The organism is Nocardia sp. NRRL S-836 (genome assembly GCF_001279525.1).
Taxonomy (GTDB): Bacteria; Actinomycetota; Actinomycetes; order Mycobacteriales; family Pseudonocardiaceae; genus Lentzea.
On the sequence record NZ_LGDY01000025.1, the window covers coordinates 57,672 to 114,001 of the forward strand.

Below are 56,330 nucleotides of genomic sequence, written 5' to 3' on the forward strand. Positions count from 1 at the left end.
TCCGACCAGATCCAGCGGCTGGAACGGGCGATGGTCGACCAGCGCGCGTGGACCGAGGAGGAGTTCCGCACGGTGCTGGCCGCGCACCCGCTGCTGTGGCACATCGTCCGCCGGCTGGTGTGGATCACCGACTCCGGGCTGTCGTTCCGGCTGGCCGAGGACCGCACCCTCGCCGACTCGAACGACGGCGAGGTGACCCTGCCGCAGGACGCAACCGTTCGCGTCGCCCACCCGGTCACGCTCGGGGACTCGCTGGCCGCGTGGGGTGAGGTGTTCGCCGACTACGAGATCCTCCAGCCGTTCCCCCAGCTCGGCCGTCCGCTGCACGTGCCGGACCGCGGGGAGGACCTGTTGCCGCGCTTGCGGAAGTACTGCGGCACGTCCCACCCGATCGGCAAGATCCTCGGTCTGACGAAGAAGGGCTGGGTCCGCGGCGAACCGCAGGACGCCGGTGTCGAGTGCTGGATCACCCGGCCGTTCCCCGGCGGCGGCGCCCTCGTCGCCTCCCTCGACCCCGGCATCGCGGTCGGCGCGATGGACGTCTTCCCCGAGGTCGGCTTCTCCGACATGTGGTTCTCGCCCAGCGGCCACGGTGGGTGGTCACCGCCCAAGGACGCACCCGCCACGTACGCGGTCGACCCGATCACGACCTCCGAGATCCTCTCCGAACTGGAGTCCCTGCAGCCATGACCAGCACCCAGACGATGCAGCGCCCGCCGGCCGAGGTCCGCTACGCCGGTGAGCTCGCCCAGCTCCGCGACTCCGACACCGCGCCGCGGCCACCCGGCTGGGCGCTGAGCCTGGAGGCCGCGCGCCGGTTCGTCGTCGGCGACGAGAAACGCGGCATCACCAAGAAGTTCGTGGGTGATCCCTCCCTTGTGGACAGAGCGCTGGTGACGCTGGCGACCAGCCGCGGGCTGATGCTCGTCGGTGAGCCGGGCACGGCCAAGTCGCTGCTGTCCGAGCTGATCGCGGCGGCGGTGTGCGGCGAGTCGACGCTCACGATCCAGGGCGGTGCGGCGACCACCGAGGACCAGATCAAGTACTCGTGGAACTACGCGTTGCTGGTGGCGGAGGGGCCGTCGCCGCGGTCGCTGGTGCCCGCACCGATGCTGCGCGGCATGGCCGAGGGCAAGCTGGTGCGGTTCGAGGAGATCACCCGCTGCCCGCTCGAGGTGCAGGACTGCATGCTGTCGCTGCTGTCGGACCGCGTGATGGCGATCGGCGAGCTCGACGGCCCGGACGGCATGGTGTTCGCGCAGGACGGGTTCAACGTCATCGCGACCGCGAACACGCGCGACCGCGGTGTCAACGAGATGAGCGCGGCGCTGAAGCGGCGGTTCAACTTCGAGACGGTGTTCCCGATCGCCGACTTCGACACCGAGCTGGCGCTGGTCGAGCAGGAGGCCGCGAAGCTGCTGGAGAAGTCCGGCGTCCAGCTGGCGCCGAAGCGGGACGTGCTGGAGGTCCTGGTGCGGACGTTCCGCGACCTGCGCGAGGGCACCGACCGGCTCACCACGGTCATGAGCACCGCGGAGGCGGTGTCGGTGGCGCACGCGGTCGGGCTGCGCGGGTGGTTCCTGCGCGGCGAGCAGGGCACCGCGGCGGATGTGGTCGAGTGCCTGGCGGGCACGGCGGCCAAGGACAACGCCGAGGACCTGGCCCGGCTGCGGCGGTACCTGGAGCAGCACGCGCCGCGCAGGAAGGGCAAGCAGTGGCAGGAGCTGCACCGCGCCCGGCACCTGCTGCCCGGCTGATGGGGGCGGTGTTCGTCGGCGTCCGGCACCACAGTCCCGCCTGTGCCCGGCTGGTCGCCGCCACGATCGAGGAGCAGCAGCCCGCGTACGTGCTGATCGAGGGGCCGGCCGACTTCAACGAGCGCATCGACGAGCTGTTGCTGGGCCACGAGCTGCCGATCGCGTTGTTCAGCTACTCCGACGAGCACGCGTCGTGGGCGCCGTTCTGCGACTACTCGCCGGAGTGGGTGGCGATCGCGGAGGCACGCAGGTGCGGGGCGGAGGTCAGGTTCATCGACCTGCCCGCGTGGCACCGGGCGTTCCACGACGTCAGCAACCGGTACGCGGACGCGGAGCTGCGGTACGCCGAGGTCGTGGAGCGGCTGTGCCGGGAGTTCGCGGTCGACAACGTCGACGTGCTGTGGGACCACCTCTTCGAGTCCGAACCGGACCCTCGGGGGCTGGCCGAGTACTTCGACCTGCTGCGCGGCACGGCCACCGCGGACGAGGGCGACTCGGCGCGGGAGGAGTACATGGCGAGTTGGGTGCGCGCCGCGGTGCACGATGCCGGTGAGCGGCCGGTCGTCGTGGTGACCGGCGGTTTCCACACGCCCGCGCTCAGGGGGATGCTCGACGGCGGCACCGAGTGGCCGGAGGTGCCGGAACGGGAGCGTGGCGCGAGCTACCTCGTGCCGTACTCGCACGCGCGGCTGGACGCGTTCACCGGCTACCAGTCGGGCATGCCGTCGCCCGGCTACTACCAGCAGGTCTGGGAGCAGGGTGCGCAGCGGGCCGCCGACTGGCTGGTCGAGTCGGTGGCGACCCGGTTGCGGCGCAGGCAGCAGCCGGTGTCGACGGCGGACCTGATCGCGGCGCGCACCCAGGCGGGCGCGCTGGCGCGGTTGCGCGGGCACGAGCAGCCGGCGCGCACGGACGTGCTGGACGGCCTGACCAGCGCGCTGATCTCCGAGGACCTGACCCAGCCGCCGCCGTGGACGCGGCGAGGAACGTTGCAGCCGGGCGCGCACCCGGCGCTGGTCGAGATGATCGGTGCGCTGCGCGGTGACCAGGTCGGCCGGCTGCACCCGGACACACCGGCGCCGCCGCTGGTCAACGCGGTGCAGGAGCTGCTGCGGACGCACGGGCTGGACCACGAGGGCAAGGTGGCGCTCGACCTCACGGACCCGAAGGCGCTGGAGCGCAGCCGGGTCCTGCACCGGTTGCGGGTGCTGCGGATCCCCGGTTTCGACCGCACGAGCGGGCCGGACCAGGGCGCGCCGCCGCAGCTCGACGAGCAGTGGGTGCTGCGGCCGGTGGACGGGCGGCTGGCGGCGTTGATCGAGGCCGCCGAGCACGGCGCGACGCTCACGGAGGCGGCCGGGGTGGCGCTCGAACGCCGCGCGCGGCACGCCCAGCTGCAGGAGCTGGCCGGGGTCCTGTTCGACGCGGTGCTGTGCGGGGTGTCCTCGCTGTCCGGCCGGGTCAAGGAGGCGCTCGACGCGGGCGTGCGGGAGACCGGTGACCTCGCCGCTCTGGGTCACGTGCTGAGCGGGGTGCTCGGCCTGTGGCGGCACGACCGGTTGTTCGGCACGGCGAAGGACCCGTTGCTGGGAGCGGTGATCGACAGCGGCACGACCAGGGTGCTGTGGCTGGTCGAGGGTCTGCACGGCGGCCCGGCCCCGGCCGACCCCGATCGGCTGCGGGCGGTGGCGGCGACCAGGGACGCGGTGCTGCACGCGAAGTCCGCGCTGTCGCTGGAGGTCGAGGACGTCACGGGTGTGGCGACGCGGGTGAGCGAGGACGTGCAGGCGCCACCGGACCTGCGGGGTGCGGCGCTCGGGCTGGCGTGGGCGCTGGGTGCGCAGCCGGACGTGCGGAAGGTCAGGAACGTCGCGGCGCTCGGCGACTGGCTCGCCGGGTTGTTCGCGGTGGCGCGCGAGGAGGTGCTGGCGAGCACCGAGCTGGTCGGTGTGCTGGACGAGCTGGTCAGCGCGATGACCGAGGAGGAGTTCCTGGTGGCGCTGCCCGCGTTGCGGCTCGCCTTCGGCTACTTCCCGCCCAGGGAACGGGAGACGATCGCGGCGACCGTGCTCACCCACCGCGGCGCCGGGGGTGACGCGCGGGGCGTGACCCGTCTCGACGCCGAGCCGATGGTCGTGGCGGAGGCGCTGGCGGTGGAACGACGGGTCGACGCGTTGCTGGTGAAGGGCGGACTGGCATGACGGACATGGAGCGCTGGCGGTTGATCCTCGGCGAGCCCTCCGCCCGCAGCACCGGCGGTCTGCGGGGTGAGGCGGCACGCAGGGACGCCGCGCTGGAGTGGCTCTACGGGCGCGATCCGGGGCTGGCCGAACGCGGTGTGCGCAAGGGCGGCAACGAGGACTCGGTGGTGCAGACCGTCGACTGGCTGGACGAGGTGCACAGCCTGTTCCCCAGGGAGACGATCGAGCGGCTGGAACGCGACGCGGTCGAGCGGTACGAGATCACCGATGTCGTGACCGATCCCGATGTGCTGCAACGGATCGAGCCGAACGCGGCGTTGCTGCGCGCGGTGCTGCGGACCAAGCACCTGATGAACCCGGCCGTGCTCGCGATGGCGCGCAAGATCGTCGAGGCGGTCGTGCGGCAGCTGGTGGAGAAGCTCAAGACCGAGGTGCGGCAGGCGTTCAGCGGCACGCGGTCGCGGCGGCCGAGCATCCACCGCAACTCGCGCAACTTCGACTTCCGCGCCACGATCAGGGCGAACCTGCGGCGTTACCGGCCGGAGGAGCGCAAGCTCTCGATCGAACACGCGAAGTTCTTCTCCCGCACCAAGACCCACGTCGAGCAGTGGCAGGTCGTCCTGCTGGTGGACCAGTCCGGGTCGATGACCGGCTCGGTGATCCACTCGGCGGTGACGGCGGCCTGCCTGTGGGGCCTGCCGGGGCTGCGCACGCACCTGGTCGCGTTCGACACGAACGTGGTGGACCTGACCTCGGACGTGACCGACCCGGTGGAGCTGCTGATGAAGGTGCAGCTCGGCGGCGGCACGGACATCGCGAGGGCCGCCGAGTACGGCGCCGGTCTCGTGGACAGCCCGCGCAGGGCGGTCGTCGCGATCATCAGCGACTTCTACGAGGGTGGCAACCCCGATCGCCTGGTCAGGACGGTGAAGGGCCTGTGCGAGCAGGGCACCCACGTGCTGTGCCTGGCCGCGCTCGACGAGCAGGCGAACCCGGACTACGACCGCGTGCTGGGCCAGCGCCTGGCGAACGCGGGCGCCCACGTCGGCGCGATGACCCCTGGCGAGCTCGCGGAATTCGTTGCGGAGAAACTCAGGTGACCAGACCCGACCTGCTCGCGCTCACGCCGGACGCCCTCGCGGCGCTCGCCAACCGCGGCCTGGTGAAGCGCGCGGCCAAGGAGCTCGACGCGGGCGTCCTGCCCGTGCTCGACACCGACCCGGCCGGTGCCGTGCAGGGCAAGTTCCCCGACGGCACGACGACGACCCTGCCCCCGAACACCGCGCTCGACGCGGCATCGTGCAGCTGCGGCGCGGCCGGCGTGTGCCGCCACCGCATCGCCGTTGTCCTGGCGTACCAACGCACCCAGGACGTGGCCGAGCCGGTGGAGCTGTGGTCGCCCGGTGCGGTGACCGACGACGACCTGACGGCGTTGATGGGCGAACGCACGCTGCGCCGTGCCCGCAGGGCGTTTCAGGCCGGCTACCGCGCGAAGCTGCGCCGTCCGACCGCGACCGACCCGACGGCCCAGGCGGAGCTGCCGACGTGCACGGTGACGTTCCTCGTGCCCGGCGACCTGGCTTATGTCCACACCGACGCCGTGCACCGCGAGGAGGCGACGGCACTGGCGGTGTGGGCGTTCCGCGCGGCCGACGCGGCGGGCGCCGACACCGTGGACGTCGGCGGATCCCCCACCACCGCAACGGACCTGACCGCGGTCACCGACCTGCTCGACCAGCTCCTGCTCGACGGCGCCACGAACGCGAGCGAGGTCCTCGACGCCGCCTGGCAGCGCCTGCACCGCGACCTGACCGCCCAGCGCCTGCACTGGCCGGCCGCGGTGATCACCGACCTGCTCGCCCAGCTCGCCGCCTACCGCACCCGCAACGCCGACTACGAGGCCGAGCACTTCGCCGCACTGCTCACCGAACTGCACGCCCGCACCACCGCGACCGGCCCCCGAGCCGAGGTCCTCGGCTTCGACGAACCGGCGGAAACCCCGCTGCGCCGCGTCCGCCTGACGGCCCTGGGCGCCCGCCTGCGCACCGACACCACCGCCGACGTCTACTTCGCCTCGGGCGACGTGGTCCTGGTCCAACGCGACACCCCGCTGCGCACCGCCCAGCGCCTGGCCGCGTCGAACGTCGTCTCCGAGTCGGCCACCCGCAACGCGAGCCGCGCGGTGACCCTGAAGACCAGCCGCATCGCCAAGACCTCACTCACCCCCGTCGGCACCTCCTGGGACGACCTGCCACACCCCCTGGTGGTCGCCGACTACCCCGCGACCGCCGCCCACCTCGCCGACCTCCCACCCCGCCAGGTCCGCGCCCGCGTCGAGGCCGAACTGGTCCGCGCGGTGCGCGTCACCGACGTCTCCGACGTGTCCTACGACCCCGCCGCCCAACGCCTGACAGCCACCCTGCACAACCCGACCGGCACCTGCGCCTTGGAGGCCTCCCACCGCGCCGTGGCACCACACGCCCTCGACGCCTTGGCCACTGCCTTGCGCGCCACCCCGACCACCATCACCGGTTCCGTCCGCAGACACCGCGGCACCCTGGTCGTCGACCCGCTGGCCGTGCACACCGACGCGGGCGTGGTGGTGCTGGACCTGGCCACCGACACCTCCCCGCAACCGCTGCCGCCAGGCGGAGCCGGCGCCGACCCGCTGACCGCGGCGATCGACAGCGCACTGACGGTCCTGGCCGAGGCCGCACACCGCGGCCTGGACCACCTGCCGGCCGGCCTGCTCACCCGCACCCGCGAGGTCGCCGCCCACCTGCACCGCCTCGGCCTGCGCACGGCGGCGACACAGGTCGTTGCGTTCGCCGATGCGCCGGGCACGCAGGCCTGGTTGGGCGCGCATTTGCGGCTGTTGGTGACGGCTGACGCACGCTGACGGCGGGCGGGATGGAGCGGTTCGGCCGGGCCGATCGGCGGGCACAGCGGGCGGCGGCGGAGTGGGTGGTCGGCAGGGCCGAGAGGTCGGCAGGGCCGGGCTGAGCGGCGGAGTGGACGTCGGCAGGGCGGAGTGGGCGTCGGCAGGGCCGAGAGGTCGGCAGGGCCGAGAGGTCGACACGGCCGGGCTGAGCGGCACAGCTGCCCCGGTGTCACGGGCGGACTGGTGGCGGGACCGGGCTGGCGGTACGGCTGGACGGCTGCGTGGTCGGGCTGGTTGTACGGCTGGACAGGGGCGCGGCTGACCGGTGACGCGGTCGGGCAGGTGGCGTGGGCGGACTGGTGCACGAGACCTGGACTTCGGCGGCGAGCAGGCCACGCAGGCACGTGCCCATGGGTGTGCCCAGGGCTTGTAGATGCGCAACCAGGGCTCGTGGGCGGTTGGACGGGGCGCGAGGGCGGGGTGCGAGGGCTCGGGCCGGTGCGGTAACGCAGCGACACGGGACCGCGGATCCCTCGGCAACCCGGCCACGCGGCTCCTCCGGCAACCCGGCCACGCGAATCCCCGGCAACCCGATCACGCGGATCCCCCGGCAACTCGATCACGCGGATGCTCCGGCAACCCGGCCACGCGGGTGCCCCAACAACCCGGCAACGCAAATCCCCGGCAACCCAGCCACGCGGCTCCCCCAGCAGCCGGTCACGCCGGTCCCCCGGCGGGGTCAGGTGAGCAGTTCCCAGCCGCGTCTGGTCAGGCGGTGGCGGACGGAGCGGCCGTTGCGGTGGGTCGAGACGAAGCCCGCTGTGCGCAGGGCGGTTGCGTGCTGGGAGGCGGTGGGCAGGCTGATGCCCACGTGTTTGGCGAGTTCGGTGGTGGTGCGTTCGGAGGTGAGGGCGCGCAGCACCAGTGTGCGGGTGCGGCCGAGGGCCAGTTCCAGTGAGGCGCCGCTCGGCTGGGGTGTGGCGACGGGGTAGAACAGCAGCGGTTGCGGTTCGGCGAACATCGAGACGGCCGGGCGGGTCAGGCCGTGCAGCACCGGGACGATCAGCATGCCGGTGCCGCGCAGGGCGATTTCGGTGTCCCAGGCCAGTTCCACGTGCAGGGCGGGCGCGGTCCAGGAGATCGCCGGGTGCAGGTTGCCGAGCAGGTCTCCGAGGCCGCGTGTCACGGCCTGGCTGGACCGCAGGCGCACCTCGGCGTCGAACGCCTGGCGGGTCTCCGGCCAGTTGTGCTCGATGAGGTCGCGGTAGCCGGTGTGCAGTGCCGCGCGCAGGTCCTGGCGTGAGGTCGGGGTGCCGGCGGCGAACGACCGCAGCCACGGTGAGGTCGTGCCGAGCATGTTCGCGATCTGGTCGCGGACGCGGGTGGCGGGCACGTCGAGGACCTGGCGGACGGCCTCGTCGAAGTCGGCGCGCGCGGAGTTGAAGAAGTCCGGGATGAACCGTCCCGGCCGGACGAGCTCGGCGAGCGGGCGGATCTGCGGTAGCAGCAGGCGGTCCCAGTTGCCGCTGTGCACCGTGAACACCAGTTCGTACATCGGCAGCGGGGCCGGTGCGAAACGGGTGCGGGCCAGATCTTCCAGCTCGAAGAGAATCGTGAGTCCGCGTCCCCTGGGCGCGGATTCTGACAACACTATCGGCATATGCTTCCCCCCGGAGTGCATGCACTTCCGACGGTACGCAGCTTTCGTTGTCCGGTCTCAGAGTTGTTCCGATGTACAACGATCGGTGGACAAACTCAGACCAGCGGGCCGTCCTGCTCGGTGAGCTTCAGCAGCAGGTCACGGGTGCTTTCGCGGTGTTCGCGGGTCTCCTGGCCGGGCCACAGCAGATCGGCCAGCGTCACCCCGTCGAGTGCACGGGAAATGAGGTCGGCGCGCTGCGGGTGCAGTCCGTCCGAATCGGTTTGCTGCCGCCAGCGGTCGGCCGCGGCGTCGATGCGCCGCTGCACCTCGGGAACACCCAGCAGGGCCGTTACGACGGACGGGTGAGCCCATAGATCGTCTTCTTCTTCGGCGAACGTGGCACGAATGTGCGCGCGCGTCCACCGTCCCGGCGTGTCCTCGGGTTCGAGGAGCTTCTCGACGGTGGCGTCGTAGTGCTCGAACCAGTCGTCGATCAGGCCGGCGAGCAACGCCTGCTTGGTGCGGAAGTGGTGCAGCAGGCCGCCCTTGGACACGCCCGCCTCTTTGGCCACGGCGTCGAGGCTGACGTTCGGGCCGAACGCGACCAACGCGCGTGCGGCCGCGTCGAGCACCTCACGGCGTGTGCGGGGTGCGTTGCGCTGCTCTCCGGGCATGGCGATCAACCTATCGTTTTGCTAGCCGACCGTCCGGACGGTACGTTAGGTTGACCAGGTCTGAGGAGGGGTCATGCGCAGGTGGGCGGCACTCGGGGTGCTCGCGCTCGCGTTGTTGTTGATCGCCGTCGACGCCACGGTGCTGGCACTGGCGTTGCCCGCGCTGCAACGGGACCTGGCGCCGTCGGCGGCCGAGGTGTTGTGGATCGGTGACGTCTACTCGTTCGTGCTGGGTGGCCTGCTCGTCACGATGGGCACGCTCGGCGACCGGATCGGCCGCAAGAAGCTGCTGCTGACCGGCGCTTTCGGGTTCGGGGCCGCGTCGGTGCTGGCGGCGTTCGCGCCCACGGCGGGCTGGCTGATCGTCGCGCGGGCGCTGCTCGGCGTGGCGGGCGCGACGATCATGCCGTCGACGCTGTCGATCATCAGGAACATGTTCACAGACCCCGTGGAACGCACACGGGCGGTCGCAGTGTGGGCGGGCATGGCGACCGCGGGCGCGGCGCTCGGGCCGTTGGTCGGCGGTGTGCTGCTGGAGCACTTCTGGTGGGGGTCGGTGTTCATCATCAACCTGCCGGTGATGGTGCTGCTGGTGGTGTTCGGCGCCATCTGGCTGCCCGAGTCGCGTGACCCGGCGCCGGGGCCGTTCGACCTGGTGTCCGCGGCGCTGTCGGCGGTCGGGGTGGTGCCGCTGGTGTACGCGGTCAAACAGGTCGCGCTGGTCGGTCCGTCGTGGACGGCATTGGGCGCCGCAGTGGCCGGGGTGGCCGGGGTGTGGCTGTTCGTGCGGCGGCAGCAGCGCTCCGAGCACCCGGTGTTCGACGTGGGGCTGTTCCGCAAGCCGGCGTTCTCCGGCGCGGTCGGGGCCACGGTGATCGCGGTGTTCGCGCTGACCGGGCTGGTGTTCTTCCTGTCGCAGTACTTCCAGAACGTGCTGGGCTACTCGCCGCTGGAGGCCGGGCTGCGCGAGCTGCCGCTCGGGATCGCGGGTCTGGTGGTGATCGCGTTCATCGGGCCGGTGGTGCGGCGCCTGGGCACGGGACGGGCGATCGCCGCGGGACTGCTGGCGAGCGCCGGTGGGCTGGCGCTGATCGGCGTGTCGGCGGCCTACGCGGCGATCGCCGTGGCGTTGGTGGTCATCGGCGGTGGCGTCGGGCTGGCGCTGACCCTGACCACGGACGCGGTGGTGTCGGCGGTGCCCGCGGAGAAGGCCGGCGCGGCCTCGGCGGTGTCGGAGACCGGGTACGAGCTCGGTGCGGCGCTGGGGATCGCGGTGCTCGGGACGGTGTTGTCGGCGTGGGCGGCGTCGAGCACGTTCACGGAGGCGGTGCAGGGCACGGCGCTGGTCGCGGCGGCGCTGCTGACCGCGGCGGCAGGGGTGGCCTATTGGCTGATCCCGTCCGGAACGGCCGTGTCCACCGAGCGCTGAGCCTGACTCAGGTGCGCGGCCAGCGTTCGTGGTGGTCGTCGATGCGGAACGCGTGCGCGTGCCGCCACGCTCCCCCGGCCGGCACCGCGTCGCACAGGTGGTCGTGGTCCGGGTCGAGGTCGTCGTGGACGTGCTCGACGACCTCGGGGTCGGCCGCCGGCCACAGGCGGATCGCGACCACCGCGGCCGCCGCGGCGATCACACCGAGGACCGCGAACGCCGTCGCGGTGCCGCTCGCGCTCGCGACCCAGCCGGCCAGCGGGTAGCAGACGAGCCAGCACGCGTGCGACAGCGCGAAGTCCGCCGCGAACACCGCGGGGCGGTCGGTCTCACCGGCGGAGCGGCGCAGCAGCCGCGCTCCCGGCGTCAGCGCGAAGGAGCACCCCGCGCCGATCAACGCCCACAGCACGAGCACCCCGGTCCAGTGCGCCGAGACGGAGGTGGTGCCGATGGCCAGCAGCGCGGTCAGCGCGACGCAGGCGCGCAGCACGACCACGCGGTCGGCCACCCGGTCGAGCAGTCCCGGCAGCACGAGCGCGGCGGCGAGCGAGCCGATTCCGTTGGCCGCCAAGGCGATCGCGACGTCCGGGGCGCCGCGGCCGAGCACGTCGCGGACGTGGACGACGGTGTCGACGAGCACCACGGACCCGGCGGCCGCGGCGGCGAGGTGCACGGCGAGCAGGCCGCGCAGCCGCGGCGTCGCCAGGTAGATGCGGATGCCGCGGGTCGTCGCCCGGTACCGGCCGCCCTTGCGGGGCACGGGTCGCGGGCGCGGCAGCACGACCGAGACCACCAACGCGGCCGAGGCGGCGAACCCGGCCGCTGTCCCGATGAACAGGTGGCCGGAGGACACGACCGTGAGCAGCGCGGCGGCGATCGCCGGGCTGAGCAGGCCCTCCAGGTCGTAGGCCAGCCGCGACAACGTGAGCGCGCGGGTGTACTCGCGTTCGTCGGGCAGCACGTCCGGGATGGTCGCCTGGAACATCGGCGTGAACGCCGCCGAAGCCGACTGCAGCACGAAGATCAGCACGTAGACGTGCCACACCTGGTCCACCCAGGGCAGCGCCACCGCCACGGCCGCGCGCACCAGGTCCAGCGCCACGAGCACCGCGCGCCGGGGCAGGGCGCCGAGCACCGCGGCGGCGATCGGGGCCACGCCGACGTAGGCCACCATCTTGACCGCCAGCGCGGTGCCGAGCACCGCTCCCGCGTCCGGCCCGGCCAGGTCGTAGGCGAGCAGGCCGAGCGCGACGGTCGCCAGGCCGGTGCCGGTGAGCGCGACGACCTGCGCGCCGAACAGGTGGCGATAGGCGCGGTTGCGCAGCACGGTGTGCATGCGCGGCACTATATGTGCACATGTACGCACGCGTCGACGTTGCAACAACCCATCCCTGGCAACTGCAAGGAGATGGCACGGCGCACGCCGCGCTGTCGCGGCAGGGTGACAACATGTGCTGATGCGCGCACGCGAGCACGGGTCGACGACGGAGCCCTGGCGGCAGCTGCCGTCCGGCGAGCACGTCGAGGCCGCCGTCGACGGGTTCCGGATGCTGGCCGACCCCACGCGGCTGCGCATGCTGTGGCTGCTGTGCGGCGACGAGTACGACGTCACCACGCTCGCGGAGAAGGTCGGGATCGCGCGGCCCGCGGTATCACAGCACCTGGCGAAGCTGCGCCTGACCGGGCTGGTCACGGTGCGTCGCGACGGCCGGCGCTCGGTCTACCGGGCGCGCGGCGGGCATGTGCGCCGGTTGCTGTTCGAGGCGGTCAACGCCGCCGACCACCACCTGACCGGCAAGCCCGACCACGACTGAGCGGGCGTCAGTCCTTCGGCTGACCCGCGCCGGCCAGCCGCTCGTGCAGGCGCTCCCTGATCTGGTCCGGCGTGTAGGCGGCCCGGCGGCGCTGGTTGCGGGCCACGAGAGCGCCACTGGCCGCGACACCGGCGAACGCGGCGATGCCGAGCACCTTCCAGAGCTTCATGTGCCTAGGCTACGTGGTCATGGCGACAACCCTGGACCAAGCCGTCGAGCTGACCCGGACCGGTGACGTGTGGGTGTTCCGCGGGCGCAGTGCCGCGGACCGGGCGATCCAGGCCATGACCAACAGCCCGGTCAACCACGTCGGCATGGCGGTGGTCCTCGACGACTTGCCGCCGCTGATGTGGCACGCGGAGCTCGGCAAGTCGCTCAGGGACATGTGGACCGGCACGCACCAGCGCGGCGCGCAGCTGCACGACCTGCGCGACGCCGTGACGACGTGGCACGACAGGTACGGGCAGCGGGTCTGGCTGCGGCAGCTCGACCACGAGGTCGGCCACGAGATGGAGGACGCGGTGCTGCAGACGATCGCCCGGTTGGACGGCACGCCGTTCCCGAACACCGCCCGGCTGGCCTCGCGCTGGCTGCGCGGGCGGGTTCCGTTGCGGCCCAGGGCGGACGCGACGCTGGAGAGCGCGTTCTGCGCCGAGGTCGTGGCGGTCACGTACGAGGCGATGGGGCTGCTGCCGAAGCGGCGGCCGAACTGGTACGACCCCGGCCGGTTCTGGAGCGGCGACGACCTGGAGCTGCTGGACGGCGCGAAGCTCGGCCCGGAGATCGCGGTCACCGTGTGAGACCGGTCTGTCCGCAAATCGACTGATAATCATCAGCACCTTGACCGGGGACCGGCCCGTCTCACACGATCGGGCCGGATCTCACCCCGGGAGCTGACAACGATGTCATGGCTGATCAACCGCAGGCAGTTCCTCTACGCCACGGGCTTGCTCGCGGCCACGCCGACGATCGCGCTCGCTGACGCGCGCGGTGTCGGGGACCTCTACTACGAGGTGCTCCTGCGGCACACGAGGTGGTCCGAGACCCAGTACGACCAGGCGGCCGGCCGCTACCGGCGCACCGACTTCGGGTTCGCCGTCGTGCTGGGCAACGCCGTGCTGCTGACCAGGGGCACCTACGACGCCGCGCTCGCCGGCGTCGAGAAGGACGTGCTCCGGCAGCGCACCCTCGCCACCATCAGGCACTTCGCCGCGAGCAACGTGCTCGCCGGCGGCACCGAGTGGGGCAAGACGCTGTTCTGGGACACCACGTTCCAGTCGTACTTCGTGCTGGCCGCGCGGCTGCTCTGGCCGGACCTGGACGCAGCGACGCGCGCGAACGTCGAGACGATTGCCCGCGGCCAGGCCGACTACACGGTCTCGCTCGGCACCGGCGACGACCCGCGGTCGGGTTCCTGGACGCCGAACGGCCTGACCGGCGGCTACCGGGGTGACACCAAGCTGGAGGAGATGGGCGTCTACGCCCAGTCGCTGGCGCCCGGACTGGCCTGGCACGGCGACGGGCCGGGCTGGCGGGAGGCGTTCGGCCGGTGGAGCCGCAACGAGGCCGGGCTGCCCGCCGCCGACCTCGCCAACCCGGCGCTGGTCGACGGCGTGCCGATCTCCGCCAACACCGCGACGAACCTGCACGACACGTTCATCGTGGAGAACCACGGCTCGTTCGGCCCGCACTACCAGGAGGAGCTGTGGCGCACGTCGGGCCGCAACGCCGTGCACTTCCTGCTCGCCGGGCGGCCGCTGCCCGAGGTGCTGACCCGGCAGCCGAACGGGGAGCTGTTGTGGCGCACCATCCTCGCGACGATGAGCGACGCCGGTGAGCCGTTGATGCCGATGGTCAACGACCGCGAACACCTCTACGGGCGTGACGTCATCCCGCTCGCGTTCCGCTCGACGGTGCTGCGCGACCCGATGGCCGCCCGCGCGGAGGCGGCGCTCGCCTCGCGGCTGCTGGCCTACCAGGCGTATCCGCCGGTGCACCGGCTCGCGAAGTTCTCCGGCGAGGCCAAGTACGAGCCGGAGGCACGCGCCGAGCTCGCGATCAGCTACCTGCTGCACGCGCTGCGCCCGGCCCCGGCTCCGGTGTCCGAACAGGACTTCTTCACCCGCGCGGCGCTCACGATCGACCACGGCGCGGTACCCGGCCTGCTCACCCACCAGTCGGCGCAGGCCTGGGCCGGCACGGTCACGAAACCGGGCTTCACCAAGTTCGCCTGGCAACCGGCGCACGACGACTGGCTGTTCAAGATCAGCGGTGCGACCCCGATGCTGCTGCCGACCTCCGCCGTCACCACCCGCAACACCGTGGTGTACCAACGGGTTCGCGACGGGTTCGACGGCACGGCGAGCCTGCTGGCGTTCGCGGACGGCTTCGCGGGCACGGCCACGCTGCCCACCGGCACGATCGTGTGCGCGCTCCCCCGGCCGGGCCGGGTGGACGTGCACAACCTGGCCATGCCGGGCATCCTCAGCGGCACCCGCACCTACACCGGTGCGGCGGGCAAGGCGGTGGTGCGGGCGCGGGAGGAGCCGCGGGTCGACGTGCTGACGTTCCCGGCGGTCACGGCACGTCACGTGCGCATGGTCGGCGTGCGGCCGCATCCCACCTACGGCTACTCGGTGTTCGACTTCGACGTCAACGGCGACCTCGCGCGCGGCAAACCGACCACGGCGTCGTCGTTCGACACCGGCTACGAACCCGCGAAGGCGACGGACGGCAACCCGGGCACGCGCTGGGCGGTGTCGCGTGGCGACCGCGGCCGGGCCGACAGCTGGCTCGCCGTGGACCTCGGCGCCGCCCAGCCCGTGCGCGAGGTGCGGCTGCGCTGGGAGAACGCGGCGGCGGGCGCCTACCGGATCGAGACGTCGGCCGACGGCAGCACGTGGACGACGGCCGCCGAGTACCCGCGCCCGGACCTGAGCACGAAGGACTGGCTGGACGTCGACGGCCGCGCCGGGTTCGTCGCACGGGGCACGATCACGGTGGAGGGCGACACGATCACGCTGCCCGCCGGTCTGGTCGAGGGCTACGTGCGCGCCGACCTGCGGGCGATCGCGGCCCAGGCGCGGCCGCAGTGCCCGCCGTCGGTCCAGGCGAGCGTCGCGGACGGGTTCCTCACCCTCTTCAACCTCTCGGGCACCGGCGTCACCGGCACGGTCCGGTTGCGCGGCTCGCGGCTGTACCGGGGCACCCAGGTCACCACAGCCGACGGCACCGCCTACGACCTCGCGCTGCCCGCCGCCACCGCACGGGTGGAGGCGCCCTGGTTCACCGCACAGGGCATCCCCGCGGGCATCACGGCCGTGGTGCACGACGCGCAGCGCGTCACGTTCCGCGGCGGCCCGGCCCGGTTCACGCTGGTGCACCGCGACGGCGGCACCGTGCAGGTGGTGTTGGGCAGTGGGGAACGCACGGTGACCATGCCCGACGTGAAGCCGTTCCCGTTCGACGACCTCGCGCTGGGCCGCGTCACGTTCCCCTGCTCGGTGCTGCCGCCGGGCATGAGCGATCCGGGGCGTGCGGTCGACGGCGACCCCCGGACCTCGTGGACGCCGGGACCCGACGGCCGCATGGTGGTCGACCTCGGTGCGGTGCACCGGATCGAGCAGGTCCGGCTGCAGTGGACCGGCGGGCCGGAGCCGGCGCACACGCTCTCCTACAGCACCGACGGCCGGGCGTACGGGGCCGCGACGCAGGCGCGGTTCGTGGCCGTGTCGACCCGGTGGCGGCCCGGCGACGGCTCACTCAAGAGCATCACGGTCCGCTGAACCTGGTTTTGCCGAACGCGTTCCCGGCAAACCAGTTGCATGTTCGACGGATTGCGATCCGCTGCGCGGGAGAGCGCCTTCAGGGCGCTCGTCGACGTGCCGAGACTGGTGCGCCATCCGGTGTGGCGCAACGCCGACCCCGGTCAGGGTCGTGGGGTCGGCGTGGTGCTGGCGCCCGGTTTCGGCGCGGGCGACGTGAGCCTCGCGCCGGCCGCGTCGTGGCTGCGGGCCCGCGGCTACCGGCCGGTCAGCGCACGCGTGGGGTTCACCGTGGGCTGCACGACCGAGCTGCTCGACCGGCTCATGCGCAGCGTCGAGAACCATGCCGAACGGACCGGTGGTCCGGTCGTGCTGCTCGGTCAGAGCCGCGGTGGCGGCCTCGCCAGGCTCGCCGCGGCCCGGAGCCCGGAACTGGTACTGGGCCTGGTGATGATGGGCAGCCCGGTGCTCGACCCGCTGGGCGCGCACCCCAACGTCATGCGCATCGCGCGGTTCCTGACCAGGCTGTCGGCCGCGGGCCTGCCGGGGCTGCTCGACGCCGACTGCTTCACCGGCCCGTGCTACGAGGCGAACATCGAGTCGATGACCAAGCCGTTGCAGGTGCCCGCCGTCTCGATCTTCTCGCGCGCGGACGGCGTCGTGCCGTGGGAGCTGTGCCAGGACCCGTACGCCGACTGCGTCGAGGTGAGCAGCACGCACACCGGCATGGGCTTCGACCCGCAGGTCTACCAGGTGCTCGGGCCCAGGCTGGCGGAATGGGCGAGCCTCGCGGCGCAGCGGCGCGACCGCGTTCTCACGTTCGGGTGAACTTAGGCCGCGTACGTGGTCAGCCCAGAGCGGTGACCACGTACGCGGCCGCCTCGGCGAGCAGGGCCTGGTCGTAGGCCGCGTCCTCGGCGGGTTTGCTGGACATGAGCGCGATCAGCAGCGGCTCACCGGTGGGCGGCCACGCGAGCCCGATGTCGTTGACCGTCCCGTAGGAGCCGGTGCCGGTCTTGTCGGCGACCTTCCAGTCCTTCGGCACACCGGCGCGGATCCGCTGGCCGCCGGTGGTGTTGCGTTCCATGAGGTCGCGCAGGAACGCGCGATGTGCGTCCGGCAAAGCGTTGCCCACCACCAGTTTCCGGTAGGTGGTGCCGAGTGCGCGCGGGGAGCTGGTGTCACGCGGGTCGTCCGGGACGGCGGAGGTGATGTCCGGCTCGACGCGGTCCATCCTGGTCACCTCGTCGCCCAGGCCGCGCAGGTACGCCGTCAGCTCGGCGGGGCCGCCGGCCGTGCGCAGCACCAGGTTCCCGGCCGTGCCGTCGCTGTAGCGGACCGCCGCGTCGCACAGCTCGCGCACCGTCATGCCGGTGGCGACGTGCCGGCGGGTGATCTGCGAGCTCTTCATCAGCTCGGCCTCGGTGTAGCGCACCACGGTGTCCAGCGGGACGGCACGGCTGAGCACGGCCGCGGCGGCGAGGCCCTTGAACGTCGAGCAGAACGCGAACCGCTCGTCGGCCCGGTGTTCGACCGTGCGGTCACCACGGCTCGCGAAGACCCCCAGGCGGGCACCGAACTTCTGCTCCAGCGCGACGAGCCGGTCGTGCCGCACCGGCGTGGTGCTGGTGGTGGTCGTGGGCACGGTCGTGGCCGCAGTCTGCTGCCGGGGCGGTGGTGCGGCGCACCCGGCCAGCGGAACGGCTGCCACCGCGAGGAACACCCGGCGTGAGAGGGCCATGATCTACACGATAGTCACGGCGTGACCGGCACGATCCGCGCGGCGAGCAGTTCGCCGTCCTCGACGTCCAGCAGGCCGAGCGTGCCGTGCGGCTGACGGCGCTTGTCGGTGGGCGAGCCGGGGTTGAAGATCCGGAAGCCGTCCTCCCGCTCCTCCAGCGGGATGTGCGAGTGCCCGAACACGACCAGGCGCGCGGACGGGAACCGGCGGCGCATGCGGGTGAGCCGCCCGGTCTTCTGGCCGCTGTCGTGGATCATCGCGACCGGCAGGCCCGCGACGTCGAGCTCGACCGTCTCGGGTGCGCCCCACGCGACCACGTCCGGGCCGTCGTTGTTGCCGCACACGGCGACGACGGGTGCGTACTGCGCCAGTTCGTCGAGAACGGGCGCCACGCACACGTCGCCCGCGTGCAGGATCAGCTCGGCCGTGCGCAGATGGGCGGCCACGGCGGGTGGGCACCGCTTCCAGAAACGCGGCGCGTGGGTGTCGGACAGCACAACGACTCGCACGCCTGCCGACGGTAGTGGCCCGCGAGGGTGCGGGCACGCCGGAGGCGCTCCTACGGGCGTTTGATGGTCACCTCGTCGATCAGGCCGCCGTCCGCGGCGAGCGCGCGGACCTTCATGCTGGTGGGCGTGACGTCCACGGCGACCAGGCTGTAGCCGCGGTAGCGCACCCGTGACCAGGTGACCTTGGTGTCGGTGGAGCTGGAGCTGTTCTTCTTGTAGCACCGCATGGTCGGGGTGCCGCCGGTGTTCTCGTGGTCGAGGTAGCTCTCCGGAGCGCCCTTGTAGAACCTGTCCAGCGCCTGCCCGCCGGCGCCCGCGGTGATGTAGGTCGTGCCGTCGGTGAACGGTGTGACGGTGCCGCGCGACCCGACCTGCCGGGTGCCCTTGCCCGCCCTGATCGGGTCGGTGCGCTCGTAGACCCGGTTGTGCGCGTTGAGCACCAGGTCGACCCGGTACCTGTCGAAGAGCGGCGCCCACTTCTGCTGGGCCACGCTCTCCGCGCCGCCGCCGTCCGCGGTCGAGTAGGTGGCGTGGTGCAGGTACACGACGACGAACCCGATCGCGGGGTCGCCGCGGAACCGGGCGAGCTGCTGCTCCAGCCACGCCAGCTGCTTTCCGCCGGTGTGGTCGAGGTTCGCGGCGTTGCGCAGGCAGATGTCGTTGCCGTCCAGGCTGATCAGGCCGACGTTCTGGTACCTCCACGCGTAGATGCCGGTCGAGCCGCTCCAGGCGTTGTCCGGCGTGGTGATCCGCGCTTTGACGCCGCCGTACCCGTTGGTGCCGTACCACTTCTCCATCTCGCGGTTGCCGAGCGTCGTCATCCACGGCACACCGGCGGTGACGACCTCGTTCTGCGCGAACAGCGAGTCCCACCGGGCGGCGTCGTAGGTGTCGGTGTCGGGGTGGCCGCCCTCGGCGTTCGCGGTGCCGCCGTGGATGGCGTAGCTGAGGTTGCCGAGCGCGAGGTGGAACGCCGGGGCCTGGTCGGCGACGAGGCTGGTGAGCGCGCGGGCGTTGTAGCCGTGGCCCTGGTCGCCGAACGCGGTGAACGTGAACCCGGACGCCGTCGTGGGCGCGGTGCGGAACGACGCGATCTCGCCGGGGCGGGTGCTGGTGGCGGGGTCGTGGTCCCGGTGTCCCACGACGTAGTGGTAGGTGGTGTCCGGCTTGAGGCCGTCGAGCCTGGCGTGCAGGTAGTACTGGTACATCGGGTCGGGGCCGTGCGGCGGGAAGCTGTGGTCGCCCTCCTGCCAGTCGAGCTCGCTGCGCAGCGTGCGCAGCTCGGCGGCGACGGGTGCGCCAAACCCGGACGCGCCGGTGGCGATCCGGACGTACGGGCCGGTCACCTTCTCCAGCTGCTGCCAGGAGATCACGACCTGCGTGGCCGGGTCGGCACCGAAGGTGATGCGGCGGCCGAGCGGGCGTTTCGCGTGCCCGTCCGGTGCGGCCGCGGCGCTGCCGGGGCGCACGACCGCGGCGGCGGCCAGTGCGGCGCCACCGGCCTTGAACAACGAACGCCGTGCGGTGGTGAGGTCAGTCATGTCAGGCCTTCCCGGTCAGCTGCGGCGCAGGGTGAGCTCGTCGACCAGCGCGCCGGTCTCGGTCAGCGCGCGGACCCTCATCCGGGCCGGTGTGCCGTTCGCGGCCGGGGTGACGTCCACGACGACCAGGCCGTAACCGCGGTACCGCACGCGCGACCAGGTCACCTTGACCGACTTCGACTCGCCGTCCTCCTGGTCGACGCGCATGGTGGCGGTGGCGTCCTTGACGTTGCCGTAGTAGGAATCGGCGATCTTCGAGTCGGCCCAGCTGTTGATGCTCTCGCCGCCACCGCCCGCGGTGATGTAGGTGGTGCCGTCCTTGACCGGGTTGACGGTGCTCTTGATGGCGGCCTTCTTCGTGCCCTTGCCGGCCCTGATCGGGTCGGTGCGCTCGTAGACGTGGTTGTGTCCGTTGAGGACCAGGTCCACCTGGTACTGGTCGAACAGCGGCGCCCACCGCTTCTGCGCGCCGATCTCCGCACCGTTGTTGCCGGAGGTGGAGTAGGTGCACTGGTGGCAGTAGACGACGATGAAGTCGATCGACGGGTCGGCGCGGAACTTCTGCAGCTGCGCCTTGAGCCACGTCTGCTGCCTGCCCTCGGTGTAGTCGAGGTTGGCGTCGCTGTTGTAGCAGACGTCGTTGCCGTCCAGGCTGATCAGGCCGACGTTCTGGTAGCGCCAGGAGTAGATGCAGGTCGAGCCGTCCCAGGCGTTGTCGGGCATGGTGAACCGGGCCCGCATGCCGCCGTAGCCGTGGTGGTCGTACCAGGACTCCATCTCGTGGTTGCCCAGCGCGACCATCCACGGGACCTCCGCCGCGACGAGGTCGTTCTGGGCGAAGAACGAGTCCCACTTGCGTGCGTCGTACCTGTCGTCGGGCCGGCCGCCCTCGCCGTCGTTGGCGTAGCTCAGGTCGCCCATGGCGAGGTGGAACTGCGGCCCGAGGTCGGCGATCAGGCTGTTGGTGGCCAGTGCGTTGTAGCCGACGCCCTGGTCACCGAACGCGGTGAACGAGAACGGCGTGGTGGCGTTCGGCGCGGGCGCGGTGCGGAAGGTGGCGACGTCACCCGCACTCGGCTCGTAGCCCTGGTGGCCGACCACGTAGTAGTAGGTCGTGTTCGGCAGCAGGTTGCCGATGCGGACGTGCAGGTAGTGCTGGGTGACGGCCTGGCCGACGTGCGGGTCGACGGTGAACAGCGGCTCCGACTGCCAGGCCAGGTCGCTGGTCAGCGCGCGGACCTCGGCGGGCCAGGCCTCGCCGTACTCACCGGGTGCGGTGCCGAAGCGCAGGTAGGGCGCCGTCACGTTCGCCGGCACCTGCCAGGAGACGACCACCTCACGGGACGGGACGGCACCGAACGCGAGGTGCCGGCCGAACGGGCGCAGCGCCGATCCGGCGGTCTTGGGGGCGGTCAGCAGCACGGCGGGTGCGGCGAACGCGGACGAGGTGGTGGGGACGAGCAGGCCACCGGCGGCGAGCGCGGCACCGCCCAGGAAGACGCGGCGGCGGGAGTAACGGCGCCGGGCGTCCTCGTACTGCTCCTGCAGGGTCATGGCCTGAAATTAGGGAAGTTTGTTTACGGAGGTCAACGACCGTTCGGGCAGAGCAGTCACTCCCGCCGGTGGTTCTGCCGGGCGGAAACCGGGTATCTCAGCCGCATGGCACGTGCGATCTGGAGCGGGTCCGTCTCCTTCGGACTGGTGAACATCCCGGTGGAGCTGTACAGCGCCACGCAGGACCACACGGTGCACTTCAACCAGTTCCAGCGCGGCACCTCCGACCGCATCCGGTACAAGCGCGTCAACGAGCGCACGGGCCGTGAGGTGCCCTACGACAAGATCGTGAAGGGCCACGAGGTCGACGACGGCGAGTACGTCGTCGTGGAGCAGGAGGAGCTCGACGACATCGCACCCGGCCGGTCGCGCACGCTCGACATCGAGGCGTTCGTGGACCTGGACGAGATCGACCCGGTGTTCTTCCAGAAGACGTACTGGCTCGGGCCGGCCAAGGAGGAGTTCTCCCGGCCGTACCTGCTGCTGGCGCAGGCGATGAAGAAGACGAACCGGGCCGGGATCGCGGTGTTCGTCATGCGCGGCAAGCAGTACCTGACCGCGCTCAAGGAGGAGAACGGCTTCCTCGCGGTGCACACGCTGTTCTTCGCCGACGAGATCCGCAGGCCGAAGGACGTGCTGGACGTGGCGCCGCAGGGCCGGGCACCGCGGGGCAAGGAGCTCGACATGGCGGTGTCGCTGGTCGAGTCGATGTCCGACGACTGGCGGCCGAAGGACTACCGCGACACCTACACCGAACGCGTCAACAAGCTGATCGAGGACAAGCAGAAGGGCCGCGAGGTCGTCGTCGAGGCCGAGCCCGAGGCCGCCACGGACGTCATGGACCTCATGGAGGCGTTGCAGCGCAGCGTCGAGGCGAGCAAGAAGAAGCGCAAGAAGGCCGGCTGACGCCGCTCACCGGCTGATCACCAGCGCCGTCGCGTTGTCCGTTCCACCCGCGTGCAGTGCCGCGCGCACGAGCCGGTCCGCCGACGCGTGCCCGGCCATGATTGCTTCAATCCCGCTGTGCCCCAACGGGCCGTAGACGCCGTCGGAGGCGAGCACGAGCCGCGGTGCACGGGTGGTGGCGCGGCCGATGTTCTGCGGCGTCGCGTGGCGCACGGTGTTGGTGACGACGTGCTCCAGTCGCCGCTCCGGCACCACGCCGCGCGCTCGGAAGTACTCGGCCACGGTGTGGTCGGTCGTCAGCTGCACGAGGTCTTCGCCGTCCGAGGCGTACGCACGGGCGTCGCCGGCCCAGGCGATGTCGAACCCGCCCTCGATGCGTGCGACGGCGACCACGATCACGGCGTCCCCGGTGTGCACCTGGAGTGCGGCACGTGCGGCGAACACGGCGGCGACCGGGTCGGTGAGCAGCGCGGCGGCCTGGGCGGCGGCGTGCGCGGCCTCGGCGGCCGCCACGGAGTCGCCGACGCCGTCCGCCAGGACGAAGGTGCGGCGGTGCGAGGCGTAGGCATCGGCGTTGTGGGTGCGCGGGCCGCGGTCGGACGAGCCGGTGACGGTCAGCGCGGTCCCGAGGGGCGTGGTGTGATCGATCAGCATGGCGACCTCCCTGCCTTCCAGTGAGCCCCGGTCGGCTGGGAGTCTGCTGTCAGCAGCCTGAGAAAAGCTCTAGAGTTCCGCCGCCCTGCGAAACCGGGTCGCACCGGCGCGAGCCGGCCCCGCCGGAACGCGGGGCCGGCCCTCACCACAGCTAGAGCCCGAACGCCAGGAGCACGTTGCCGTGCGGGTTCTCGAACTCCGGCCAGTAGCCGGAGTGCACGTAGACCATGCCGTCCGAGACGACCGCACCGCTGCCGGGTCCGGCCATGAAGCCGCCACGCCCGGTCACTCCGTTGACGCCGCGCACGTCCTGCACGGTGTCGTGCGTCCACAGGATCTGGCCGGTCTTCGCGCTGTAGGCGCGGAACTTGCCGTCACCCGCCCCCAGGTAGACCACGCCGGGTGTGCTGGTCACCGGAACGCCGTGGGCCCGTGCGCAGTTCGCCTGGCCCACCGCACCGCCGGTGGAGCAGCCGTCCTCCGGTGCCGCGGTCTCCCACAACACCTTGCCGGTCGCCGGGTCCACCGCGAACAGCTTCCCGGGATCGGCGAAGAACGTGGAGATGTACAACCGCTTGCCGTCGTAGCTCGACCCCCACTGGATGCCCGAGATGCCACCGCTGGGCAGCGGCACGCCGAGCTGCCTGCGCCACACGACCTGGCCGGTCTTCGCGTCGAACACGTGGTACACGCCCGACTTCTGGCCCACGCCGACGAGCTGCCGGCCGTCCACCGCGAACAGGTTCGGCGTCGCGCCGATGTCGTAGTCGAGGTTCGTGTTGTCCTTGAGCCCTGGGCAGTAGCCCTCGGCGTCGGGTTCATTGCAGACGCTGCGCCACGTGTCGGCATCGGTGACCTGGTTGGTCCACTTCACCCGGCCGGTGCGCACGTCCAGCGCGAGCAGCGAGTCGAACTCGCCGCCCTTGCCGGTGTAGTTCTGGCCGGTGCCGACGTAGAGCGTGCCGGTCCCGCGGTCGATCACCGGCGAGCTCCACACCCCGGCACCGGACGGTTCGAACCGCTTGGCTCCGTTGGGCCACGTGCCGACCTCGACCGGTTCCGGCACGGTGTGATGACGCCACACCAGCGCACCGGTGTCGATGTCGTAGGCGTCGACGTGGCCGCGGAACGTGCAGCACGGGTAGTCGCGCGGCATCGTGTTCTCACCGCTGGACGTGCCGACGTACACCAGTCCGTTGTGGACGATCGGTGAGCTGGTGAGCAGCGCGGCGACGTTGTCGTCGGTCTGCGCACGCCACACCTCGCGGCCGGTGCGCTGGTCGAGTGCGAACAGCCGGCCCGCGCTGTCACCGAAGAACACCTTGCCGTTCGACACCGTCGGACCGTCGGAGTTGAAGGCGTACCGGGGTGCCGACGGCAGTGCGAACTCCCACCTGGCCCGTCCGGTGCGGGCGTCACGGGCGTAGAACTTGCCGTCGGGGCCACCGAAGTAGATGGTGTCGCCGACGACGGCGGGCTGGCTGCGCGGGGTGTTGTAGTCACCCCGCTCGTAGGCGAACGCCCACTTCAGCTTGAGCTTCCCGACGTTGCCGGGGTTGATGCGCCACTCGGCGGCGTTGTGCCGGGAGCCGGCCAGGTCCTTCGTCCAGCCCGCCCAGTCACCGGACCGGTGCGCGTCGGCGGGAACCGCGGTCAGCACGACGAGCGCCGCGGATAACAGCGCTGTGGTCTTCAACATGGAATTTCCCCCTTCCACCACCACCTTGGCAGTGGCGGGAGGGGGACGGGATCCGCCGAAGGCCTCGACGCGACCGACGGAAGTAGGGTCCAGGACTAGCCGATCGGTTGATGCGTCACGACCGCGGGACGCGCGAGGCGGTCTTGCACGGGACGGCCCGTGACCGATGCGCCCCGGGTATCCGGCCGGACCCCCGCGACGCCCTCGCCCGGTTGCCGGCGGCCGTGCGCGAGCAGCACGTGCGGCCCTTCGCCGACGGGCGTGCGTGGCGCGTGCACCACCGCGGTGAGGTCGTGGCCGGCGAGTGCTCGGCCCGCGTCACGCCGTGGCCGGCCGGGGTGGCGGTCGCGGTGGCGGGTGCGCTCAGCACCAGGGCGAACACGACAGCGGCGGCCGACCTGCCGATCACGCCGGCTCTGCTCGCCGGGGACGTTGATGCCATGGGGTGATCTCAGCGCGTGAATGTGAGTCACCGGTGGGCGTTGTGTCACAGTTTCGCCACAGCTGCCTCGACACCGTCCAGCAGCACCGCCAGCCCGCGGCGGAAGTTCTCCACCGCGTCGTTCTCCAGGTACGGCAGCTCGGGGTCGGCCGCGGGTGGTTCGCGGTCGTTCTCCAGCAGGTGCAGCATCGGGAACCTGGTCGCCAGCTCCGGTTCGACCTCCATCAGCACCGCCGAGCGCGCGTACCACCACTCCTCGTCGGCCTCCCCGGTCGCGCTGCGGGCGGCGCGGGCCTCGGCGAGGGTCTGGGCGGCACCGCGCACGAAGTAGTTGATCGCGCCGACGATCCCGCGCAGCTCACGGCCGGGCAGCCCGGTCGGCACGAGGACCGCGGCGAGCGACTCGATCACGGCGAACTCGTGCGGGCCGAGCACCGGGCGGGCCTGCGACACCTGCAGCACCCACGGGTGGCGCCCGTAGAACTCCCACATGTCCTGCGCCCACCGCATGACGGCGGCACGCCAGCCGTCGGCGGTGTCGCAGGAGGTCGGCAGCTCGGCCATCGCCCGGTCGTACATGAGGTCGACCAGCTCGTTCTTGCCCGGCACGTACGTGTAGAGCGCCATCGCCGTGCGTCCGAGCCGGTCCCCGACCGCGCGCATGGACAACGCCGCCGTGCCGGCCTCGTCGGCGACCGCGATCGCGGCGTCGACGATCGCGTCCACGCTCAGCCCAGGTCGTGGGCCGGGGCGTTTCTCCTGCGCCGCCCCGGCACGCCACAGCAGCTCGATCGACCGGCGCGGGTCGCCCTGCCCTGCGTAGACGACCACCTTGCGACTCCTTACAACGTAAAGTAACCTCGCCAGTCCACACTTTACGGCATAAAGAATCACCGGGGGAAGAACTGCCATGAACGCTGTGGCCGACAGCCATGACGTCATCGAGGTCCGCGGGGCCAGGGAGAACAACCTCGCGGACGTGTCGCTCGACATCCCCAAACGCCGGCTGACCGTCTTCACCGGCGTCTCCGGCTCTGGCAAGTCCTCGCTGGTCTTCGGCACGATCGCGGCCGAGTCGCAGCGGATGATCAACGAGACCTACACCGCGTTCCTGCAGTCGTTCATGCCCTCGATCGGGCGCCCGGACGTGGACGCGCTGCGCAACCTGAGCGCGGCGATCATCGTCGACCAGGAGCGGATGGGGGCGAACTCCCGCTCGACGGTCGGCACCGCCACCGACGCGAACACCATGCTGCGCATCGTGTTCAGCCGGCTCGGGCAGCCGCACGCCGGCACGTCCGGCGCGTTCAGCTTCAACCTGCCCGAGGGCATGTGCCCGGCCTGCGAGGGCCTGGGCAAGGTCACCACGATCGACGTCGACGCGTTCGTGGACCGCTCGAAGTCGTTGAACGAGGGCGCGATCGACGCACCGAACTACGGCGTGGACAGCTGGTACTGGCGGGTGCTCGCGCACTCGGGGCTCTACTCCCCGGACAAGCCGATCGCCGAGTTCACCCAGCGGGAACTGGACGACTTCCTGCACAAGCCGACGACGAAGCTCGACATCGGCGGCACCAACGTCACGTACGAGGGTCTCGTCGTGAAGCTGCAGCGCACGATCCTGGCCAAGGACCGCGAGTCGATGCAGCCGCACGTGCGCGCGTTCGTCGACCGCGCGGTCACGTTCGCGACCTGCCCCGAATGCCGGGGCGCGCGGCTGAACGAGGCCGCGCTGAGCTCGAAGATCGGCGGGCTGAACATCGCCGACTGCTGCGCGATGCAGATCAGCGACCTGGCCCGGTTCGCGCACGGCCTCGACGACCCGTCGGTCGCGCCGCTCCTGGCCACGCTGCGGGGCACCCTCGACTCGCTGGTCGAGATCGGGCTGGGCTACCTGTCGCTGGACCGCGAGTCGGCCACGCTGTCCGGTGGCGAGTCGCAGCGCGTGAAGATGGTGCGGCACCTGGGTTCCTCGCTCACCGACATCACCTACGTGTTCGACGAGCCGACCGTCGGGCTGCACCCGCACGACATCCGGCGCATGAACGACCTGCTGCTGCGCCTGCGGGACAAGGGCAACACCGTCCTGGTCGTCGAGCACAAGCCGGAGACCATCGAGATCGCCGACCACGTGGTCGACCTCGGGCCCGGCGCCGGGGTCAACGGCGGCCACCTCTGCTACTCCGGTGACGTGGCCGGACTGCGGTCCTCCGGCACGCTGACCGGGCGGCACCTCGACCACCGGGCCAAGCTGCGTGCCGAGTTCCGCTCCCCCAAGGGGTTCCTCACCATCACCGGCGCGCGGTCGAACAACCTCAAGGACGTCTCGGTCGACCTCCCGCTCGGCGTGCTGACCGTGGTCACCGGTGTCGCCGGCTCGGGCAAGTCGTCGCTGATCCACGGGTCGCTGCGCAAGCGACCGGGCGTGGTGACGGTCGACCAGTCACCGATCCGCGGGTCGCGCCGGTCCAACCCCGCCACCTACACCGGTCTGCTCGACTCCGTGCGGACCGCGTTCGCCAGGGCCAACGGCGTGAAAGCGGCGTTGTTCAGCGCGAACTCCGAGGGCGCCTGCCCGCACTGCAAGGGCATCGGCCTCGTCTACACCGACCTCGCGATGATGGCCGGTGTCGCCACGGTGTGCGAGAAGTGCGAGGGCAAGCGGTTCACACCCGAGGTGCTGCGCTACACGTTGCGGGGCAAGAACATCAGCGACGTGCTCGCCATGCCGGTCGCGGAGGCGCGCGAGTTCTTCCCGTCCGGCCAGGCCCACGCCGTGCTCTCCCGCCTGCACGACGTCGGCCTGTCCTACCTCGCGCTGGGCCAGCCGCTGACCACGCTGTCCGGCGGGGAACGCCAACGGCTCAAGCTCGCCATCCACATGGCCGAGAAGGCCGCGACCTACGTGCTCGACGAACCCACCTCCGGCCTGCACCTCGCCGACGTCGACCAGCTGCTCGGCCTGCTCGACCAGCTGATCGACGCGGGCAACACGGTGATCGTCATCGAGCACCACCTGGCCGTGATGGCGCACGCCGACTGGATCGTCGACATGGGACCGGGCGCGGGCCACGACGGCGGCCGGGTCGTCTTCTCCGGCACGCCCGGAGACCTCGTCACCCAGGCCGACACGCTCACCGCGCGGCACCTGAGGGAGTACCTGGCATGAGCCTGCTGACCGTGACCGGGGTGACCCGCCTGACCCCGCGCACGACCCGCGTGACGTTCACCGGCGACGGGCTCGCCGACCTCGGCACGTGGCCCGACCAGCAGCTGAAGCTGTTGTTCCCCAAGCCCGGCGGCTCGGCGCAGGTGTCGGACGCCGCGGACGTCGGCACCTGGTACCAGGCCTACCTCGCCCTCCCCGAGGAGTCACGGCCGTGGATGCGCAGCTTCACCGTGCGCGCATTGGCCGACGGCGTGCTGACCGTGGACTTCGTGCTGCACGGCGACCACGGCCCGGCCGCGCGCTGGGCCGCGACCGCGCGGCCGGGTGACGTGCTCGGGCGGTTCGGACCCTCCCGCGACTACGCCCGGCCGCTCGGCACCGCAGACCTGCTGGTGTTCGCGGGCGACGAGACCGCGTTGCCCGCGATCGGGTCGTTGCTGGAGGTGCTGCCGCACGGGCAGCGGTTCCTGGCGTTCGCCGAGGTCGCCGACCCCGGCGAGGAACAGGACCTCCCCGGCGTGCGGTGGGTGCACCGCAGTGCCGGTGAGGACCTGGTCTCCGTGGTGCGACAGGTCGAGGTGCCCGGCTCGGTGTGGGTGTGGCTGGCCGGCGAGGCTTCCGCCGTCCGCGCGCTGCGCAGGCACTTCGTCGGCCTGGGAGTGTCCAAGGAGGACATCGAGTTCGCCGGCTACTGGCGGCGGGACCTCACCCAGGACGACGCCCCCACCGCCGACGACCTCGCCGAGGCGCAGGAACGGATCGCCGCGCTCAACGAGTGACCACGCCCTTGCGGAACTCCAGCAGGTGGCGCGAGCGGGTCAGCTCGACCACCCGGTCCAGCACCAGCCCGCTCGCGCCCGCGACCTGCTCCAGCTCCTCGACCCGCCGCTCCCGGCCACCGAAGTGCACCAGCATCACCAGGTCCATCTCGGTGGCGGCCCCCAGGCCCCCGACCGCCTCCACCACGAGCACCCGGCCGTCGTCCGGCATCGCTTCGGCACACCGCCGCAGAACGCGCTCGGCGTGCTCGTCGTCCCAGTCGTGCAGGACGTCGAACAGCAGGTACGCGTCGGCACCGGGCGGCAGCGGGTCGAAGAAGCTGCCCGCGGTGGCCTGGGCCCGCTCCCCCAGCGGTGCCAACGCCGTGCGCGCCGCGGCCACGTCGAGGTCCACGAGATGGCCGCGCACCCGCGGGTGGGCGGCGAGGATCGCGGCGAGCTGCCGGCCGGGACCACCGCCGACGTCCACGATCGTCGCGAACCGGGCCCAGTCGAAACCGGCGACGACCTGCGGCAGCTGCTCGCGGATGCGGAACGCCATCTGGCCGTCGAACGCCGCGCGCAGGTGCGGGTGGTCGTCCAGATCGGACCAGAAGTCCTGGCCGTAGCGCAGCGGGTAGGCCGGTTCGCCGGTCTTGACGCTGTGCAGCAGGTCGACGAACGCCAGGTCGGCGCGTCCGGCGGCGGTGCCGGCGTCCATCAGGTTCGCCAGGCCGTTGTCCGCGTCCCTGCGCAGGTGCGCGCCGAACGGGGTGGTGCGGTAGCCGCCGCCGGTGCGTTCGAGGACGCCGAGCGTCACGAGGTGGCCGAGCAGCAGGTCGAGGGCGAGCGGCGAGACGTCGAGCTCGGCGGCGAGCGGGCCGGCGTCGCGCGGTTCGGCCAGCAGGTCGGGCAGGCCGAGGGTGACCGCGACCCGCAGTGCCATCGGAGTGACGAGGTTGGCCATCTGTCGGAGCGTTCGCACGTCTGGTTCGTGTTCCACGAAGATCCACTCTGACACCCGCGGCAATCGAATTTCTGTCTGCACTGAAGCAATAGTGTGGAACGGCTGGTCGCTCCGGCGCCTACCGTGTGGGTATGAGGACCAACTGGGCCGGCAACGTCACGTTCTCCGCGGCCTCGGTCGTCACGCCCGAATCGGCAGACGACCTCCAGGCCGTGGTGCGCGGTGCCTCCGCCGTGCACGTCGTCGGGACCGGGCATTCGTTCAGCACGGTCGCCGACACGACCGGGACGCTGGTGTCGCTCGCCGCGATGCCGGACGAGTTCGAGGTGAGCGGGTCGACGGCGCGGGTGAGCGCGGGCATGACCCTCGCACAGCTGGCGCCGCGGCTCGAAGCCGAGGGTGTGGCGTTGCACACGATGCCGTCGTTGCCGCACATCACCGTCGCGGGTGCCGTCACGACGGCCACGCACGGTTCGGGTGCCCGTTCGCTGGCCGGTGCGGTGCGCGCGGTCGAGGTGATGCGCGGTGACGGGTCCGTGGTCTCGCTGACCTCGCCGGGCGCGGTGGTGTCGCTGGGCGGGCTGGGCGTCGTCACGGCGGTGGAGCTGGACGTGGTGCCGTCGTTCCAGGTGGAGCAGACGGTGTACGAGGACGTTCCGTGGACCACGTTCCTCGGGTCGCTGGACCAGATCTTCGACGGCGCGTACAGCGTGAGCGCGTTCCTCGACTGGCAGGGCGGCGCGACGCTGTGGGTGAAGCACCGCGTGGGCGACCCGTCGTACGCCTACCCGGGGCGCCCCGCGGACGGCCCGCGGCACCCGGTCGTGGGTCAGCCGCCGTCGCGGTGCACGGTGCAGGGCGGCGTGCCGGGGCCGTGGCACGAGCGGCTGCCGCACTTCCGCGCCGAGTTCACCCCGTCGGTCGGCGCCGAGCTGCAGACCGAGTACTTCGTGCCGCGCACCCGTGCGGTGACGGCGTTGCGGGCGCTGGCGGAGATGTCGACGGTGATCTCGCCGCTGGTGCAGGCCTGTGAGATCCGCACGATCTCCGCCGAGCCGCAGTGGCTGAGCCCCGCCCACGACCGCGACAGCCTCGCGATCCACTTCACGTGGGTGCCGGACACCCCTCGCGTGCTGGAACTGTTGCCGCGCCTGGAGGAGGCGGTCGCGCCGCGGCCGCACTGGGGCAAGCTCTTCACCGTGCCGCCGCCGTTGCTCGCCGCCCGCTACCCGCAGTGGGAGGCCTTCCGGGCGTTGCTGCGCGAACACGACCCGAAAGGCGTGTTCCGCAACGACTTCCTGACCCGCTACCTCGGGTCGACCGCGTCCAGCTGACGGCGCAGCAGGTCCGCCTCCGACCCGCGCAACCGGGTCAGCAGCCGCCGCGCCTCGTCCCACGAGGTGAACGCGCGGTCGTAGTCGCGGTCCTGGAACGCCCCCGCCAGCCCGATCAGCGCCCGCACCTCCCCCGCCCGGTCGCCCAAGCCGCGGAACGTCGTCAGCGCGCTCTCGAACGCCGTCACCGCGAGCTCGACGTCACCGCTGTCGAGCTGGAGGTTGCCCTGCGCCTCGCGCAGGCGGGCCCGCGACCGCCGGTCGGCCGGGTCCAGCGCCCCGAGCACCGCCTCCAGCTCGTCGTTCGCGGCGTCGGTGCCGTGTGCCTCGCGCTGGACCTGGGCGAGCTCGACGGCGATGTCGACGACGTCACCGGGCGACCCGAGCGTGAGGGCCTGGCGCAGGTGGCCTGCGGCGGACTCGTACTCGCGGGCCTGGGTGTGCAGGTAGGCGAGCTGCCGCAGCGCGGTCACCCGGTCGTCCGTGCCCAGCCACCCGGACTCCAGCGCGAGGCTGAGCAGGTCGAGTGCCTGGGCGAACTCGCCGCGGTCGACGCGCAGGGAGCCCAGCTCGAACGCCAGCTCCGCCGCCAGCACCGCGTCGGCGGCGCCCAGGACCTCCTGTGCGTCCTCGAAATGGGCCGTGGCGGCCTCGTAGTCGCCGGTGAGCAACGCGATCCGGGCGAGGTCGCGGTGCACGAGCGCGTGGTCGCGTGGCGCCGCCTCGGAGCTCAGCGCCAGGCCGAAGTCGGTGACCGCGGCGCCGAAGTCACCGGAGTCGCGGTGGATCGCGCCGAGCAGCCGGTAGGCCTGGTGCGCCTGGGTGGAGTGGCGCGGCACCCGGTTGAGCACGGCCTGCAGGTCGTCGCGCGCGTCGTCGAACCGCCCCAGCAGGTGGGCGAGCCGGCCGCGCAGGAGCAGGGAGTCGACCGGTCGTCCGGTGCTGCCGGCCGCACGGGTGGCGAGCGCGAACGCACCGCCGACGTCGCCCTGCCCGAGCAGCACGGACGCGGCGGCGACGAGCACCCGTTCCCAGCGCGCCCCCGCGCCCGGCAGCAGCCCGGCGACGGTGACGGCCAGGCCCGCGGCATCGGCCGAGGTGTAGACGAGCCGGACCGACGCGAGCTGACGCGGCCCGTCCGCCTCGGCCTCCACCACCGCGACGACCAGCCGGCCGGAGTCGAGCTGCGCCTGGTCGAGGATCTCCTGGATGCCCACCGACGGCCGTGCGGGCGGGTCGACGATCACGAAGTGCCGTGCCATCGACAGCTCGGCCAGCCGCCCCCGCACCGCCCGCACGCCCAGCGCGGCCAGCTCCTCGGTCAACCCGATGGCACGCTCGGACGTGCCGTGGACCAGCACGTCGTACCGGTATCCCTGGCGTTGCGAGCGGTTGCCACGTTCGCGCGCGGCGGAGACATAGGTGTCACGGGCGGACACGAGCACGTCGGCGTCCGCCAGGCCGTGTGCGAGCAACGCCGCGATGTTGTCCATGTAGTAGGAGACGGTGTCGGGGTTGCCGCTGCGTTCGTCGACGACCGCGATCTCCTCGCCGAAGCTCCAGTACGGCAGGTACGGCACGGTGGTGCGTTCGACCAGCCCCAGCTCGGGTTCGGCGTCACCGTTGTCGGCGGGCATCCAGCTGGAGTAGAGGCCGGCGAACTTCTCCGCGAGCACCGACCGCCACGACCGCGCCCGTTCGTACTCCTCCCGCCCGTCGAACCGCGAGACCACCGGCAGGTACAGCAACCCGGCCCGGTCGTAGGGCAGCTTGTCCCGCGCCACCGCCGCCCGCCGCGCGACGTCCAGCGTGCCGTCGAGGTTCTGCTGGTTCGGCGCCACGCACAGCACCAGCACCTCCGGCAGCTGCGCCGTGCAGATCCCGCCGATGTCGGTGATGCCGGTCCGCGAGTCGATCAGCACGTGGTCGAACTCCGCCGCCCACTCCTGCCGGATCTTCTCGAACCGCCACCCCAGGTCGTGGTGCGCGAACAGCTCAGGCCACGACAACGCCTGCGCTCGGTCCGCGTACGTCTCGTCCATCCGCCCCGCCGCGAGCAACGCCAGCCCCTCGGCCTCGGGCACCACCACCGGCGAGACGGCGTCGCGCCACTCCACCTCGCCCTCGACGACCTCCACCAGCCCCCGCGCCGGCGACTCCCGCAGGAACGGCCGGAAGTACTCGTGCAACCCCGGCGCGTCCAGGTCGAAGTCCACGCACAGCACCCGGTTGCCCCACCGCGCGAGCTGCACGGCCACGTTCGCGAGGCAGAACGAGCGGCCCACACCGCCCTTGTACGAGTAGAAGGTGACGATCACGCCGATCACAACCTGGGCAACGGGCCTGGGGGCAGCCCTGGCTTCAGCGGCGGGCGCACCACACGCCACTCGGGGTTCCACGGTGGCACTTCCTCGATGCGTTTGGCCACCTCTTCAGCCAATTTCTGCACAGCCGTGTAGAAGTGCTCGTACTGCGCCGACCGGCTGTACACCTCATACGCCAGCGGCTTGTTCCACGGGGTGAAGTCCCGCAACAACGTGGCCTGCGCCTCCGGCGGGAAGTGCTGCCCGTCCGCGAACCGCACCCCGATCACGAGGTGCCGCGGGTGGTCCGCCGTCCCGTACCCGAGCACCCGGTGCCGCGCCCACATGCTCTCCCACTCCGCCAGGCACCAGGCAGACCGGAAGTACGGCGGCGACAACACCGCCACCATCACCTTCGACCGCAACAACGCCCGCTCCAGGCTCTCCGGCCAGCTCGTGCCACCGTCCTGGTTCCAGTCCACGAAGATCCGCGGCTCGTCGGCCATCTCGTTGCCCAGCCACTCGCGCAGGGCCCGGTAGAAGTGCTCCCGGACCCACACGTCACCACCGCCGCTGCGCGTGTAGCTCAGGAAGACGTCCCACTCGTAGCCCACGCCATCAGATCGTGATCTCTCGACGGCGCATCACAAAACCGCGTCACTCTTCTGGCGCAACGGCTTCCGGGACCAGGTCGGGTGGAATCGCGGTGCAGCCGCGCAGCTCGCGCACCAGCGCGGACGCGACCAGCCAGCGGACGTCCGGGTCGTCGAAGGCCAGGTTGGCGGCCTCAGCGGTGCCCGGTGTGGACGTGCCGCCACGGTACAGCGCACCCCGCACGCCGGCGACGCGGAACTCCCGGACCCGGAACGCTACCGCGCCTCGGCGCATAGCGGGACACAGCCGCAGCGTGATCGCGACGCAGGGAACGCACACCGGTGGGTCGACCGTAGCCATCCCTTCCGGCCAGTCCGCCCAGTCGTTCCCGTGGTCGCGCAACAGCCAGAGGACGCCATCGCCGTTGCGGTCGGCCGGTCCGGCACAGACCTGGCAGAGGAGCCTGCGCATGGCGCGGCGCTGCCGCAGTGGGTGCACCTGACCGAACTCGGGCCTTCCAGCCCCGTGCCGCACGGCCGCTCGCATCCAGAGAACACCGCGTGCGTCTCTGTCGCCCATCACCTCGTCCGTGTAGCCGATTCCGATGCCGGGGCGCGCCACCAGCCTGTACGGCACCCGCCGCTCGCCGGTCCAGGCCGTGACGTAAGGGACGATGGCGCCGTTGTTCATCCGTGCTGCTCCCGCCTGCTTTTGCCTGTTCAGAGGCGGTCGTTGCGCCTCGACCGACAACGCTACGATCAGCCGCGGGCAAGCAGAACGGACCGCGGGTACGGGTTCGACCCGGCGGGATCAAGCAAAGGCAGGAGCGGTTCGCCGAACGTCTCGGGATCGACGTCAGCACCGTCCAAGGCTGGGAGTCTGGGCGGCGGCCGCTCACCGCGATGAACACCGGTGACTTCGTCCGCCTGTGCGCCCGGCTGCCCCGGCTCGGCGCTCCGCCGTCCACCGGCCGGCACCTCCGCACCGCGCTCGACGCCGATCTGGTCCTGTCGACGGGAATCACCGCCGGAGGCGCGTGGGTCGGAGCCGATGTGCACCCGCTCGCCGCGAGTGTGCACCACAAGACGCTCACCAACCTGATCACGTGGCCGTTCACCGGGCAGCTGCCGCCGGAGCTGGGTGTGTTCACCTCGAAGGTCGTCCGCCGCGGACCGGTCGCGCCCGGCCCGGTGCTGGCGGCCGGCGAACGCACCCGGTTCTTCGACCACCTGATGGCGGTGGCGGAACGCGCTGTCCAGCCGAGCGAGGCATTGCTGCGCCGCCAGGCGGTGTACCTGCTCAGCTTCGACCCGCGCGACGAGGTGATCGGCTGGCTGCGCGGTGAGTGGGAGACCGCGGGCCGCCGTCGGATCGTCGGCGGCAGTGTCACGGAACTGCTCGAAGCCCGCTCCGCGTCGGTCGCGCTCGCGTCGGCGGGCGACGGCCGGCACATCCACGACTTCGTCGCCCGCACCGCCAACACCCCTGCCGAACTGGCGAACCTCAACTACTGGGCCCATTGGATCGGCGAGCTCGGCGACGAGCAGACCGACGACACGTTCATGTTCGCCGAGGACACCAAGCCGTGGTCCGGGGCGCGGCTCTTCCACCACCTGGTGACACGTCTCGACCCGTCGTCGCCACACCTTCCGCTGAACCTGCACACGGTGCACACGCTCGTCTCCAGCCGTCCCGGTCTGCTGACCACCCGGCAGGCGGACCGCACCGCCCTCGGCACGGCACTGGACGCCCTCACCTCGACCGACGTCCTCACCCCCGACGGCCGCGCCCAGGCCGCCGGCCTTCACTACGCTCTGCGGATCGCCAACCGCTAAGGGGAGAACACCTGATGCCAGACGAACCCGCCGCCCTCGCCGCGTTCGGCTACGAGCTCGGGTTGCTCAAGCGCATCCGCCGCACCGGCTGGTGGCACGTCGGCGTGCGCGACCCGGAGTCGGTGGCGGAGCACAGCCTGCGGACCGCGCAGCTCGCCGCCCTGCTCGCCGCGGAGGAGGGAGCGAACCCCGAGCGTGCCGCGTTCCTGGCGCTTTGGCACGACACGCAGGAGACGCGGACCGGGGACATCCCGCACACCGCCACCAGGTACCTGACCAAGCCGGAGCCGCGTGACATCACCGCCGACCAGACGGACGCGCTGCCGGACGCTTCCCGCGGTGTGGTGCGGGAAGCGGTGGCCGAGTACGAGACGCGGCAGACTCCGGAAGCGTTGTGCGCCAAGGACGCGGACAAGCTGGAGATGCTGCTGCAGGCCGTCGAGTACCGCGACACCGGCTACCGGCGGGTCGACGGCTGGATCGACTCCGCGAGCAAGGGCCTCGCCACCGAGACGGCCCGGCGGGTGGCCGAAGCGGCCGTCAGCCTGTCCCCGCTGGCCTGGCGGGAGCGCTAGCCCCCGACCACCGCGTCACCCTTCCGGCGCAACGCCGCCAGTTCGGAGTCCGAGAACCCGTACGTCGTCACCACCGTCATCTTCGCACTGCTCACCACCAGCCCCGGCCCCCACTCGGCCACCACGACCCCGCGCTGGTGCGGCGACGTGAAGAACACCTCGCCGGACACTCCGAGGTCGACCTCCGCCGGCCAGAACAACGTCCGCCGGGCCTCACCGGGGTGGTACTCGTGCGCGAACTTCAGCTGGTGCAGGAACGTGATCCAGCCTTCGGTGATGTCGTCGTAGTAGTCGTCCCACTCCGGTGACGTGCCCTTCGGCGCGCGGGTGCACACGACCCGTGTGCCGCCGTCGACCGGTGAGAGCGCGAACGTGTCGTGTCCGTGCACGACCAGCGTGGTGCCGTCCTCTTGGGCGTTCTGGAAGTAGATCTGGTCGATCTCCGCGTCGAGCTCCGGCAGGTCCCAGCCGTGCCAGTGCCGCAGCTTGTCCTTGTCGCGGAACGACTGCCACACCTCCTCGACCGGGGCGGCGATGGTGATCTCGATCCGGACGCCTTCATCGCTCATCGGGGACTCCAGGGTGGCCCAGCGCGACCACCCGGTGGGGGCGGCCGGATTCGGTGTCGTACTTCAACGCGAGCTGCCGCACCGCTTCGGCCAGGTCGCTGGTGAACTCGTGGACGTCGCCGGGGGCGCCGAAGCGGACCGTGGTCTCGACGGTGAACGTGAGCAAGCGCTTTCCCGCATCGGCTGCCGCAGTGGACATCCGGTCGACCGACCGCGCCACCTCCTCCGCGACCGACACCAGGTGGGTCGCGGCGAACTGGTCCTGCACGTCCGCCGCCACCGAGCGGCCCGGCCGGGCGCGCAGCACGCGTTCGACGCAGCCGCGGCGCTGGCGCTCCTCGACCAGCTCGACCAGTCCGGCCTGTTCCAGGGCTCGCACGTGGTAGTTGACCCGTTGGCGGGGCAGGTCGAGCGCGGCCGCGAGCTGGGTCGCCGAGGCGGGCGAGGCCAGCAGCTCCAGCAGCGAGCGGCGCAACGGGGACAGCTCCACTCCCGGAACGGTGCCATTTGACAAAAGGATTTGTCAATACCGGAACACGACCGGAAACAGTTAGGTTCGTTGACTGTTGCGACGAACCGGCTCCACTCTGTGACCGTGAGAACCCCCCTGCTGGTGGCAGCGTTGGCGGCAGCAGCGATCGTTCCGGTGTGGACGGTCGCGGCGCAGGCCGACGTGGTGCCCGGAACCGCTTATCAGGTCACGAACGTCGGCAGCGGAAAGTGCGTGGAGTCGCTGGGATCGGCGAACGGCGCGCAGCTCCGCCAACAGGCCTGCTCCGGGCAGACGTGGAAGTTCACGCCCACGAGCGACGGCTACTACACAGTCGGCGAAGGTGCGGTCTGGGACGTCTCGAACATGTCGGCCGCGGACAACGCGGCGATCCACCTGTGGCAGAACTACAGCGCGGACAACCAGCAGTGGCGTGCCGAGCAGGTGGCTGCGGACACCTACCGGTTCGTGAGCCGCCACAGCGGCAAGTGCCTGGACGTGCCCGGTGCGACGACCGGCGACGTCCAGCTGGTCCAGTACACCTGCAACGGGACCAACGCGCAGCTCTTCCGGCTGGCCTCGGGCAACCCCAACCCGGATCAGCCCGACTTCGGCCCGAACGTGCTCGTCTTCGACCCGTCGATGCCCGCGAGCACCATCCAGTCGCGGCTCAACGACGTCTTCCGGCAGCAGGAACAGGGGCAGTACGACGCCCGCCGGTTCGCGATCATGTTCAAGCCGGGCAACTACAACGTCGACGTCAACATCGGCTTCTTCACCCAGGTGCTCGGCCTGGGCATGCTGCCGGACGGCGTGACGATCAACGGCCAGGTGCACGTCGAGGCCGACTGGTTCCAGGGCAACGCGACGCACAACTTCTGGCGTGGCGCGGAGAACCTCGCCGTGCGGCCGCCGGGTGGCACCAACACGTGGGCCGTCTCGCAGGCGTCGGCGATGCGCCGCACCAAGGTCTACGGCAACATGCAGCTCGACGACAACGGCTGGTCCAGCGGCGGTTTCCTCGCCGACTCGGTCGTCACGGGCCAGGTCCGCTCCGGTTCGCAGCAGCAGTGGCTGTCGCGCAACACCGAGTGGGGCTCGTGGACCGGTGAGAACTGGAACATGGTGTTCGTCGGTGCGCGCAACGCCCCGCAGACCTCGTTCCCCGAACCGCCGTACACGACCGTCGCGCAGACGCCGGTGGTGCGGGAGAAGCCGTTCCTGAACGTCGACGGTTCCGGCAACTACAACGTGTTCGTCCCCGCGCTGCGCAGCAACTCCAGCGGCACCACGTGGGCGAGCGGCCAGCAGCAGGGCACGAACATCCCGCTGTCGCAGTTCTTCATCGCCAAGCCGGGCACCTCGGCGGCGACGATCAACCAGCAGCTCGCGGCCGGCAAGCACCTGTTGCTGACGCCGGGTGTCCACCAGGTCTCCGAACCGATCCGGGTCACCCGGCCGGACACCGTGGTCATGGGCCTCGGCCTCGCGACCATCATGCCCACCAACGGGAACATGGCCATCGACGTGGCCGATGTGGACGGTGTGAAGATCGCCGGACTGCTGGTCGACGCCGCGCCGACGAACTCCCCGCTGCTCGTGCGGATCGGCGCGCCCGGCAGCACGGCGCGTCACCAGGCCAACCCGACCTCGGTGCACGACCTGTACGTGCGCATCGGCGGTTCGGCGGTCGGACGGGCCACGACCTCACTGGTGGTCAACAGCGCCGACGTGATCGGCGACCACCTCTGGCTGTGGCGCGGCGACCACTCCTACGGCGTCGGCTGGGACGTGAACACCGCCGACACCGGGCTGGTCGTCAACGGCAGCAACGTGACGATGTACGGCCTGTTCGTCGAGCACTACCAGAAGTACCAGACCATCTGGAACGGCCAGGGCGGCCGGACGTACTTCTACCAGAACGAGATGCCGTACGAGGCACCCAACCAGGCCGCGTGGATGAACGGCTCCACGCGCGGCTACGCGGCGTACAAGGTCTCCAACAACGTCACGACGCACGAGGCGTGGGGGCTGGGCAGCTACATCTTCGCCAACGCCAACCCCGGCGTGGTCGCCGACCGGGCGTTCGAGGTGCCGGACACGCCGGGCGTCCGGTTTCACAGCATGGTGACGATCTCGTTGGGCGGCAAGGGAACCATCGAACGGATCATCAACGGCTCCGGTGGCCGGGTGACCGCGGGGTCGACCGAGGCCTACCTGGCGAACTACCCGTAGCCGTCCGCCCTGCGACGATCGACCCGCATCCCCGCACTTCCGGTCCGCACGGCCGGGAGTGCGGGGATGCTCCCGTTGCCGGGACAGCCCGCCTCAGCCCAGGCGCTTCGGCCGGTTGATCTTCATCTCGTCCATGTCCGTGACGGAGGCGCGCAGCCCGCGGTAGTCGACCCCGAGCGCGTCGAGCGCCGCCGTCGCACGCCGCAGCCCCGCGTCGTCGGGCTTCTCGGCGGCGGCGAGCACGACCCGGTAGCTGAAGAAGTCGAGCTTCTCGTCGAACGTGAGCGCGCCCTGCTCGCTGAAGCCGCCGCTGCGCAGGAAGTCGAAGCCCTTGAGCTGCTCCCGCAGGTGCGCGCGCTGGTCGTCGGTCAGGTCGGCGAACCGGCCGCGGACGAGTACTCGGTAGGTGTGTTCAGCCACGAGGGAACATCGTGCAGGAACGCCGTGCGCCCTGGCGAACGATTTCTGCGGTGCGGAAGAATCGCCTTCCATGAACGCAAAGGACCTGGTCGCCCGCATCCGGACCGAGCTGCACCCCGGTGAGCACGACAACCTCGTGGTCAAACTGGTCGAAACCGGGCAAGCCCCGCGCTCCGTGATCGCGACGTTCGCCGCCGAGGAGAACCACATCGTCTCGTCGGACTGGCGAACATTCCTCACGCTGGCCGCGAAGGCGGAAGAACCCCACGCACGGGCGTTCTTCACGCTGCTGGCGGGCGGTGAGGAGCTGGTGCTGCCGCTGCTGGAGCCGCTGGCCCGCGCGGCCGGCATGTCCGCCAGGGACTTCCACGCCTACGAGCCCTTCCCCGGCTGCCAGTCCTACCCGGCCTACCAGGCGTGGATGGCGCTCAACGGCGAGCCGACGGACGTGATCCTCGCGCTCCTGGCGAACTTCACCGCGTGGGGCGGCTACTGCGCCCGGATGGCCAAGGGCCTGCGCGAGCACTACGACTTCGACGACGAGGCGTGCGCGTTCGTGGACTTCTTCGCCACCCCCGCGCCCCAGGTGGAGGAACGGGCGGTCGCGGCGATCCAGGCCGCCCTGGACGCGGGCTGGCAGCCGAAGCACGCGTGGCGCTACGGCCGCCTGTTGCAGGCCTACGAGCTGCAGTTCTGGTCAACGCTGGCGTGAGCACCGTGCGTGGTTTTCGTTGTGGCGGTCTGGCGGCGAAAACCACGCACTAGACCTCGTCCGGGACGTGCACCCACCCCTTGCACTCCTCGCCGGCCGGCTCGACCCTGGGCAGCGGCACGAACACCCAGTCGTCCACCCCGTCGTAGCCGTGCCTGATCACCGAGCGGTGGATCTGGTCGGACACCACCAGCACGAGCGGGCCGGAGGTCCGCGCGAGCGCGGAGGCCATGAGCAGCCTCTTCGCGATGTCGAGGTCCTCGCCGAACCACCCGAGGTCGTCACAGGTCACGTCGCCGGGGTGGATGACCAGCCGCAGCCGCAACGGGTAGTACTGCCCGTCGTTGCGCTCGTCGAGCAGCGCCTTGAGCCTCGGCACGAGCCTGGTCAGCAGCCAGGTCTTGGGAATCCGGTCCGTGGGGTGGACCAGCACGATCAGCCAGTCGCCGCGATCGACGTACCGGTCCCGGAGATCAGCGGTGACACCGCTGTCCACCAGGGCTTGCTCGACGAGCTCGAACATGGCCCTGCGGAGCATTCCCATCACCAGGTTGCTGCAGGCCGTCGGTGGTGCCATGGCCACAGCGAGGATCGTGCGCTGACACGGTTGTATCGACAGGGTACTCATGGCTCCCCGCCTCCTGACCTTCGAAGCGTGCGGAGGTTCGGGCACTGGCGGTTGTCACCCGGAAGAAGAGTGAACTTCAGTTAACTTCAGTTGATCTCGGTTATATGTCTATAGTTGAGAGTAAGGCTCAACTGAAGACCAAGCAATAGCCAGGAAAATGGGCCGCAGACACCGGCACGAGCGCTGAACGCGCGGTAATGGCGGCCTGGCGTCCGGCGATGTACGAGTGTTGCCAGATCCTGCACTGAAGTTCAGCTGAAGGACGTGATGGCGTGACCTCCGCAGCGGAACCAGCGCTCCAGCTCGCGCAGCGACTCCGTGACCTGCGCAGGAACGGCATGCCCGGCAAGCGCATCACCCAGGAGCAGCTGAGCGAGGCGTTCGGCGTCAGCGTCCCCCTGATCTCCTCCTGGGAACGGGCGCAGAACCCGGCCCTGCCTCCCGAGCACCGGCTGGCGGCCTACGCCGCCTTCTTCGCCACGAAGCGATCGGTCGACCGGCGTCCGTTCCGCGCGCCGACCGATCTGAACGGCGAGGAGGAGGCGGCCAGGGACGCGCTGCTCGCCGAGCTGACCGAGCTGCGCGAACGCGCACTGGGTGGCTCGCCGGCCGGGGAGGTGCCCGCCGTCGCGGACAACCTGTGGCGGTTCCCGCCCAACGAGGACATCACGATCGTGTGTTCCAAGCTGCCGGACCGCCTGCGCAGGCAGCTCCCGAGCGCCGGGCCGGAGGATCCCGACTACGTCGAGCTCTACCAGTACTCGGACCTCGACTCGTTGTTCGAGCTGCACGGCCACATCCGCGCGATGAACCCGAGCAACACCGTGCGCGTACGCCCCGGGGCGGGGATCCTCACCGCCGACGAGGGCTCCAGCCACCTGGTGCTGCTGGGCGGCGTCGACTGGAACCAGATCACCGCCGAGGTCCTGCACCGCATCGACCTGCCGATCGGGCAGCAGAAGCGACCGGACGACAAGGACACGAGCGGCTTCGAGGTCGTCGAGAACGGGGAGGTGGTCGAGACGTTCCTCCCGACGTTGCGCCAGATCGGCGACGTGCAGGTGCTCGAAGAGGACGTCGCGCACTTCTACCGCTCGCGCAACCCCTTCAACCAGAAGCGGACGGTGACCATGTGCAACGGCGTGCACTCCCGTGGCGTGCTCGGCGCCGTGCGCGCGTTGACCGACGCCCGGTTCCGCGACCGCAACACCGCCTACGCACGGCGCCGGTTCGCCGGCATGGAGGCGTTCAGCATCCTCAGCCGGGTACCCGTCCTGCAGGGCACGGTCATCACGCCGGACTGGACCAAAGACCACGTCCTGCACGAATGGCCGGCGTGATCCCTTGACCGACGACACCCGAGTCCGTTCCGAGCACCACCACGGTTCCCACCGCGGTCTGCTCGACGCCGCACCGAGAACCACGCTTCCCGCCAGGGTGCAGGCGATCGTCGTGCCGACCGTCCGGCCGCCGCGCGCCATGCAGCACGCGATCGGCCTGGCGGCGGCGCTCGGCTGCGTCCTGGTGGCGTTGTGCAGCAGGAAGCACACGTCGGCGTTCAAGGTGGCCCTGCTCGCGGCCGCCGCGGGCGTCGAGGTCCTCGCGATCGACGTGGACGACCTCCCGTCCCGGCTGCTGCCCGCGTTCCGGACGTCCGACTGGCTGCGCGACCCGAGGTTCACCCGGCGCAGCGACCTCAGCCTGAAACGCAACCTGGGGCTCCTGCTGGCGCGGGTGGCGAGGTGGGAGCGGATCGTCTTCCTGGACGACGACATCGAGGTGCCCGACCACCGCGACCTGAGCAGGGCGGCGGCCCTCACCGACGACTACGCCGGGGTCGGCCTGAAGATCGAGGGCTATCCCGACAACTCGGTGGTGTGCCACGCCTACCGGGAGGCCGGTGGCGCCCAGGAGATGTTCGTCGGTGGCGGCGCGCTCGCGGTGCACGCCGGTTCGACGTCGTCGTTCTTCCCGAACATCTACAACGAGGACTGGTTCTTCCTGCTCGGCGACCAGCGGCTGCGCCGGACCACGGTCACCGGCACCGCCTGGCAGCAGCCGTACGACCCGTTCGACGTCGAGGAGCGGGCCAGGGCGCAGGAGTGGGGCGACGTGCTCGCCGAAGGGCTCTTCTGGCTCCTGGACGAGGGCCGGCCGCTGAAGGACGCGAACGCCTGCTACTGGGCCGACTACCTGGCCAAGCGGAAGAGGTTCATCGTCGAGACGATCGAGCTGACCAGGAGCACCGAGCCGGATCCCGCGCGCAAGGCCAGGAAGCTCAGGTCGCTGGCCGCGGCGCTGGGCCGCTCCCGGTCACTGCAGCCGCAGCGGTGCGAGGACTACGTCGAGGCGTGGCGGAAGGACCGGTCGGTCTGGCAACGGCACCTCGACCACCACGAGCAGCACGCGCCGCGGGAGAGCGACCTCGGCAAGGTGATCGCCCACCTCGGCCTCACGCACGTGACGACGTACCTCTAACGGGCCAGCGCCTTCACCATCACGTCGCAGATCTCCACGTCGCGGTGCCCGTTCTCGTCGGCGAGCGAGTAGCACTTGACGGCCGAGTGGCCCCAGTCCCGGTACCCCAGCCGGGTGTAGAGCTTCGCCGCGGCGGTGTTGCCGATCTCGACGGCCAGCGCCACCTCGTCGTGCCCGCGGTCGGCCAGCAACCGCTCCGCCGCACCGATCAGACTGGTCCCGACGCCCTGCCTGCGGTGGTCGCGGTGGATCTCCAGGTGCGTCACCAGCGGCGTCTCCGGCAGGTAGCGGCGGATCTCCGGCTCCTCGGCGGGTTCCAGCCAGAGGTAGACGTCCCCGATCACCAATCCACCGCGCCACGCCGTGAGCAGCACTCCCCTGCTCTCCGACTGCCGGTCGAGGCGGTCGGCGAAGAAGCGGTCCTGCCCGAGTCGTCCGGCCAGTGACCCGAGGTCTTCGGGCCGCGCCGGCCTGATGGTCACGTCGCGCATGCCACCCATCTACCACAACTCTGAAGCGAGTCAGTTCTTCCACCACCCCGAAACAACTGTCCACAGTGGACTCGCACGACCCGGCGCGGCGGCTGGACGTGCGAAGTCGACGGTTCATTGACAAAAACCTGACAGCTCGGCGGGAATCCGGCGCCAGCCGGTAGCTTGCCCGCAGGAGTGCGCTGCCAGGACAGGAACACGGTGACCATCGAACCGACCGACATCGTTGTCGTCGTGACGGCGCTGGAGAGCGAGTACGCCGCCGTCAGGGACCTCCTGGAGGAACCCGCGGTGCGCCGCCACGCCGCCGGGACGCGGTTCGAGGTCGGCACGATCCGCGGCGGCACCGGCCGGGTGGCGCTGGCACTGGCGGGAGCGGGCAACCAGCCGGCCGCGGTGGTGGCCGAGCGCGCGATCGCCGAGTTCCGGCCACGTGCGGTGTTCTTCGCCGGGATCGCGGGCGCGCTGCACGACGACCTCGACCTGGGTTCCGTCGTCGTCGCCACGAAGGTCTACGGCTACCACGGCGGCTTCGAGGGCGGTGAGGGGTTCGGTGCCCGGCCGCAGGCGTGGGACGCCGACCACGAGCTCGAGCAGATCGCGCGTTCGGTCAGCCGGGACGGCCGCTGGCGGTTCCCCGCCGCACCCAGGGTGGTCTTCCGGCCGGTCGCGGCCGGGGAGGTGGTGCTCGACTCACCGTTCGCACCGTCGGCCCAGCAGCTGCGGCAGCACTACTCGGACGCGGCGGCCGTCGAGCTGGAAAGCGCGGGCACGGCGAAGGCCGCGCACCTGAACCGTGCGCCGTTCCTGACCGTGCGCGCCATCAGTGACCGGGCCGACGGGCGCAAGCACGAGAGCGACCGCGCCGGCTGGCAGTCGATCGCGGCCGGCAACGCCGCCGCGTTCACCATCGCGGTCGTCACCGAACTCTTCGCCTCCGCGCCGAGTCTGCCCGCCCTGGGCTCCAGCGCGGTCACATGGCAGCGGCCGGTGGAGCTGAGCTGGCGAACCGATCTCACCGGCACCACGTCGGCCGTCGAACGGTGTGCCGTCGAAGTGCACCTCGTGCCGATGGACGAGTACGGACGGCTGGAAGCCCATGTGCTGGAACGGATGCACGAGCTGCTCACCGCGCACGGCCGCACGCACGGCCTGTTCAGCGGCACCGAGCGGTTGAGCGCCGAGGTCTCGGCGGACGCCGCGTGGGTGCGGTCGGCGCCGAGCCCGGACGGTCACCGCGGGCTCGCCGTCCACCGCACCGGCCAGCGCTGCGCGTGGTCGCCGTTGCAGTACAACGCCCACGGGTCGGTGGTCGACCGCACGGCGCTGGGCCGTCAGGTCGAACGTTCGCTGCGGCTGCTCGCCGAGCTCTCGGGTCTGCCCGCGCCGGCCGCGGTCGCCGTCGCCGCCGGGCTGGAACCGGCCGCGGGGCTGACCGAGAACAGGGCGGGCCAGCTGCCGGGAGCGGGTGGTTCCTGCACGGCGGCGCGGATCAGGGTGCACTCCGGGGGCGCGGTGCCGTTCCACGCGCTGCTGGCCCGTCCGCAGGAGGCGGCGGACGAGCTCACGGCCCGGCTGCACCAGGCCTTCCGGCAGGCCTGCTGAGTGGTTTCCGCCGCCGTGGCGACGGAAACCACCCGCGAACGGCACTACCTGGGCAGGTAGGCCCGGTGCTGCTTGGAGAACTCGTAGTTGTTGTACTTGTCCCAGTTGATCGACCACGTCATGAGGCCGCGCAGGTTCGGGTAGACGCCCTTGGGCTTGTAGCTGCCGCAGCTCGTGCCCTTGGTGAGGCAGTCGAGCGCGGTGCGGACGTCGGCGACCGATGTGAACCCGTTGCCCGCGTTGACGGACGCGGGCAGGCCGATCGCGACCTGCTCCTGGCGCAGCGGCGCGAAGAACTTCGTCGTGTCGCCGCGCACCGGGAACCCGGCCAGCACCATGTCGGCCATGGCGACGTGGAAGTCCGCGCCGCCCATGAAGTGGTACTGGTTGTCCAGGCCCGTGACCGGGCCCGAGTTGTAGTGCTGGACGTGCAGCAACGTCAGGTCGTTGCGCATCGCCTCGATCACCGGCAGGTACGCGCCCGTGCGCGCGTCGCCACCGCCGGCACCGCCGTAGAACTGGTAGCCGACCTGCACGAAGAACGTCTCCGGCGCCATCGTGAGCACGAAGTTCGCGCCGTAGCGGGACTTCAGGCTGCGCAGCGCGGAGATCAGGTTCACGACCACCGGCGTGGTCGGGTTCCTGAAGTCGACGTCACCGGCGTTGAGCGACAGCGAGTGGCCCTCGAAGTCGACGTCGAGCCCGTTCAGGCCGTACTTGTCGATGATCGCCGACACCGAGCGCACGAACGCGTCGCGCGCGGCGGTCGTCTCCAGGCGCACCTGGCCGTTCTGGCCGCCGATCGAGATCAGGACCTTCTTGCCCTTCTGCTGCTGGGCCCTGATGCCGGCGATGAACTCCGCCTCGGGCTCGACGTTCGGGCACTCCGCGACCGGGCACTGCGCGAACCGCAGCTCCCCGCTCGTGGCGCTGGTCGGCTCGGCGAACGACAGGTTGATCACGTCCCACTCGTCCGGCACGTCGCGCATCCGGATGTAGCCCGAACCGTTGGCGAAGCTCGCGTGCAGGTAGCCGACGAGGACCTTGCGCGGCATCGAACCCGTGGGCGGCGGTCCGCTCGTGGTCGTCGTCGTGGTGGTTGTGGTGGTGGTTGTCGTGGTCGTTGACGTGGTCGTCGAGGTCGGCGGGGTGCCGCCGCCCGTGCAGGCCGCACCGTTGACGGTGCAGTTCTGCGGGTCGGCGGTGCCCGAGACGTTGAAGCCGAACGTGACGCTGGCGCCGGGTGCGACCGAGCCGTTGTACTCGCGGTTGACGAACGTGTGGTGGTTGCCGCTCTTGGTGAGCAGCGAGTCCCAGTACGCACCGACGCTCGTACCCGCCGGGTAGTCGAACTCGACCTTCCACGAGCCGATGGCCGCGCTGGTCTCGTTCTTGACCGTCACCGTCGCGGTGTACCCGGTGGACCAGGTCTGCTTGGTGATCGTCGCCGTGACGCCGGCGGCGTTGGCGGGCGCCAGGCTCACGACCACGGTGCCGAGCACCAGTGCGGCGACCGCGGCTATTCGAGCGAACAACGACATGGCTGCTCCATCCCTCACGCGTGGCGGCCGGCAGGGTTCCACCCCGAATTGGACTAGACCATCTACCGCCGCGTCAAGGTCGTAGACTGCACAGCCGTGCCCCACGCTCGTGCGACGGACGGAACAGCGCTCTTCTACTCGGTCGAGGGGTCGGGGCCTCCCCTGCTGCTCATCGCCGGTCAGTCGAACTCGTCGCGGTGGTGGCGGCAGGTGCTGCCGGACTTCACGGCCGCGTTCACGACGATCGTGATGGACCACCGCGGCACCGGTGCCAGCGACAAGCCGGACACGCCGTACAGCACAAGGCTGTTCGCGTCCGACTGCGTGGCCGTGCTCGACGACCTCGGCTTGGACCAGGCGTGCGTGTACGGCACGTCCATGGGCGGGCGGATCGCGCAGTGGATCGCCGCCGGCTACCCGCACCGCGTGGCTCAGCTCGTGCTCGGCTGCACCTCCCCCGGCGGCCCGCACGCCGTGGAACGCAGCGACGAGGTGCGCAGGTCGCTGGCGCAGGTGGACCAGATGAAGGCGCGCAAGGCGCTCGTGGACCTGATGTACACCCCGGCCTACCGCGGCCCGTTCAACACCCTCGGCGACCCCGAGATGCCGCCCCACGCGCGCAAGCTGCACCTGCTGGCGAGCGCCGAGCACGACGCGTGGGACGCGTTGCCGTCGATCACGTGCCCGACGCTGGTGGTGCACGGGACCGACGACATCTTCAACCCCACGGCCAACGCACCGCTGATCGCCGAACGGATCCCCGGCGCGCGCGTGGAGCTGATCGAGGGCGCACGGCACGGCTACTTCGAGGAGTTCCGCTCGGTCGCCTCACCGCTCGTGGTGGACTTCCTCAGCTCGTGACCCACCGCAGGCCGCGCATCAGCGCGTGGCCCGCGAGCTTCACGCCGGTGGCCTCGGAGATCGGCAGGTAGGGCAGGCGCAGCGGCATCCGGGCCCACACCGGCAGGCTGGCCACGGCGGTGGCCGCCAGCACCGCGTACGGACCTTTCGCGATCACCGGCAGCGGCGCCTTGAGCAGCAGGAACCGCGCGGCCTCACGGGCCTCCGCGGTGCCCTTGAGCTCCGGGCGGTAGGCGTTGATCCGCTCGTCGAGCTCCGCCGTGGTCTCCGGCGGGTCCGGGATGCCCATCGCCCTCGCGATCACGGCCATGTCCCGCACGTACCCGTCGTAGTCGTCCAGCGGCTGCTCGCCGTAACGCCGGTGGCAGCGCAGGAAGCTGTCCACCTCGGCCACGTGCACCCACTCCAGCAGGTGCGGGTCGTCGGCCCGGTAGTGGCGGCCGTCGGACGCGGTGCCGTGGATGTAGGTGTGGATGCGCGCCAGCTTGTCGATCGCCTGCTGCGCGTCGGCCTCGGTGCCGAACGTGGTCACGCCCACGAAGAGACTCGTGCGCTGAAGACGCCCCCACGGGTCGGTGCGGTAGTCGGAGTGTTCCGCGACCGCGGCCATCGCCAGCGGGTGCAACGACTGCAGCAGCAGCGCGCGCAGTCCGCCGATGAACATGGCGTGGTCGGCGTGGACGTGCCGGATCGGGCGGTCGTCGGCGAACATGCGGGGACCGGGAGCCTCGTGGATGCTCCGTGCCTTGTCCTCGCGGTCGGGACCGATGACCATCTCGAACAGGCCGTTGCTGAGCTGACGCCGCAATGCTTCCAGCATGGGTTCATCATGCGACGCGGTGGCTGAGAACGGGACCCCAGGTGCTCAGGAAGGCAGGCGTATCCAGAGGTCGGGGGTGGTGAAGGCGCGCTGGTCGACCGGCCGCAGCCCGGCGAAGGCGCAGCAGTAGGCCACGGGCTCGCCGTCGTAGAGCTCCGCCAGTTCGTCGTCAGGTTCGTCGTCATCGGTTTCGTCTTCATCTGGGCCGCCACCGGGGTGCAGGTCCCAGGCCTCGATCTCACCGTCGCGGTGGATGCTCCCCTGGTTGCCGCTCTTCGGGTTGGCGTACATGCCGTAGGCGACCGTGCCCTCGGACAGCCGGTCGAGCAGGGCGCTGTCACTCGCGCCGAAACCCCACGGCTGCAGCAGCACGCAGCCGCCGGGCACCGTCGTGACGCCGATCGTCCGTTCGGCGTCGGCGTGGAACGGGTCCTCCTCGGTCCAGGTCCGGAGCTGCTCCGCGGTCGGTTCGGCCGGACGCACGCCGAGCCTGCGCACCACCGCCTCCGCGTCGAGCCCGGCGACGCAGGCCAGGCTGTAGCCGTCTCCCCCGGGCGCCCCGGCCAGGACCGCGACGAGCCGGTCGCGTTCTTGCACAGCGGTGATGTCATCCCCCATGAGAACGGCACCCTACCGAGGTCGGGTGCCGTCCAGCGGGAAGAACGCTCAGCCGATCGAGACGCGGTCGAGGTCCGGTGCCCCGCTCTGGTCGTTGCCGAACCGGATCGTGTTGGCCCCCGCGGTGAGCGTCACCGGGATCCGCGCCTGGTACGGGGTGTTGTTGCCCTGCCCGTCGACCTTCACCTCCACCGGCGCACCTCCGTTCACCGACACGAAGTACGACTTCGGCCCGTTGACCGTGTAGTCGACGTACAGCGTGTACGTCCCCGCCGCGGGCACGACGACGTTGGCGAAGGTCACGGCGGCGTCGGGGCTGCCGCCGATGTTGCGCACCTTCTCCCCGCCCGAGCACGCCCCGCAGCCGCTCAGGCCGGTGCTGCCGAACGTGTTCGCCGAGTCCTCCGCCTCCCGCACGAACACCCGGTCCGCCGGACGGGTGCGCACCGGGACCGCGCCGGACACCGTGCGGCCGGACCCGAGCAGGGAGAACGACGCCGTGACCGGCACCGTCACCGATCCGACGTCCTGACCGGGCGGTGACACCGCGGTCCAGGAGCCTTCGAGCACCCCGGCCAGACGCATCGACACCGCGGTGGCCGGGGTGCCGGTCAGCGTCCAGCCCGCGGGCACGGACGGCACCAGGGAGACGGCGTCGATCTGGTCGTCGGCGTCGAGGCGCAGGCGGGCGGTGATCCGCACCGACCGCTGACCGGGTGCCACCCACTGGACGCCGTGGGGTTCGACGGTCAGCGTGGTCTTCGGCGTGTAGCCGGACGGGGGCAGGCCGCCGACGGAGATCCGGTCCAGTCCGATCGGACTCGAAGCGAACACCGTGACCGCGTTGCGGCCCGCGTTCAACGGCACCGCGAGCGAGGTCGGTGCGGGCACGTCGGCGCGGTCCCCCGGCACGGTGGCGGTCAGCGGCGCGGCACCGTTGACGACCACCGACACGGTCGAGGGAGCGGCGGCCGTGAGGTCCAGCTGCAGGCGGTAGGTCCCTGCGGCGGCAACGGAAACGTCGCGGAACGTCACGGCGTTGCGCTCGCCGCTCAGCCCGGTCACCTGCCGCGTGCCGGAGCAGGCCGCGCAGGACTCGCCGCGCACCGCGCCCGACCGTTGCGCGTCCTCTGCCTCCAGCGCACCGTCACGCGCGCCGCGCGGGTAGCTGTGGCCGACGCGGATCTCGTCGATCTGCAGTTGCTTGAAGTAGACGGGAGCCTGCGGGCCGCTCCAGGTGTTCAGCACGGTCAGCTTCAGCCACCGCGCCTCCTGCCGGCCGATGTCGATGAACTGCGTGCCACGCGCGGAGGGCAGCGCGCCGGTCCGCACGTGCCACCACGTGCGGCCGTCGTCGGAGGCGGTCACCTGGTAGTCCTTGATCCGGGCGGAGTCCTCCGGCCGGCCGAACGAGACCCGCGCGTGGGTCGGTGACGACTCGCGCTGGTTGACGGCGAGGAACGCGACCTGCCTGCGCCGCCCCAGGTCCAGGGAGAGCGAGACGGGCTGGGCGCCGCCCGCGTCCCAGTAGGTCTCGTGGTCGCCGTCCACCAGGGCGGACGCGGGGAAACCGGGCTTCGCGGACGTGGCGGACGCGCGGACGCCCGCGTAGAAGCCTTCCTGCCCGGCGGTGTCGACGGCGAAGACGGTGTCGTAGTCGTCCCACCGCGTGATGCCCTCGACGGTCAGGTGGCCGCCGGACTGCGAGAACCGCATCCGTTCACCGGTGCGCAGGTCGCGCACGCCCGTGACGCGATATCCGTTGTCCCGCAGGCGAACGAAGTCCGCGCGCGGCCGGGTGACCACGTGCACGTACTGCTTGCCGTTCGCCGGGTTGACCGTGATCACGCCGTGCGCGCCGTCGTTCCAGAAGCCCGGCTGCATGCCGCCGTACAGGTACCCGCCGCCCTCCACGCCCTGCAGCGACTCGCGGATCGGCTGCACCCACGACGACATGAAGGTGTTGAAAGCCTCCTGCCGCGCGGGCATCTTCCCGTTCACCATCGGCGTCTCCGCCATCAGCGACTTGATCGACGATCCCGCGTTCGTGACGTACCGGCCGGTGTTCAGCCGCGTGTCCACGGCGTGGTCGCCGCCGTCGTACCACCAGTCGCCGGTGGTCGGGAGCTTGTAGCAGGCCTCGGACAGCCGCGGCATCGGCGTGAACGTCGCCGCCGGGTAGTCGTAGGACGGGACCATGCCGGTCTTCTGCTCGTTCGAGACCGTGTCCATGATCGGCGTGTCCTCGTTGTTGTTGGACAGCAACCAGGTCGGCCGGAGCTGCCGGACCTGCTCGTAGAGCCTGTTGCGCTCCCAGTACTCGTTGTCGTTGTCGATCCAGAAGCCGGCGAGGTCGGCGTAGTCGCGCATCACCTCGAAGAACAGCTCGTAGCTGTACTTGCCGAAGCCTTCGCGGGTGGTGAGGTCGACCTGCTCGCCCCGATGCTCGGAGTAGGCGCGGGAGTCGAGCATCTGCACGCCCTGCTCGCTGTGCCACTGCGGGTCGTCGGTCATGTAGAGCATGACCTTGACGCCCTTCGCCTTGCCGGCCCGCACGAGCTCGCCGAGCAGGTCGCGCTGGGTCGCACACGAGCCGGGGACCTTCGACGGCCACGGCCGCGCGTACCCCAGCCGGCTGTGGAACGTCGCCAGCACGACGTAGGACGCACCGAGCTTGCGCGCCTCGTCGATCCAGTAGTCGGGCGTCCAGCCGCCGCCGGTGACGTCCCGTTCCCACTCGGCGCAGTTCAGGTGCTTCGGGGCGGTGAACATGCCCCAGTGCAGGAAGAGCCCGGCGGTGGACCCGCGCAGCCACTCCTGCCGCGGGTGCCGCACCTCGGCCTGCGCCGCGGGCGACGGCACCACCAGGTGGACGAGGCCGGCGAGCAACGCGGCCACGACGGCCGCGCACAAACGTCGTGAAGCCATGACCCATCGCATTCTCGTCAGGGCGGCGGCGAGAGATCCGATGATTTCAACCTACCTGGCCGCGGTCAACCCTCTGTCCGTTGACTTGAGGCCAGACTCATCGGAGCGGTAAGGAAAACCGTCCGTCCAGCGGCCTCGGCCACGCGCTCGCGCGGGCAGCAGCGGACCCTCGGCTGTCCGGGTGAACCCCCTTGCACCGTCACCGGTACCTCCTCCATCGCGGGACCGGACGTGATAACACGTTCGGAGGCAGATGATCAGCGTTGGCGAGAGGGAGCACATGACCGACGCGGACTTGCCCGGCTTTTTCCACGACGCGGACGAGGCGTCCCGTCGCGGGCAGCGGCAGACGCTCCTGCTCAGCCGGGTGAGGTTGGTGAGCGCAGTGGTCGCCGCGGTCGGCGGCGCGTTCAAGTGGAAGATCGGCGGCACCTACGACTTCTGGGCGTTCGTGGCCCTCGCCGGCTTCTTCGTCGCCCTGTTCACCGAGATCCTGCTGTGGGCCACGCACCCCGAGCAGAAGTGGAACGCCGGCCGCGCGGTCGCCGAGCAGATCAAGTCGCTGGTCTGGCGCTACGCCGTCGTCGGCGACCCGTTCACCGGCCAGAACGCCAAGCAGTCGTTGCAGCTCATGATCGCCGAGGTCGTCGCGGAGCAGGGCAAGAAGCTCTCCCTCGCCAGCACGAACCCCGCGGGCGCCGAACGCCGCGAACAGCTGCGCGCCCAGCCCTTCGCCGAACGCCGCGACACCTACCGCGAGGGCCGCGTCCGCGAGCAGTTGGAGTGGTACCGCGCCCGCGCCACGACCAACGAGTTCCGCGCGAACCTGTGGCGCATGCTGCTGATCGCCGGCGAGTTCGTCGCGATCCTGTTCGCCGGCGCCAGGGTCATGGGCGTGTGGGACGTCGACATGTCCGGCGTCATGGCCGCGGCCGTCGCGGGCGGTGCGGCGTGGCTGGGCCTGAAGCAGCACGAGAACCTGTACCTGGGGTACGCGGCGGCAGCCAGCGACCTCGCGCTGATCTACGAACGGCTCGCGGACGTCGAGGAGGCCGACTGGCCGGCCGCGGTCGCGGAGGCCGAAGGGGCGATCAGCAAGGAGCACACGGCGTGGCTGGCGTCCCGGCCGAGCACGACCTGAGCGGGGAGAGCCCCGGGCCGGTGGCCTGCCCCGCCGTCGAGGCCACCGGCGTTCGGATCACCGACGTTCAAGCCACCGCCGTCGAGGCCACCGGCGTTCAGGCCACCGGCGTTCAGGCCACCGGCGGGGCAGGCCGCCGGCGTTCAGATCACCGGCGTTCAAGCCGCCGCTGTTGAGGCCACCGGCGTTCAGGCCACCGGCGTTCAGGCCACCGCCGTTCGGCACGTCCGCGCTTCGGAGCCCGGCGGTCAGGAGCCCAGCGCGGCAACCACCCGTTCGACCATCGCCTTCTCCGCCACGGCCACCTCGCCGTCGGCCCCGGCGACGGACCGGCACATCTCCGCCACCGCCGCGCGGAAGATCGGCACGTCCCGCGGCTCGTGCGCGGTGATGATCTCGACGGCCGACCGGAGGGCGGCCAGCACGCCGTCCTCCACATCGGACGTGGAGCCGCCGGGCAGCGCGGGCGGGGCGGCGGCGATCACGGCGCGCAGGTCGTCGGAGAGCAGGGACATCGCGCGGATGCCGGCGTGGCTCTCCTCGTCCACGGCACCGGGGTCGGCGGTGGAGACGAGGACCATGGCACCGAAAACGGCGGTGCGGAGCGTCTGGCCCTCCGCCTCCGTGTAGGCAGTCATGCCCGCAAGCCTATGCAACGATCTCGCAGTATGAGTGCGGGTCGGGTGCTCGGCGCCAACATCAGGGCGTTTCGCGAGCAGCGCGGGTTGTCGTTGTCGGAGCTCGCGCGGCGGTCGTCCATCGCGAAGGGCACGCTGTCCCAGCTGGAGAGCGGGGCGGGGAACCCGACCATCGAGACGGTGTTCAGTTTGTCGAACGCTTTGGACGTGCCGGTGTCGGAGTTGGTGACCGAGCGGACGGCGCCGGAGGTCATCCTCGTCAGGGCCAGGGACGTCGAGCAGCTCAGCAGCAACGCGGTCGACCTGCGGCTGATGCGCAGGATGGACATCGCGGACACCGTGCTGGAGATCTACGACCAGCGCGTGCGGCCGGGCGCGACCCAGACCAGCGAAGGTCACCCAGGCAAGGAGCACGTGCTGGTCACCAGCGGGCGGCTGCGGGTGGGGCCGGCCGAGCAGCCGTTCGAGCTCGGGCCCGGCGACTACGTGTGCTTCCCGGGCTCGGTGCCGCACCTGTACGAGACGGTCGGCGGTGAGGTGAGCTCGGTACTGGTGCTGGAGTATCCGAAGCACTAACGTTCATTCTATTGAACGGAGGTGAGCGATGCACCCGGATGTCGTGGTCGTGGGAGCGGGCATCATCGGCGCCGCGTGCGCGCAGGCGCTGCACCGGCGCGGGCTCCGCGTCCTCGTCGTCGACCGCCACGGACCGGCGTCGGGCACCAGTGCCTCCGGCGAGGGGAACGTCCTGGTCAGCGACAAGGGACCGGGGCCGGAGCTCGAACTGGCCCGGTCCTCCCGGCGGCTCTGGCCCGAGCTCGCCGAGGACGCCGAGTGGGAGGAGAAGGGCGGTCTGGTCGTCGCCACGACCGAACAGGCCGTCGCACCGCTCAAGGCCTTCGCCGCGGGACAGCGAGCCGCGGGCATCGACGCGTGCGAGCTGACGCCGGACGAGGCCCGCGAGTACGAACCGCACCTCAACCCGGACCTCACCGCCGCGATCCACTACCTGCAGGACGCGCAGCTCAACCCGGTCAAGGCGACGCGGACCCTGTTGCGCGGCATCACGGTCGTCAGGGCCGAGACGTCCACAACGGACGGCCGGTCCGTCACCACGGACCAGGGCGTCCTGCACTGCGGCGCCGTCGTCAACGCGACCGGCCCGTGGGCGAGCCGGTTCGGCGTCAACGTCCTGCCCCGGCGCGGCGTCGTCCTGGTCACCACCCCGATCCCCGGCACGATCCGGCACAAGGTCTACGACGCGGACTACGTCGGCGCGGTCGCGAGCGGTGAGGCGGACCTGCAGACCTCCGGCGTGGTCGAGTCGACCCCGGCGGGCACCGTCCTGATCGGGTCGAGCCGGCAGCGCAAGGGTTTCGACGACGTGATCGAGTCGAAGGTCCTCACCGCGC

General features: G+C 71.2%; 51 protein-coding genes (2 of these 51 cut by a window edge). 26 read left to right on the forward strand and 25 right to left on the reverse strand.

Annotation, left to right across the window (positions count from 1 at the left end; genetic code table 11):
• The 5 genes in view from ADL03_RS05155 to ADL03_RS05175 are tightly spaced (each overlapping or abutting the next) and all read left to right on the forward strand, a layout consistent with a single transcriptional unit that may run on beyond the window.
• Positions 1-690: the 3' portion of a DUF4132 domain-containing protein gene (locus ADL03_RS05155; RefSeq protein ID WP_053732202.1), read on the forward strand. 2,997 nt of this gene lie to the left of the window's left edge; the window shows 690 of its 3,687 coding nt (coding positions 2,998-3,687); its start codon lies off the left edge, out of view; its stop codon occupies positions 688-690.
• Entirely contained in the window at positions 687-1,757 is a 1,071-nt protein-coding gene (locus tag ADL03_RS05160) for an AAA family ATPase (protein ID WP_053732203.1), read from the forward strand. Before ADL03_RS05155 ends, ADL03_RS05160 begins: the two co-directional genes overlap by 4 nt.
• The gene (locus ADL03_RS05165) at positions 1,757-3,958 is read left to right on the forward strand and encodes a DUF5682 family protein (protein ID WP_053732204.1); all 2,202 of its coding nucleotides are present in this window, start codon (positions 1,757-1,759) and stop codon (positions 3,956-3,958) included. Before ADL03_RS05160 ends, ADL03_RS05165 begins: the two co-directional genes overlap by 1 nt.
• On the forward strand, positions 3,955-5,058 hold the full coding sequence (locus ADL03_RS05170; RefSeq protein WP_053732205.1) for a VWA domain-containing protein: 1,104 nt from the start codon (positions 3,955-3,957) through the stop codon (positions 5,056-5,058). The genes ADL03_RS05165 and ADL03_RS05170 overlap by 4 nt, the downstream gene beginning before the upstream one ends.
• Positions 5,055-6,857 carry an SWIM zinc finger family protein gene (locus tag ADL03_RS05175; protein ID WP_053732206.1) on the forward strand — a complete coding sequence of 601 codons (1,803 nt, stop codon included), beginning with the start codon at positions 5,055-5,057 and terminating at the stop codon, positions 6,855-6,857. The genes ADL03_RS05170 and ADL03_RS05175 overlap by 4 nt, the downstream gene beginning before the upstream one ends.
• Positions 6,858-7,578: 721 nt before the next feature.
• Here the strand turns inward: ADL03_RS05175 and ADL03_RS05180 are convergent.
• Complete coding sequence (locus ADL03_RS05180) at positions 7,579-8,487, reverse strand: helix-turn-helix transcriptional regulator (RefSeq protein ID WP_197288097.1); 909 nt, start codon at positions 8,485-8,487, stop codon at positions 7,579-7,581.
• 107 nt (positions 8,488-8,594) lie between these two features.
• On the reverse strand, positions 8,595-9,155 hold the full coding sequence (locus ADL03_RS05185) for a TetR/AcrR family transcriptional regulator (protein WP_053732208.1): 561 nt from the start codon (positions 9,153-9,155) through the stop codon (positions 8,595-8,597).
• Between the two features lie 73 nt (positions 9,156-9,228).
• Here ADL03_RS05185 and ADL03_RS05190 point away from each other — a divergent pair, with 73 nt between their 5' ends.
• Positions 9,229-10,584 carry an MFS transporter gene (locus tag ADL03_RS05190; protein WP_053732209.1) on the forward strand — a complete coding sequence of 452 codons (1,356 nt, stop codon included), beginning with the start codon at positions 9,229-9,231 and terminating at the stop codon, positions 10,582-10,584.
• Positions 10,585-10,591: 7 nt separating this feature from the next.
• Here ADL03_RS05190 and ADL03_RS05195 read toward each other — a convergent pair whose 3' ends face one another.
• Positions 10,592-11,920: an MFS transporter gene (locus ADL03_RS05195; protein WP_053732210.1), complete on the reverse strand. Its 1,329-nt coding sequence runs from the start codon at positions 11,918-11,920 to the stop codon at positions 10,592-10,594.
• A gap of 121 nt (positions 11,921-12,041) precedes the next feature.
• Here ADL03_RS05195 and ADL03_RS05200 point away from each other — a divergent pair, with 121 nt between their 5' ends.
• A complete protein-coding gene (locus ADL03_RS05200) occupies positions 12,042-12,398 on the forward strand; it encodes a metalloregulator ArsR/SmtB family transcription factor (RefSeq protein ID WP_053732287.1) in 357 nt (118 codons plus the stop codon).
• Between the two features lie 7 nt (positions 12,399-12,405).
• Here the strand turns inward: ADL03_RS05200 and ADL03_RS48140 are convergent, their stop codons facing one another.
• A complete protein-coding gene (locus tag ADL03_RS48140; RefSeq protein WP_197288098.1) occupies positions 12,406-12,567 on the reverse strand; it encodes a hypothetical protein in 162 nt (53 codons plus the stop codon).
• Positions 12,568-12,586: 19 nt separating this feature from the next.
• On the opposite strand from ADL03_RS48140, the gene ADL03_RS05205 reads away from it, so the two are divergent.
• From ADL03_RS05205 to ADL03_RS05215, 3 genes are all read left to right on the forward strand, one after another.
• On the forward strand, positions 12,587-13,198 hold the full coding sequence (locus ADL03_RS05205) for a hypothetical protein (protein ID WP_053732211.1): 612 nt from the start codon (positions 12,587-12,589) through the stop codon (positions 13,196-13,198).
• A 102-nt stretch (positions 13,199-13,300) separates the two neighbouring features.
• The gene (locus tag ADL03_RS05210) at positions 13,301-16,183 is read left to right on the forward strand and encodes a discoidin domain-containing protein (protein WP_053732212.1); all 2,883 of its coding nucleotides are present in this window, start codon (positions 13,301-13,303) and stop codon (positions 16,181-16,183) included.
• A gap of 39 nt (positions 16,184-16,222) precedes the next feature.
• Positions 16,223-16,990, forward strand: a complete 768-nt coding sequence (locus tag ADL03_RS05215; protein WP_053732213.1) for an alpha/beta fold hydrolase — start codon at positions 16,223-16,225, stop codon at positions 16,988-16,990.
• Positions 16,991-17,009: 19 nt separating this feature from the next.
• Here ADL03_RS05215 and bla read toward each other — a convergent pair whose 3' ends face one another.
• The 4 genes from bla to ADL03_RS05235 are packed head-to-tail and all read right to left on the reverse strand — an operon-like array spanning position 17,010 to position 21,507.
• On the reverse strand, positions 17,010-17,903 hold the full coding sequence (gene bla, locus ADL03_RS05220; protein WP_053732214.1) for a class A beta-lactamase: 894 nt from the start codon (positions 17,901-17,903) through the stop codon (positions 17,010-17,012).
• Positions 17,904-17,917: 14 nt separating this feature from the next.
• Positions 17,918-18,412 (reverse strand): metallophosphoesterase family protein, encoded by a 495-nt coding sequence (locus tag ADL03_RS05225; protein WP_053732215.1) that lies wholly within the window; start codon positions 18,410-18,412, stop codon positions 17,918-17,920.
• A gap of 50 nt (positions 18,413-18,462) precedes the next feature.
• Complete coding sequence (locus ADL03_RS05230; protein WP_053732216.1) at positions 18,463-19,953, reverse strand: metallophosphoesterase family protein; 1,491 nt, start codon at positions 19,951-19,953, stop codon at positions 18,463-18,465.
• Between the two features lie 15 nt (positions 19,954-19,968).
• On the reverse strand, positions 19,969-21,507 hold the full coding sequence (locus ADL03_RS05235; RefSeq protein WP_053732217.1) for a metallophosphoesterase family protein: 1,539 nt from the start codon (positions 21,505-21,507) through the stop codon (positions 19,969-19,971).
• Between the two features lie 105 nt (positions 21,508-21,612).
• On the opposite strand from ADL03_RS05235, the gene ADL03_RS05240 reads away from it, so the two are divergent.
• On the forward strand, positions 21,613-22,413 hold the full coding sequence (locus ADL03_RS05240) for a Ku protein (protein ID WP_053732218.1): 801 nt from the start codon (positions 21,613-21,615) through the stop codon (positions 22,411-22,413).
• Between the two features lie 6 nt (positions 22,414-22,419).
• Here ADL03_RS05240 and ADL03_RS05245 read toward each other — a convergent pair whose 3' ends face one another.
• Both ADL03_RS05245 and ADL03_RS05250 read right to left on the reverse strand, forming a co-directional pair.
• The gene (locus ADL03_RS05245) at positions 22,420-23,067 is read right to left on the reverse strand and encodes a PP2C family serine/threonine-protein phosphatase (protein WP_063798470.1); all 648 of its coding nucleotides are present in this window, start codon (positions 23,065-23,067) and stop codon (positions 22,420-22,422) included.
• A gap of 151 nt (positions 23,068-23,218) precedes the next feature.
• Positions 23,219-24,766, reverse strand: coding sequence for a PQQ-binding-like beta-propeller repeat protein (locus ADL03_RS05250; RefSeq protein WP_053732219.1), 1,548 nt, complete (start codon positions 24,764-24,766; stop codon positions 23,219-23,221).
• Between the two features lie 224 nt (positions 24,767-24,990).
• Between ADL03_RS05250 and ADL03_RS05255 the strand changes: the two genes are divergently transcribed.
• On the forward strand, positions 24,991-25,215 hold the full coding sequence (locus ADL03_RS05255) for a hypothetical protein (RefSeq protein WP_157528007.1): 225 nt from the start codon (positions 24,991-24,993) through the stop codon (positions 25,213-25,215).
• Between the two features lie 38 nt (positions 25,216-25,253).
• Here the strand turns inward: ADL03_RS05255 and ADL03_RS05260 are convergent, their stop codons facing one another.
• Positions 25,254-26,039: a TetR/AcrR family transcriptional regulator C-terminal domain-containing protein gene (locus ADL03_RS05260; protein ID WP_053732221.1), complete on the reverse strand. Its 786-nt coding sequence runs from the start codon at positions 26,037-26,039 to the stop codon at positions 25,254-25,256.
• 79 nt (positions 26,040-26,118) lie between these two features.
• On the opposite strand from ADL03_RS05260, the gene ADL03_RS05265 reads away from it, so the two are divergent.
• Together ADL03_RS05265 and ADL03_RS05270 are read left to right on the forward strand one after the other, a co-directional pair.
• A complete protein-coding gene (locus ADL03_RS05265) occupies positions 26,119-28,377 on the forward strand; it encodes an excinuclease ABC subunit UvrA (protein WP_053732222.1) in 2,259 nt (752 codons plus the stop codon).
• Positions 28,374-29,156, forward strand: a complete 783-nt coding sequence (locus ADL03_RS05270; protein WP_053732223.1) for a siderophore-interacting protein — start codon at positions 28,374-28,376, stop codon at positions 29,154-29,156. Before ADL03_RS05265 ends, ADL03_RS05270 begins: the two co-directional genes overlap by 4 nt.
• On the opposite strand, the gene ADL03_RS05275 is transcribed toward ADL03_RS05270, so the two are convergent.
• Entirely contained in the window at positions 29,146-30,102 is a 957-nt protein-coding gene (locus ADL03_RS05275) for a methyltransferase (protein WP_053732224.1), read from the reverse strand. The two genes, ADL03_RS05270 and ADL03_RS05275, sit on opposite strands and share 11 nt — an antisense overlap.
• Positions 30,103-30,233: 131 nt before the next feature.
• Here ADL03_RS05275 and ADL03_RS05280 point away from each other — a divergent pair, with 131 nt between their 5' ends.
• Positions 30,234-31,436: an FAD-binding protein gene (locus ADL03_RS05280; RefSeq protein ID WP_053732225.1), complete on the forward strand. Its 1,203-nt coding sequence runs from the start codon at positions 30,234-30,236 to the stop codon at positions 31,434-31,436.
• Here ADL03_RS05280 and ADL03_RS05285 read toward each other — a convergent pair.
• Genes ADL03_RS05285 through ADL03_RS05295 form a run of 3 tightly spaced genes read right to left on the reverse strand, consistent with a single transcriptional unit; the run spans position 31,409 to position 35,023 of the window.
• The gene (locus ADL03_RS05285; protein WP_197288100.1) at positions 31,409-33,754 is read right to left on the reverse strand and encodes a KGGVGR-motif variant AAA ATPase; all 2,346 of its coding nucleotides are present in this window, start codon (positions 33,752-33,754) and stop codon (positions 31,409-31,411) included. The two genes, ADL03_RS05280 and ADL03_RS05285, sit on opposite strands and share 28 nt — an antisense overlap.
• Positions 33,755-33,759: 5 nt before the next feature.
• Complete coding sequence (locus ADL03_RS05290; protein ID WP_053732227.1) at positions 33,760-34,353, reverse strand: toll/interleukin-1 receptor domain-containing protein; 594 nt, start codon at positions 34,351-34,353, stop codon at positions 33,760-33,762.
• Positions 34,354-34,396: 43 nt separating this feature from the next.
• Positions 34,397-35,023, reverse strand: a complete 627-nt coding sequence (locus ADL03_RS05295) for a hypothetical protein (protein WP_063798471.1) — start codon at positions 35,021-35,023, stop codon at positions 34,397-34,399.
• A gap of 212 nt (positions 35,024-35,235) precedes the next feature.
• Here ADL03_RS05295 and ADL03_RS05300 point away from each other — a divergent pair, with 212 nt between their 5' ends.
• Positions 35,236-36,168 carry a hypothetical protein gene (locus ADL03_RS05300; protein WP_053732228.1) on the forward strand — a complete coding sequence of 311 codons (933 nt, stop codon included), beginning with the start codon at positions 35,236-35,238 and terminating at the stop codon, positions 36,166-36,168.
• A gap of 14 nt (positions 36,169-36,182) precedes the next feature.
• Positions 36,183-36,743, forward strand: a complete 561-nt coding sequence (locus ADL03_RS05305) for an HD family hydrolase (RefSeq protein ID WP_053732229.1) — start codon at positions 36,183-36,185, stop codon at positions 36,741-36,743.
• Here the strand turns inward: ADL03_RS05305 and ADL03_RS05310 are convergent.
• Both ADL03_RS05310 and ADL03_RS05315 read right to left on the reverse strand, forming a co-directional pair.
• Positions 36,740-37,312 carry an SRPBCC domain-containing protein gene (locus ADL03_RS05310; RefSeq protein ID WP_053732230.1) on the reverse strand — a complete coding sequence of 191 codons (573 nt, stop codon included), beginning with the start codon at positions 37,310-37,312 and terminating at the stop codon, positions 36,740-36,742. The genes ADL03_RS05305 and ADL03_RS05310 overlap by 4 nt on opposite strands.
• Entirely contained in the window at positions 37,302-37,802 is a 501-nt protein-coding gene (locus ADL03_RS05315; RefSeq protein WP_197288101.1) for a helix-turn-helix domain-containing protein, read from the reverse strand. Before ADL03_RS05315 ends, ADL03_RS05310 begins: the two co-directional genes overlap by 11 nt.
• Positions 37,803-37,907: 105 nt before the next feature.
• Between ADL03_RS05315 and ADL03_RS05320 the strand changes: the two genes are divergently transcribed.
• Entirely contained in the window at positions 37,908-40,037 is a 2,130-nt protein-coding gene (locus ADL03_RS05320) for an RICIN domain-containing protein (RefSeq protein WP_197288102.1), read from the forward strand.
• Positions 40,038-40,130: 93 nt separating this feature from the next.
• On the opposite strand, the gene ADL03_RS05325 is transcribed toward ADL03_RS05320, so the two are convergent.
• On the reverse strand, positions 40,131-40,457 hold the full coding sequence (locus ADL03_RS05325; RefSeq protein WP_053732232.1) for a DUF6204 family protein: 327 nt from the start codon (positions 40,455-40,457) through the stop codon (positions 40,131-40,133).
• A 70-nt stretch (positions 40,458-40,527) separates the two neighbouring features.
• On the opposite strand from ADL03_RS05325, the gene ADL03_RS05330 reads away from it, so the two are divergent.
• Positions 40,528-41,169: a transcriptional regulator gene (locus tag ADL03_RS05330; protein WP_082372898.1), complete on the forward strand. Its 642-nt coding sequence runs from the start codon at positions 40,528-40,530 to the stop codon at positions 41,167-41,169.
• A gap of 49 nt (positions 41,170-41,218) precedes the next feature.
• Here the strand turns inward: ADL03_RS05330 and ADL03_RS05335 are convergent, their stop codons facing one another.
• Positions 41,219-41,746, reverse strand: coding sequence for a hypothetical protein (locus ADL03_RS05335; protein ID WP_053732233.1), 528 nt, complete (start codon positions 41,744-41,746; stop codon positions 41,219-41,221).
• Positions 41,747-42,069: 323 nt separating this feature from the next.
• Between ADL03_RS05335 and ADL03_RS05340 the strand changes: the two genes are divergently transcribed.
• A complete protein-coding gene (locus tag ADL03_RS05340) occupies positions 42,070-43,137 on the forward strand; it encodes a helix-turn-helix domain-containing protein (RefSeq protein WP_053732234.1) in 1,068 nt (355 codons plus the stop codon).
• Positions 43,138-43,141: 4 nt separating this feature from the next.
• The gene (locus tag ADL03_RS05345; protein ID WP_053732235.1) at positions 43,142-44,275 is read left to right on the forward strand and encodes a hypothetical protein; all 1,134 of its coding nucleotides are present in this window, start codon (positions 43,142-43,144) and stop codon (positions 44,273-44,275) included.
• Here the strand turns inward: ADL03_RS05345 and ADL03_RS05350 are convergent.
• Positions 44,272-44,766 (reverse strand): GNAT family N-acetyltransferase, encoded by a 495-nt coding sequence (locus tag ADL03_RS05350; RefSeq protein ID WP_063798478.1) that lies wholly within the window; start codon positions 44,764-44,766, stop codon positions 44,272-44,274. The two genes, ADL03_RS05345 and ADL03_RS05350, sit on opposite strands and share 4 nt — an antisense overlap.
• Before the next feature lie 201 nt (positions 44,767-44,967).
• On the opposite strand from ADL03_RS05350, the gene ADL03_RS05355 reads away from it, so the two are divergent.
• Positions 44,968-46,371, forward strand: a complete 1,404-nt coding sequence (locus tag ADL03_RS05355) for a 5'-methylthioadenosine/S-adenosylhomocysteine nucleosidase (RefSeq protein ID WP_197288104.1) — start codon at positions 44,968-44,970, stop codon at positions 46,369-46,371.
• Between the two features lie 44 nt (positions 46,372-46,415).
• On the opposite strand, the gene ADL03_RS05360 is transcribed toward ADL03_RS05355, so the two are convergent.
• The gene (locus ADL03_RS05360) at positions 46,416-47,912 is read right to left on the reverse strand and encodes a chitinase (RefSeq protein ID WP_053732238.1); all 1,497 of its coding nucleotides are present in this window, start codon (positions 47,910-47,912) and stop codon (positions 46,416-46,418) included.
• Between the two features lie 96 nt (positions 47,913-48,008).
• On the opposite strand from ADL03_RS05360, the gene ADL03_RS05365 reads away from it, so the two are divergent.
• Complete coding sequence (locus tag ADL03_RS05365) at positions 48,009-48,773, forward strand: alpha/beta fold hydrolase (RefSeq protein WP_053732239.1); 765 nt, start codon at positions 48,009-48,011, stop codon at positions 48,771-48,773.
• Here the strand turns inward: ADL03_RS05365 and ADL03_RS05370 are convergent.
• The 3 genes from ADL03_RS05370 to ADL03_RS05380 are packed head-to-tail and all read right to left on the reverse strand — an operon-like array spanning position 48,763 to position 53,139.
• Positions 48,763-49,593: an oxygenase MpaB family protein gene (locus ADL03_RS05370; protein WP_053732240.1), complete on the reverse strand. Its 831-nt coding sequence runs from the start codon at positions 49,591-49,593 to the stop codon at positions 48,763-48,765. The two genes, ADL03_RS05365 and ADL03_RS05370, sit on opposite strands and share 11 nt — an antisense overlap.
• 45 nt (positions 49,594-49,638) lie before the next feature.
• Positions 49,639-50,211: a DUF6461 domain-containing protein gene (locus ADL03_RS05375; protein WP_053732241.1), complete on the reverse strand. Its 573-nt coding sequence runs from the start codon at positions 50,209-50,211 to the stop codon at positions 49,639-49,641.
• Positions 50,212-50,259: 48 nt separating this feature from the next.
• Positions 50,260-53,139, reverse strand: coding sequence for a CBM35 domain-containing protein (locus tag ADL03_RS05380; protein WP_053732242.1), 2,880 nt, complete (start codon positions 53,137-53,139; stop codon positions 50,260-50,262).
• A 280-nt stretch (positions 53,140-53,419) separates the two neighbouring features.
• On the opposite strand from ADL03_RS05380, the gene ADL03_RS05385 reads away from it, so the two are divergent.
• Positions 53,420-54,280, forward strand: coding sequence for a DUF4231 domain-containing protein (locus tag ADL03_RS05385; protein ID WP_053732243.1), 861 nt, complete (start codon positions 53,420-53,422; stop codon positions 54,278-54,280).
• A gap of 248 nt (positions 54,281-54,528) precedes the next feature.
• Here ADL03_RS05385 and ADL03_RS05390 read toward each other — a convergent pair whose 3' ends face one another.
• Entirely contained in the window at positions 54,529-54,918 is a 390-nt protein-coding gene (locus tag ADL03_RS05390) for a hypothetical protein (protein WP_053732244.1), read from the reverse strand.
• Positions 54,919-54,948: 30 nt separating this feature from the next.
• Here ADL03_RS05390 and ADL03_RS05395 point away from each other — a divergent pair, with 30 nt between their 5' ends.
• Together ADL03_RS05395 and ADL03_RS05400 are read left to right on the forward strand one after the other, a co-directional pair.
• Complete coding sequence (locus tag ADL03_RS05395; protein ID WP_197288105.1) at positions 54,949-55,494, forward strand: helix-turn-helix domain-containing protein; 546 nt, start codon at positions 54,949-54,951, stop codon at positions 55,492-55,494.
• 28 nt (positions 55,495-55,522) lie between these two features.
• Positions 55,523-56,330, forward strand: partial view of an FAD-binding oxidoreductase gene (locus ADL03_RS05400; protein WP_053732246.1) — the 5' portion only. 272 nt of this gene lie beyond the right edge of the window; only the first 808 of its 1,080 coding nucleotides appear in the window; it begins with the start codon at positions 55,523-55,525; its stop codon lies off the right edge, out of view.

Excerpts from the sequence above, each read along its gene's own strand:
- ADL03_RS05165 (WP_053732204.1), top strand. The coding sequence starts at position 1,757 with ATGGGGGCGGTGTTCGTCGGCGTCCGGCACCACAGTCCCGCCTGTGCC.
- ADL03_RS05370 (WP_053732240.1), bottom strand. The coding sequence starts at position 49,593 with ATGCTGGAAGCATTGCGGCGTCAGCTCAGCAACGGCCTGTTCGAGATG.
- ADL03_RS05195 (WP_053732210.1), bottom strand. The coding sequence starts at position 11,920 with ATGCACACCGTGCTGCGCAACCGCGCCTATCGCCACCTGTTCGGCGCG.
- ADL03_RS05385 (WP_053732243.1), top strand. The coding sequence starts at position 53,420 with ATGACCGACGCGGACTTGCCCGGCTTTTTCCACGACGCGGACGAGGCG.
- ADL03_RS05350 (WP_063798478.1), bottom strand. The coding sequence starts at position 44,766 with ATGCGCGACGTGACCATCAGGCCGGCGCGGCCCGAAGACCTCGGGTCA.
- ADL03_RS05240 (WP_053732218.1), top strand. The coding sequence starts at position 21,613 with ATGGCACGTGCGATCTGGAGCGGGTCCGTCTCCTTCGGACTGGTGAAC.
- ADL03_RS05360 (WP_053732238.1), bottom strand. The coding sequence starts at position 47,912 with ATGTCGTTGTTCGCTCGAATAGCCGCGGTCGCCGCACTGGTGCTCGGC.
- ADL03_RS05335 (WP_053732233.1), bottom strand. The coding sequence starts at position 41,746 with ATGGCACCACCGACGGCCTGCAGCAACCTGGTGATGGGAATGCTCCGC.
- bla (WP_053732214.1), bottom strand. The coding sequence starts at position 17,903 with ATGGCCCTCTCACGCCGGGTGTTCCTCGCGGTGGCAGCCGTTCCGCTG.
- ADL03_RS05170 (WP_053732205.1), top strand. The coding sequence starts at position 3,955 with ATGACGGACATGGAGCGCTGGCGGTTGATCCTCGGCGAGCCCTCCGCC.
- ADL03_RS05330 (WP_082372898.1), top strand. The coding sequence starts at position 40,528 with ATGAACGCAAAGGACCTGGTCGCCCGCATCCGGACCGAGCTGCACCCC.
- ADL03_RS05300 (WP_053732228.1), top strand. The coding sequence starts at position 35,236 with ATGAACACCGGTGACTTCGTCCGCCTGTGCGCCCGGCTGCCCCGGCTC.
- ADL03_RS05395 (WP_197288105.1), top strand. The coding sequence starts at position 54,949 with ATGAGTGCGGGTCGGGTGCTCGGCGCCAACATCAGGGCGTTTCGCGAG.
- ADL03_RS05310 (WP_053732230.1), bottom strand. The coding sequence starts at position 37,312 with ATGAGCGATGAAGGCGTCCGGATCGAGATCACCATCGCCGCCCCGGTC.
- ADL03_RS05245 (WP_063798470.1), bottom strand. The coding sequence starts at position 23,067 with ATGCTGATCGATCACACCACGCCCCTCGGGACCGCGCTGACCGTCACC.
- ADL03_RS05230 (WP_053732216.1), bottom strand. The coding sequence starts at position 19,953 with ATGACTGACCTCACCACCGCACGGCGTTCGTTGTTCAAGGCCGGTGGC.
- ADL03_RS05200 (WP_053732287.1), top strand. The coding sequence starts at position 12,042 with ATGCGCGCACGCGAGCACGGGTCGACGACGGAGCCCTGGCGGCAGCTG.
- ADL03_RS05190 (WP_053732209.1), top strand. The coding sequence starts at position 9,229 with ATGCGCAGGTGGGCGGCACTCGGGGTGCTCGCGCTCGCGTTGTTGTTG.
- ADL03_RS05235 (WP_053732217.1), bottom strand. The coding sequence starts at position 21,507 with ATGACCCTGCAGGAGCAGTACGAGGACGCCCGGCGCCGTTACTCCCGC.
- ADL03_RS05210 (WP_053732212.1), top strand. The coding sequence starts at position 13,301 with ATGTCATGGCTGATCAACCGCAGGCAGTTCCTCTACGCCACGGGCTTG.
- ADL03_RS05280 (WP_053732225.1), top strand. The coding sequence starts at position 30,234 with ATGAGGACCAACTGGGCCGGCAACGTCACGTTCTCCGCGGCCTCGGTC.
- ADL03_RS05275 (WP_053732224.1), bottom strand. The coding sequence starts at position 30,102 with ATGGCCAACCTCGTCACTCCGATGGCACTGCGGGTCGCGGTCACCCTC.
- ADL03_RS05265 (WP_053732222.1), top strand. The coding sequence starts at position 26,119 with ATGAACGCTGTGGCCGACAGCCATGACGTCATCGAGGTCCGCGGGGCC.
- ADL03_RS05270 (WP_053732223.1), top strand. The coding sequence starts at position 28,374 with ATGAGCCTGCTGACCGTGACCGGGGTGACCCGCCTGACCCCGCGCACG.
- ADL03_RS48140 (WP_197288098.1), bottom strand. The coding sequence starts at position 12,567 with ATGAAGCTCTGGAAGGTGCTCGGCATCGCCGCGTTCGCCGGTGTCGCG.
- ADL03_RS05160 (WP_053732203.1), top strand. The coding sequence starts at position 687 with ATGACCAGCACCCAGACGATGCAGCGCCCGCCGGCCGAGGTCCGCTAC.
- ADL03_RS05390 (WP_053732244.1), bottom strand. The coding sequence starts at position 54,918 with ATGACTGCCTACACGGAGGCGGAGGGCCAGACGCTCCGCACCGCCGTT.
- ADL03_RS05205 (WP_053732211.1), top strand. The coding sequence starts at position 12,587 with ATGGCGACAACCCTGGACCAAGCCGTCGAGCTGACCCGGACCGGTGAC.
- ADL03_RS05250 (WP_053732219.1), bottom strand. The coding sequence starts at position 24,766 with ATGTTGAAGACCACAGCGCTGTTATCCGCGGCGCTCGTCGTGCTGACC.
- ADL03_RS05380 (WP_053732242.1), bottom strand. The coding sequence starts at position 53,139 with ATGGCTTCACGACGTTTGTGCGCGGCCGTCGTGGCCGCGTTGCTCGCC.
- ADL03_RS05305 (WP_053732229.1), top strand. The coding sequence starts at position 36,183 with ATGCCAGACGAACCCGCCGCCCTCGCCGCGTTCGGCTACGAGCTCGGG.
- ADL03_RS05295 (WP_063798471.1), bottom strand. The coding sequence starts at position 35,023 with ATGAACAACGGCGCCATCGTCCCTTACGTCACGGCCTGGACCGGCGAG.
- ADL03_RS05215 (WP_053732213.1), top strand. The coding sequence starts at position 16,223 with ATGTTCGACGGATTGCGATCCGCTGCGCGGGAGAGCGCCTTCAGGGCG.
- ADL03_RS05185 (WP_053732208.1), bottom strand. The coding sequence starts at position 9,155 with ATGCCCGGAGAGCAGCGCAACGCACCCCGCACACGCCGTGAGGTGCTC.
- ADL03_RS05375 (WP_053732241.1), bottom strand. The coding sequence starts at position 50,211 with ATGGGGGATGACATCACCGCTGTGCAAGAACGCGACCGGCTCGTCGCG.